At 67.0% G+C, this 57,671-nt stretch carries 48 protein-coding genes (1 of these 48 running past the window's edge); 31 read left to right on the top strand and 17 right to left on the bottom strand.

Features of this window, described 5'->3' with window-relative positions; genetic code table 11:
• Positions 1-276, bottom strand: partial view of an NgoMIV family type II restriction endonuclease gene (locus tag ACX80K_RS11330; RefSeq protein WP_459271976.1) — the 5' portion only. Its footprint begins 741 nt before the window's first position; 276 of the gene's 1,017 nt are visible here — the first part of the coding sequence; its start codon is at positions 274-276; its stop codon lies beyond the left edge, outside the window.
• Positions 277-329: 53 nt separating this feature from the next.
• Complete coding sequence (locus ACX80K_RS11325; RefSeq protein WP_459271975.1) at positions 330-1,472, bottom strand: hypothetical protein; 1,143 nt, start codon at positions 1,470-1,472, stop codon at positions 330-332.
• Positions 1,473-1,932: 460 nt separating this feature from the next.
• Between ACX80K_RS11325 and ACX80K_RS11320 the strand changes: the two genes are divergently transcribed.
• The 4 genes from ACX80K_RS11320 to drmB are packed head-to-tail and all read left to right on the top strand — an operon-like array spanning position 1,933 to position 13,700.
• Complete coding sequence (locus ACX80K_RS11320; protein ID WP_459271974.1) at positions 1,933-6,594, top strand: DEAD/DEAH box helicase; 4,662 nt, start codon at positions 1,933-1,935, stop codon at positions 6,592-6,594.
• A 16-nt stretch (positions 6,595-6,610) separates the two neighbouring features.
• A complete protein-coding gene (locus ACX80K_RS11315) occupies positions 6,611-8,413 on the top strand; it encodes a UvrD-helicase domain-containing protein (protein ID WP_459271973.1) in 1,803 nt (600 codons plus the stop codon).
• Positions 8,414-11,620 carry a helicase-related protein gene (locus ACX80K_RS11310; RefSeq protein ID WP_459271972.1) on the top strand — a complete coding sequence of 1,069 codons (3,207 nt, stop codon included), beginning with the start codon at positions 8,414-8,416 and terminating at the stop codon, positions 11,618-11,620.
• On the top strand, positions 11,559-13,700 hold the full coding sequence (gene drmB / locus ACX80K_RS11305; RefSeq protein WP_459271971.1) for a DrmB family protein: 2,142 nt from the start codon (positions 11,559-11,561) through the stop codon (positions 13,698-13,700). Before ACX80K_RS11310 ends, drmB begins: the two co-directional genes overlap by 62 nt.
• Positions 13,701-14,141: 441 nt before the next feature.
• Here the strand turns inward: drmB and ACX80K_RS11300 are convergent, their stop codons facing one another.
• The gene (locus tag ACX80K_RS11300) at positions 14,142-15,902 is read right to left on the bottom strand and encodes a DUF262 domain-containing protein (protein ID WP_459271970.1); all 1,761 of its coding nucleotides are present in this window, start codon (positions 15,900-15,902) and stop codon (positions 14,142-14,144) included.
• Positions 15,903-15,977: 75 nt separating this feature from the next.
• On the opposite strand from ACX80K_RS11300, the gene ACX80K_RS11295 reads away from it, so the two are divergent.
• Entirely contained in the window at positions 15,978-17,003 is a 1,026-nt protein-coding gene (locus ACX80K_RS11295) for a GntR family transcriptional regulator (protein ID WP_459272100.1), read from the top strand.
• Between the two features lie 57 nt (positions 17,004-17,060).
• On the opposite strand, the gene ACX80K_RS11290 is transcribed toward ACX80K_RS11295, so the two are convergent.
• Positions 17,061-18,839, bottom strand: coding sequence for a DNA/RNA helicase domain-containing protein (locus tag ACX80K_RS11290; RefSeq protein WP_459271969.1), 1,779 nt, complete (start codon positions 18,837-18,839; stop codon positions 17,061-17,063).
• A complete protein-coding gene (locus ACX80K_RS11285) occupies positions 18,826-19,146 on the bottom strand; it encodes a nucleotide pyrophosphohydrolase (protein ID WP_459271968.1) in 321 nt (106 codons plus the stop codon). Before ACX80K_RS11285 ends, ACX80K_RS11290 begins: the two co-directional genes overlap by 14 nt.
• Positions 19,147-19,345: 199 nt before the next feature.
• Between ACX80K_RS11285 and ACX80K_RS11280 the strand changes: the two genes are divergently transcribed.
• The gene (locus ACX80K_RS11280) at positions 19,346-19,501 is read left to right on the top strand and encodes a hypothetical protein (protein WP_459271967.1); all 156 of its coding nucleotides are present in this window, start codon (positions 19,346-19,348) and stop codon (positions 19,499-19,501) included.
• A gap of 31 nt (positions 19,502-19,532) precedes the next feature.
• On the opposite strand, the gene ACX80K_RS11275 is transcribed toward ACX80K_RS11280, so the two are convergent.
• Positions 19,533-20,375, bottom strand: coding sequence for a glycosyltransferase family 8 protein (locus ACX80K_RS11275; protein ID WP_459271966.1), 843 nt, complete (start codon positions 20,373-20,375; stop codon positions 19,533-19,535).
• 33 nt (positions 20,376-20,408) lie between these two features.
• Positions 20,409-21,791 carry a D-arabinono-1,4-lactone oxidase gene (locus ACX80K_RS11270; protein WP_459271965.1) on the bottom strand — a complete coding sequence of 461 codons (1,383 nt, stop codon included), beginning with the start codon at positions 21,789-21,791 and terminating at the stop codon, positions 20,409-20,411.
• A gap of 169 nt (positions 21,792-21,960) precedes the next feature.
• Between ACX80K_RS11270 and ACX80K_RS11265 the strand changes: the two genes are divergently transcribed.
• Positions 21,961-22,875 carry a 2-hydroxyacid dehydrogenase gene (locus tag ACX80K_RS11265; RefSeq protein ID WP_459271964.1) on the top strand — a complete coding sequence of 305 codons (915 nt, stop codon included), beginning with the start codon at positions 21,961-21,963 and terminating at the stop codon, positions 22,873-22,875.
• Between the two features lie 4 nt (positions 22,876-22,879).
• On the opposite strand, the gene ACX80K_RS11260 is transcribed toward ACX80K_RS11265, so the two are convergent.
• Positions 22,880-23,905, bottom strand: coding sequence for a glycosyltransferase (locus tag ACX80K_RS11260; RefSeq protein ID WP_459271963.1), 1,026 nt, complete (start codon positions 23,903-23,905; stop codon positions 22,880-22,882).
• A complete protein-coding gene (locus tag ACX80K_RS11255) occupies positions 23,899-24,711 on the bottom strand; it encodes a glycosyltransferase family protein (RefSeq protein ID WP_459271962.1) in 813 nt (270 codons plus the stop codon). The genes ACX80K_RS11260 and ACX80K_RS11255 overlap by 7 nt, the downstream gene beginning before the upstream one ends.
• 247 nt (positions 24,712-24,958) lie before the next feature.
• Between ACX80K_RS11255 and ACX80K_RS11250 the strand changes: the two genes are divergently transcribed.
• Genes ACX80K_RS11250 through ACX80K_RS11230 form a run of 5 tightly spaced genes read left to right on the top strand, consistent with a single transcriptional unit; the run spans position 24,959 to position 29,426 of the window.
• On the top strand, positions 24,959-26,035 hold the full coding sequence (locus ACX80K_RS11250) for a 2-keto-3-deoxygluconate permease (RefSeq protein WP_459271961.1): 1,077 nt from the start codon (positions 24,959-24,961) through the stop codon (positions 26,033-26,035).
• A 2-nt stretch (positions 26,036-26,037) separates the two neighbouring features.
• On the top strand, positions 26,038-27,336 hold the full coding sequence (locus ACX80K_RS11245; RefSeq protein WP_459271960.1) for a four-carbon acid sugar kinase family protein: 1,299 nt from the start codon (positions 26,038-26,040) through the stop codon (positions 27,334-27,336).
• Positions 27,333-28,358 carry a 4-hydroxythreonine-4-phosphate dehydrogenase PdxA gene (pdxA, locus tag ACX80K_RS11240; protein WP_459271959.1) on the top strand — a complete coding sequence of 342 codons (1,026 nt, stop codon included), beginning with the start codon at positions 27,333-27,335 and terminating at the stop codon, positions 28,356-28,358. The genes ACX80K_RS11245 and pdxA overlap by 4 nt, the downstream gene beginning before the upstream one ends.
• A 28-nt stretch (positions 28,359-28,386) precedes the next feature.
• On the top strand, positions 28,387-28,512 hold the full coding sequence (locus ACX80K_RS11235) for a hypothetical protein (protein ID WP_459271958.1): 126 nt from the start codon (positions 28,387-28,389) through the stop codon (positions 28,510-28,512).
• Between the two features lie 32 nt (positions 28,513-28,544).
• Complete coding sequence (locus ACX80K_RS11230; protein ID WP_459271957.1) at positions 28,545-29,426, top strand: GntR family transcriptional regulator; 882 nt, start codon at positions 28,545-28,547, stop codon at positions 29,424-29,426.
• A gap of 85 nt (positions 29,427-29,511) precedes the next feature.
• Here the strand turns inward: ACX80K_RS11230 and ACX80K_RS11225 are convergent, their stop codons facing one another.
• The 4 genes from ACX80K_RS11225 to ACX80K_RS11210 form a co-directional block, all read right to left on the bottom strand.
• The gene (locus ACX80K_RS11225) at positions 29,512-30,132 is read right to left on the bottom strand and encodes a TetR/AcrR family transcriptional regulator (RefSeq protein ID WP_459271956.1); all 621 of its coding nucleotides are present in this window, start codon (positions 30,130-30,132) and stop codon (positions 29,512-29,514) included.
• Positions 30,133-30,204: 72 nt separating this feature from the next.
• Complete coding sequence (locus ACX80K_RS11220) at positions 30,205-31,302, bottom strand: alcohol dehydrogenase catalytic domain-containing protein (protein ID WP_459271955.1); 1,098 nt, start codon at positions 31,300-31,302, stop codon at positions 30,205-30,207.
• Entirely contained in the window at positions 31,299-32,756 is a 1,458-nt protein-coding gene (locus ACX80K_RS11215; protein ID WP_459271954.1) for a purine-cytosine permease family protein, read from the bottom strand. The genes ACX80K_RS11220 and ACX80K_RS11215 overlap by 4 nt, the downstream gene beginning before the upstream one ends.
• The gene (locus tag ACX80K_RS11210; RefSeq protein WP_459271953.1) at positions 32,753-32,905 is read right to left on the bottom strand and encodes a hypothetical protein; all 153 of its coding nucleotides are present in this window, start codon (positions 32,903-32,905) and stop codon (positions 32,753-32,755) included. The genes ACX80K_RS11215 and ACX80K_RS11210 overlap by 4 nt, the downstream gene beginning before the upstream one ends.
• Positions 32,906-33,059: 154 nt before the next feature.
• Between ACX80K_RS11210 and ACX80K_RS11205 the strand changes: the two genes are divergently transcribed.
• Positions 33,060-33,857, top strand: a complete 798-nt coding sequence (locus ACX80K_RS11205) for a nitrilase-related carbon-nitrogen hydrolase (RefSeq protein WP_459271952.1) — start codon at positions 33,060-33,062, stop codon at positions 33,855-33,857.
• Between the two features lie 116 nt (positions 33,858-33,973).
• Positions 33,974-37,570 carry a TM0106 family RecB-like putative nuclease gene (locus ACX80K_RS11200; protein ID WP_459271951.1) on the top strand — a complete coding sequence of 1,199 codons (3,597 nt, stop codon included), beginning with the start codon at positions 33,974-33,976 and terminating at the stop codon, positions 37,568-37,570.
• 136 nt (positions 37,571-37,706) lie between these two features.
• Here ACX80K_RS11200 and ACX80K_RS11195 read toward each other — a convergent pair whose 3' ends face one another.
• Complete coding sequence (locus ACX80K_RS11195) at positions 37,707-38,201, bottom strand: hypothetical protein (RefSeq protein WP_459271950.1); 495 nt, start codon at positions 38,199-38,201, stop codon at positions 37,707-37,709.
• Positions 38,202-38,642: 441 nt separating this feature from the next.
• Between ACX80K_RS11195 and ACX80K_RS11190 the strand changes: the two genes are divergently transcribed.
• The 5 genes from ACX80K_RS11190 (at position 38,643) to ACX80K_RS11170 (ending at position 43,457) form a co-directional block, all read left to right on the top strand.
• Positions 38,643-38,966, top strand: a complete 324-nt coding sequence (locus ACX80K_RS11190) for an NIPSNAP family protein (protein WP_459271949.1) — start codon at positions 38,643-38,645, stop codon at positions 38,964-38,966.
• A 111-nt stretch (positions 38,967-39,077) separates the two neighbouring features.
• The gene (locus ACX80K_RS11185) at positions 39,078-40,907 is read left to right on the top strand and encodes an AfsR/SARP family transcriptional regulator (RefSeq protein WP_459271948.1); all 1,830 of its coding nucleotides are present in this window, start codon (positions 39,078-39,080) and stop codon (positions 40,905-40,907) included.
• 122 nt (positions 40,908-41,029) lie between these two features.
• Entirely contained in the window at positions 41,030-41,866 is an 837-nt protein-coding gene (locus tag ACX80K_RS11180; RefSeq protein WP_459271947.1) for a class I SAM-dependent methyltransferase, read from the top strand.
• A 438-nt stretch (positions 41,867-42,304) separates the two neighbouring features.
• On the top strand, positions 42,305-42,898 hold the full coding sequence (locus ACX80K_RS11175) for a cupin domain-containing protein (RefSeq protein ID WP_459271946.1): 594 nt from the start codon (positions 42,305-42,307) through the stop codon (positions 42,896-42,898).
• Between the two features lie 220 nt (positions 42,899-43,118).
• Positions 43,119-43,457 carry a TfoX/Sxy family protein gene (locus tag ACX80K_RS11170; RefSeq protein ID WP_459271945.1) on the top strand — a complete coding sequence of 113 codons (339 nt, stop codon included), beginning with the start codon at positions 43,119-43,121 and terminating at the stop codon, positions 43,455-43,457.
• A 17-nt stretch (positions 43,458-43,474) separates the two neighbouring features.
• Here ACX80K_RS11170 and ACX80K_RS11165 read toward each other — a convergent pair whose 3' ends face one another.
• Positions 43,475-43,906 (bottom strand): DoxX family protein, encoded by a 432-nt coding sequence (locus ACX80K_RS11165; RefSeq protein ID WP_459271944.1) that lies wholly within the window; start codon positions 43,904-43,906, stop codon positions 43,475-43,477.
• Positions 43,907-44,086: 180 nt separating this feature from the next.
• On the opposite strand from ACX80K_RS11165, the gene ACX80K_RS11160 reads away from it, so the two are divergent.
• Complete coding sequence (locus tag ACX80K_RS11160) at positions 44,087-44,962, top strand: pullulanase X25 domain-containing protein (RefSeq protein WP_459271943.1); 876 nt, start codon at positions 44,087-44,089, stop codon at positions 44,960-44,962.
• A 94-nt stretch (positions 44,963-45,056) separates the two neighbouring features.
• Here ACX80K_RS11160 and ACX80K_RS11155 read toward each other — a convergent pair whose 3' ends face one another.
• Positions 45,057-46,586, bottom strand: coding sequence for a helix-turn-helix domain-containing protein (locus ACX80K_RS11155; protein WP_459271942.1), 1,530 nt, complete (start codon positions 46,584-46,586; stop codon positions 45,057-45,059).
• 92 nt (positions 46,587-46,678) lie between these two features.
• Between ACX80K_RS11155 and pxpA the strand changes: the two genes are divergently transcribed.
• From pxpA to ACX80K_RS11130, 5 genes are read left to right on the top strand one after another with little or no spacing between them, the layout of a single operon-like run.
• Positions 46,679-47,422 carry a 5-oxoprolinase subunit PxpA gene (pxpA, locus tag ACX80K_RS11150; protein WP_459271941.1) on the top strand — a complete coding sequence of 248 codons (744 nt, stop codon included), beginning with the start codon at positions 46,679-46,681 and terminating at the stop codon, positions 47,420-47,422.
• A gap of 34 nt (positions 47,423-47,456) precedes the next feature.
• Positions 47,457-47,696 carry an acetyl-CoA carboxylase gene (locus ACX80K_RS11145; protein ID WP_104168640.1) on the top strand — a complete coding sequence of 80 codons (240 nt, stop codon included), beginning with the start codon at positions 47,457-47,459 and terminating at the stop codon, positions 47,694-47,696.
• A gap of 3 nt (positions 47,697-47,699) precedes the next feature.
• Positions 47,700-49,049, top strand: a complete 1,350-nt coding sequence (locus ACX80K_RS11140) for an acetyl-CoA carboxylase biotin carboxylase subunit (RefSeq protein WP_459271940.1) — start codon at positions 47,700-47,702, stop codon at positions 49,047-49,049.
• Positions 49,046-49,948 (top strand): 5-oxoprolinase subunit B family protein, encoded by a 903-nt coding sequence (locus ACX80K_RS11135; RefSeq protein ID WP_459271939.1) that lies wholly within the window; start codon positions 49,046-49,048, stop codon positions 49,946-49,948. The genes ACX80K_RS11140 and ACX80K_RS11135 overlap by 4 nt, the downstream gene beginning before the upstream one ends.
• Positions 49,938-50,900 (top strand): 5-oxoprolinase subunit C family protein, encoded by a 963-nt coding sequence (locus ACX80K_RS11130; RefSeq protein ID WP_459271938.1) that lies wholly within the window; start codon positions 49,938-49,940, stop codon positions 50,898-50,900. The genes ACX80K_RS11135 and ACX80K_RS11130 overlap by 11 nt, the downstream gene beginning before the upstream one ends.
• Positions 50,901-50,917: 17 nt before the next feature.
• Here ACX80K_RS11130 and ACX80K_RS11125 read toward each other — a convergent pair whose 3' ends face one another.
• Positions 50,918-51,982 carry a LacI family DNA-binding transcriptional regulator gene (locus ACX80K_RS11125; protein ID WP_459271937.1) on the bottom strand — a complete coding sequence of 355 codons (1,065 nt, stop codon included), beginning with the start codon at positions 51,980-51,982 and terminating at the stop codon, positions 50,918-50,920.
• A 224-nt stretch (positions 51,983-52,206) separates the two neighbouring features.
• Here ACX80K_RS11125 and ACX80K_RS11120 point away from each other — a divergent pair, with 224 nt between their 5' ends.
• The 6 genes from ACX80K_RS11120 (at position 52,207) to ACX80K_RS11095 (ending at position 57,495) form a co-directional block, all read left to right on the top strand.
• Positions 52,207-53,232 carry an asparaginase gene (locus ACX80K_RS11120; protein WP_459271936.1) on the top strand — a complete coding sequence of 342 codons (1,026 nt, stop codon included), beginning with the start codon at positions 52,207-52,209 and terminating at the stop codon, positions 53,230-53,232.
• Between the two features lie 69 nt (positions 53,233-53,301).
• A complete protein-coding gene (locus tag ACX80K_RS11115) occupies positions 53,302-54,189 on the top strand; it encodes a polysaccharide deacetylase family protein (protein ID WP_459271935.1) in 888 nt (295 codons plus the stop codon).
• Positions 54,189-55,577 (top strand): MFS transporter, encoded by a 1,389-nt coding sequence (locus tag ACX80K_RS11110; protein WP_459271934.1) that lies wholly within the window; start codon positions 54,189-54,191, stop codon positions 55,575-55,577. Before ACX80K_RS11115 ends, ACX80K_RS11110 begins: the two co-directional genes overlap by 1 nt.
• Positions 55,564-56,328, top strand: coding sequence for an SDR family NAD(P)-dependent oxidoreductase (locus ACX80K_RS11105; RefSeq protein ID WP_104180916.1), 765 nt, complete (start codon positions 55,564-55,566; stop codon positions 56,326-56,328). Before ACX80K_RS11110 ends, ACX80K_RS11105 begins: the two co-directional genes overlap by 14 nt.
• The gene (locus ACX80K_RS11100; protein WP_459271933.1) at positions 56,325-57,107 is read left to right on the top strand and encodes an SDR family oxidoreductase; all 783 of its coding nucleotides are present in this window, start codon (positions 56,325-56,327) and stop codon (positions 57,105-57,107) included. The genes ACX80K_RS11105 and ACX80K_RS11100 overlap by 4 nt, the downstream gene beginning before the upstream one ends.
• 100 nt (positions 57,108-57,207) lie before the next feature.
• The gene (locus tag ACX80K_RS11095; protein ID WP_459271932.1) at positions 57,208-57,495 is read left to right on the top strand and encodes a hypothetical protein; all 288 of its coding nucleotides are present in this window, start codon (positions 57,208-57,210) and stop codon (positions 57,493-57,495) included.
• The last annotated feature ends 176 nt before the right edge of the window (positions 57,496-57,671 follow it).

The following is a 57,671-nucleotide window of genomic DNA, read 5'->3' as shown; positions in this document are numbered from 1 at the left end:
GTCCGGTCGGAGTTGTTGCAGGTGCTGTTGGATCGCTTCTTCCATCCGTGCCCCTGGGTCGTCCCCTACCACTTGGTCGTGGGGTACACCGAGTTCGTTGAACAGGGCCCGCCCGAGTTCGACCGATCCTGGGTCGTTGGCGTCCGAGGTGTTCGGGTTGGTGGTGAGCTTTTCGTTCTTGCGCCGATAGCCGCAGAGGTCGGCTGTGAAGGGGGCAGGCATGGGATCGAGGTTTTCACGAAAGATCGGGTAGCGGTAATCGACGTGCGGCTCCATGCCGGCGGGTGCTTCGATACTTCGTCGGGGATCCAGTGCCGTGGGGCGGGTGGTCAGGGCTGTTTTTCGTGGAGGTTCTGTTCCACGGACCGGCGGATGCTATCCGGGTCGGGGAGGTGCACCTTCCCGAAGACGTGTTGGGTGGGGAGTTCGAGCCCACAACTGCTAAACGGGGGTGTTGCGTCCTGAAACATTTGTGGGGCTCGTGGTTTCCGTCCGTCCTTGTCCTTCCTGTAGACGGCATTGCCGATGTAGAGGTCTATGTTCGTGTCGTCGATCCAGCAGTCGACCCGGAACAACGCATCGGCCAGGGGGTGTTGCCGGACCGGGAGACCGGCGTCTCGGAGGACTGCCTGGACGTACTGTTCCCGGAGGAACGAGTAGTAGAAGTTCCCGATCCGCCAGCGCATCGCCCCCCGGGCGGTGCCGCGGGAGAACCCTCGTCCGACTGCTGCGTCGACTGCTTCCAGTGCGGGTTCCCACGTCATGCCGCGGAATGGGGACAGTTGCACGGTCGCTCGGAACTGTTCCCATGTCGGTAGGTGTCCGAGGTGTTCGGTGACGAAGTGGAGTACCTGCATCGTGGCGAACGGGGTATGCCAGTCGCGGATGGAGTACACCATTTCGACGTCGGCCCATTTGACCTCACCGAGAGCGTGGGTCGTTGATGTGCAGACCTCGAGGACGTCCTGTGTCGTGAGTTCCTGGACGGTGCGAGCGGTGTGTTTCATGACGGCCGTCGCGACCTCCCGTTTGTCACTCGAGGTAGACCACGCGTGGAGCAGGTGACGTGCGTGGGGTGAGCGTTGGAATCGGGAGACGACGTCCTGGGCCGTGACTGGTGTGCTCATCTTGTTCTCGTCCGATGCGATCGTCTGTTGGGGTGCGAGGTGGGGCCGGAGTGATGACCTGTTGGTTCCGCTGGCTGTTGCTGTGTGTCGGTTCTCGGTCGGTGGTCGGATCTCGGTCGGTGCGCCGAGGTGCGCCGCTTGGTGGTGATGGACAAGGTTCATACGAGTACCAGCTGTCGCGGACACCTTTGATTCCGGCTCGTTCTGGGACCGTGGTGCCGGGTGTCGTGAGGTGGTCGGCGTGGAGGTGTTGCGGAGGAGCCTGATCATCGTCGATGGTCCGTGTTGCTGTTCCGCCTCCTCGTGGAGCGATGATCCCACGTCACCGAAGGCCGTGGTCGTCATGGGTTCCTACGAGAAGAATGACGAGGACGGGTACGGTCGACCTGCCACGTATGAACATTTCCTACATGAGGGTGCTATCGAGCCGGGAATTCGGAGAGGACCCGTCATGATCCGACCGATCATGCGCTGGTGCATGACTGTTTCGATACCCTTCATTCGCCTCGTGGTGACAGCGTTCACGGACGTCCTCGAGGAATGTTCGGCCGTCCGCGATCGTGATGGACAAGAAGATCAGATCCGATGGTGGACTCCCACTGCCGTCATAGTCGGATAATTCTCTCGAAGCCCCTGTCGACTGCTCGGACCACTGGTCATAGACCGCAGGTCATTCGGACGAAGGACCTGTTTCGGCGGTGCGTTACTGCGGTTGTTGCCATGACGAAGCATAGGATGATCGTTTATTGACGTGGTGGCTCAGTCTTCGGCCGCCGAGGCGCAAGTGATCGTATGGGGAGAACCGATGAGGGTTCAAGAAACATGGGCAGACGTGTCGTCGCCTGTCAGCCGGTTCGTCGGCCTCGAAACGCAGAGCGCATTGGCCGCATACCGGGCGCGACCGGACTTGATTCGGGAACACGCCAATATCGAGGCGGCCATCTCGCAGAGCGGCTACGGACGCAAACAGCTCAACGAGCTCATCCAGAACGCGACCGACGCGATCAAGGAGCCGGGCGGCCGCATCAAGGTGATCCTGACCAAGGACGCCCTCTACTGCGCGAACGAGGGCGAACCCTTTTCGGAGTCTGGTTTCAGAACCCTGATGCTGTCCCATTCATCCGAGAAACGCGATGACGAGATCGGCCGTTTCGGTCTCGGCTTCAAATCCGTCATCGAGATCGCCGACGAGCCGACGATCTTCAGCCGCAGCGCGTCGGTGTCGTGGAGTCAGGCACGCAGCCGCGAACTACTCCAGGACCTCTATCCAGGCCTGGAGTCCTACCCCATACTCCGTCTGGCCACCCCGGTGGACCCGGATACAGAGGCCGCGACGGACGACATCCTCGCCGAGCTCCTCCCCTGGGCCAGCACGATTGTGAAACTGCCCCTACGGCGCACTGTGTCCTGGCTGTCGACTGAGCTCAAGGAGTTCCCGAAGGAGTTCCTGCTCTTCTCCGACAAGATCGGAACACTGGAATTTGACGATCGCTTCGACGGTTCCGCGACCACGTGGACAGCAGACCGAGAAGGCAACCGGGTCACCCTCACCGACGGCACATCAAAGAACGAGTGGCGGATCTTCAAGAAGCAGCACGAGGTCAGCGAAACAGCTGCAGTCGAAGCCGGCAGTATCGCGGCACGTCAGTACATCGACGTCACCTGGGCGGTTCCCGTCAGTGGGTACCAGCGCGGCAATCTCGGCCGCTTCTGGAACTACTTCCCGACACAGCACGAAACCTCATTACGAGGCATCGTCAACGCTGCATTCAAGATGAACGAGGACCGACACAGCATCCTGGAAACCAGATACAACCAGGAGATCCTCACCCGGACGGTTCCACAGATGGTTGCCGGCGCCCTGCCGGATCTCATGACATCCGAGGACCCGGCATTGTTCCTCGACATCCTGCCCTCGCGTAGCAAGGAATCGTCATCATGGGCGGACGGCGTCATCAACAACCCGATCTATGCGATCCTGCCGTTCGTCCCGAGTCTTCCGGACAGGTCCGGTCGCCTACGACTTCCGAATGAGATCAAGGTTCAACCCCCCTTGGAGGACGCGACCAGACTCACCTCCCTCTGGGATTCCTGGATCCCTGATGACCGTCCGTGGATGCATTCGAGTGCTCTCGGTAAGCGCGAGCCCCAAGTAGTACGCATCCTGAAGGCAGCGAACGTGGGACGCGCGTCCGTCCAGGAGTGGCTCGAGGAAGTGGTCGCCGGTGGCGAGCTCCAGGACTACGAGAACGCCCTGAACTTGGCAGCCACGATCGACAAGTCATACGCCGACTACCAGCAGGCGATGCGACAAAGTCGGATCGTGCTGATGTCCGACGGCAGTGTTCAGTCGCCGATTACAAGAGAAATTTTCCTCCCCATGAATGCCGACGACGACGTCGACAACATCGTCTCCTACGACTTGATGCATCACGGGAACGCGAGTACTCATCTTCGTGCTCTTGGTCTCCAGGCACAGGACGGCCGAGGAACGGTCATCCGGGTAGCGGGGGGCCCCCCCCGCGACTATACCGATCGTGGATCCGCCCAGTCCCTGTGGAGGCTCACCCGCTCGTTACCCATGTTGGAGAGCTTGGCGATCATCAAGGACAGAACGGACCCTTCCCGGATTCTCATGAGGTGCAGGGACCACAAGTGGCGACCGCTTGGTGATGTCTGGCTCTCCGGGCCCCTGATGCCCCGGGGCAGTGTCGGCGACGAGCACGTCATGGTCGATGAGCAGTCCCATGCCCATGACATCGCGCTCCTGCGGAACCTCGGTGCAGGATCTTCGCTCGAGGACGCGCAGATGGTCCGGTCCGGGGGTATCTACGAGCTGTGGAAGGCGCGCGAGGCGCGCAGACTGTCGGAGTCCTCGAAGAACGGACCTGAACGTGTTTCGGAAGCGGGGATGCGGTTCCCACAGGCGTTGGCCACGCGCGGCCTCGACCTGCTGGTCGATGCATCGCCGGCGACCCGCGCGAAGGTGACACGAACGATTCTGGATCGTCCGCAGTACGCGGCGAATGTGGAGTTCACCAGTACGTTCCGTCCCGCGGAGAAGATCGACGGACCGGATCTCTGGTGGGTCAAGAACTTCGGCGCCCTGCAAACGCCCTTCGGTACGACCGACATCAAGCATTGCATCGGCACCGTCGAGGGCCTGCCGATGCATTACTTGCCGTTCCCGGGTGATGTGGAAGCAAAAGCGTTGTCCCTTCCGACGGATCCGCGTCGGATCCAGTGGAACTACACCCTGGCCCTGGCCGAGCAGCACCTGAGCATGCCGCAACTCCACGAGCTCTACGGCGCACTGGCTGCCCTCGGGGTGCGGGCCCCGAAGGAACTACTGACCCCTCTTCGTGGGGGTCGGAACTCCCGGTACCTGACCACGGATGCCGTTGTGGCAGCAGATGTACCCTCCCGCGACTATCTCGTGGACTCGGCCGGAGTCGCGGTCCTTCACACCGGGCGTGCGGACCTGGACGAAGCCCTCACCCAGGGGTGGGGTCTGGAGAGGGTCGTCGTGGACTTCCATACGTCGTTCCGTCACGAGCCGCTCGATACCGAAACTCCTACGACCATCGCCGCGAGATTCCCCTTCCTCAGACGAGCCGCCGGAGAAGTGGCCGTCCAGACCTTGTGCATCCCGTGCACCTCGGTAGAGGGCGTACGCACGAACAGCTACGACTCACGGACTGACACCACGTCGAAAGCCTTCCACCTACAGGACAAGAAGCTCTACTACCGAGCACCCCAGAGCGACCAGGCGCTGCTGACGACCATCCTCGGCGCCTTCGGCAGCAGACGCTCCGCCTCGCAGGTGCTCCAGACCATGCGCGAGCTCAAGAAGGAAGCCGACGCACAGGAGCGCATCAAGCGGGTCAACAAGCAGACGACGGACGCGGGCAAGGTCGCCGAGCTCGTCGGCCGGGACACCCTGCAGGAATTGATCCCGGACGCGGTGACGAAGATGCTGCAGGAACGCGGTCTCGAGCTGACGGACGAACGAATGTTCGAGATCGTCAGTAATCTCCACGGTAGTAGTCTGCTGAAAGTCCTCAAGCCCGCGTTGGCCGACGCCGGTATCGAGACACCCGATCACTTCCGTGGTGGCCGGTCCGCCCAGGCATTCGTCAAGGAGCTCGGATTCTCACCGGCGATGGCGGGCGAATCGGTAAAGAAGAAGCCCGAACGGGAGGAGGTCGTCGGACCGGTCGGATTGAACCCGCTTCATCGGTACCAGGAGACGACCAGCAGGAAGATCGTCGATCTCCTGGCCGGGCGCACCCCACACAACCGTGGGCTCGTCCAACTTCCCACCGGCGCCGGGAAGACACGGGTGGCGGTCGAATCGATCATCCGGGACGTCAAAACGGCCCCCGAAGACGAACACCGGCTGATCATCTGGATCGCGCAGTCGGAGGAGCTGTGCGAACAGGCCATCGAGACCTGGACATATGTGTGGCAGGCCGCCGGAGTACCCGGACATCGGATGGCCGTGAGCAGACTCTGGGGAGGGAACAAGGCTCTCCGGGAGGAGACCAAACTCCACCTCGTCGTCGCGACCATTCAAACCCTGGCCAGCATCCACCAGAACCGCCCGCAGGTGTACGAATGGATGTCGAACCCCCACCTCGTCGTCATCGACGAGGCCCATGGAGCGATCACCACCTCCTACACGCCCGTCCTGGCCTGGTTCGGTCGTTCCTTCAACGACATGTCCAAGTCGTTGCTCGGTCTCTCGGCGACCCCCTACCGCGGCACGAACGAGAAGCAGACCGAACGACTCGTCGCACGATTCGGTCGTAACCTCATCGAACCCGACGAGTTCACCGCCGAGAACGCCCACGAGTACCTCCAAGACCTCAAGGTCCTGGCGCAGGTCGATCATCACGAGCTGGAAGGCATCGAACTCACGCTCAAGGACATGCCGTCGGCCACCGACGAGGACGAGCAGAACAAGATGCTGGAAGCTCGGATCGACCTGCAGCAAGTAGCGGACGACACTCGACGCAACGCGACCATTCTCAGTCACATCAGGTCCTCGACGACCGGGCCGACCCTCGTCTTCGCCGCGTCGGTCGAACACGCAGAAGCCCTCGCCGCCGTGCTGTCCGTCGAAGGCATACCCTCGGCTGCGATCGCCGGGAAGACCGATCCGGGCCACAGGCGTTCCATCATTGAGGACTTCCGAAAGGGCAAGATCCGTGTTCTGACGAACTTCGATGTCCTCACCCAAGGGTTCGACGCACCCAAGGTCGGCGCCGTGTACGTCTGCCGGCCCACCTTCTCCCCCAACAAGTACATCCAAATGATCGGCCGCGGACTCCGAGGACCGCTGAACGGAGGCAGTGAGAGGGTGCTCATCGTGAACGTACGCGACAACGTGAAGCAGTACGGTCACGAACTCGCCTTCACACAGCTCGACTACTTGTGGAGGAACGAGACCGCCGATGCCCCTTGAACCGAGGACTGCTGAGGTGTCGCTTGACGAGAGTCAACGGGCGGTCGTCGAAGCAGAGCCAGACGCGAGGTTGTTCGTCACGGCTGCTGCCGGGCAGGGCAAGACCGAGGTCCTCCTGGCCCGGGTAGGAACCTTGGTCGAGGACGGGCTCAATCCCGCCGACGAGATCCTGGTGCTGAGCTTCTCGCGCGCTGCCGTCGAAGCCGTGAGGAGACGTGCCCGGGTCCATGACCTCGATGGGCTTCAGATCCGCACGTTCGACTCCTTCGCCGCGCAACTCCTCATGGACACGGATGACCAGCAGCTCGGCGGGGATTTCGAGGCCAGGATCCGCAGAGCCACGAAGCACATCACCGGCGACGAGGTCCCCGACAGGGTCTCCTATCTCAAGCACATTCTCATCGACGAAGCGCAGGACCTCGTCGGGGATCGGGCGGAGCTGGTCCTGGCGTTGCTCGGGGCACTCGGGGACGCGCTGGGATTCACCGTGCTCGGTGACCCCTTACAAGGGATCTACGACTTCCAACTCAAGGAATCGGTATCCCCCCTGGCCTCCGGGGAACTCATCGAGAAGTTGATCAACGACTTCGGCGCTGAACCCCTGGTGCTCTCCGGGCACTACAGAGCTCTCACCGATCGCACCCGGGATCTCATCGCCGTCGGCGAACGGATCCGCGATCTCGGCCCCCTGGACGGAGCGAATGTCGGCACCGCACACCGGCTGATCGACGAGTTCCGTCGCGAGGTCTCCAGCAGTTCGGTCCTCCACGAATCAGGGGCGCTGAGCCCGGTCCCGGGCGAGAGGACCGCCGTGTTGTGCTCGACGAACTACGAGGTCCTCATCACGAGCGAACTCCTCTGGCAGCACGGTTACCCTCACCTCGTTCGACGCAGTGCCCAGGACATGAACCTCGCCCCTTGGGTGCACCAGGTGTTCAAGGACCTCGAGGACCGCACCTACGACGCCGAGGAGATCAAGTCCCGACTGGGTGCTCTCTTCGGGGACTCAGCCGATGACCTGTGGCTGGCCCTGAAGGCGGCCGAGGGCAACTCCACGACCTACAGGTCACTGGATGTCCCCCGGTTGAGCCGGCGCCTGCGCACCAGGTCGGTCCCGCTGACCTTGACGGTGGCGGATACCGCAGACCTCGTCGTATCCACCGTCCATCGGGCCAAAGGCCTGGAATTCACCAACGTCCTGTACCTGCACCCGCGGACGGGGTCCCCGGCGGCGGAGGAGAACGAGGCGACGCTCAAGCAGAAGTACGTCGCCCTGACCCGCGCACGATCCGACGTCATCTCCACGAAACTACCCAAGGACCTCCTTCAGCCTGCCGAGTGGTCCTCGGGACGCTGGTTGGAGAAGGCCTACCGGGGTAAGGCGCGGTACACGACGCGCATGGAGTTCCTGAACTCCGACGTCGACGACCTCACACCCTATTTCCCTACCGGGGGAGACGCGACGGAAGTCCAGGACGCCCTGGTCCTCGAGAACCTCGTAGGCCGGGTGATCTCCGGGGTCGTGCATGACGAACCCCGTCCGGGTGAGGGGCCACGGTATGTCCTGCGCACGGAGGAGGGCACGGTGATCGGCCGGACCGGGCCCGGTTTCGCGCACGACCTGAGACGGCATCTCGGGTTCAGCAGGGCCCGTGGTGAGCAGTGGCCAGCAGGTTTCACCGGTGCCCGCGTCACCTCCATCGAGTGCGCCACCGGTAGTCCCGAGGAGACGAAACGGGTGGGGCTGGGCGCCTCGGGTATGTGGTTGGTGCCCCGGCTGACCGGATTGATCACACGGACCACGAATCAGGAGCAGTGAATGTCGACGCTGGACACCAAGTACGCCTTCCGCCGGGAGATGGTCGATCGTCTCGAGACCGACCTCTACGGTCCCGAGACGCCGGACGAACTGATCACGGAAAGACCCCTGGACCGGTACGTGACCGGCGTCCTGTGGCCCGCGATGGACGAAACGGTCGTCCATGCACCGGATGACCCCGTATCCGTGTCTGCCGTGCCCGGCGAGGCCGCGGTGGACAGCCCGGTGGCGAACGCGCGGTTGTCCTACCCCAGCAGCGTGGGACTGACGGTGTCGGTCGACACCACGCTGTCCTCGTCACTGCTGGTATACCCGTCCGCGACCCGCTACGAGCCCGTGCACACCGATCGCCAGAGTGGGAGCAGACGCGGCACGGACTACGACTGGCAGAGACGCCCGGTAGAACTCGCAGTCATCGAGGTGCCGCTCGATCAACCGGAAACGCTGAAACTGCCGATCGCTGATGGGCTCGAGCTGTACGCCCTGGTTCGAGCGGCCGAGGACGGCATCGTGACGGTGACCGTCGTCCTGCGCAACATGCAGAAGAAACCGGGCCCCGGCGAGGACAAGGACCTCGCCTGCTGGTTCCAGGTCGGACTGAGCGTCCGCACCGACGAGCCCGCCCTGGTCGACCGGTCCAAGCTTCGACTCGAGCTCCCGGAAGACGAGGACCTCGCCTCCTCCGAACTGCTGTACCGCAACCATCTGATTTTCGGTGCCGGTCACGGGTGCGCCGTCGAGGTAGACGACGCCGACGTCGATGTCGAGGGCCGGCGTTGCCGCGGTGTCAGTACGACGTTCATCCCCCGGCAGGACGTGCACCGGTCCAAAGCCGGCGAGAGCGATGCGAACCTGTCCCTGCACCTGTTGGGCTCAGGAACCCGCGAGGACGTTCTCACCGAACTGTCCGTCCTGGCTGCGGACTACTCGTCATGGATCACGACGACGAGGACCTCCATGTCCGTCGACGGCCCCTCCTACGTTCCCGGACGTCTACGCGGCGTCGCCGACAGGCACATGCACCAAGCCGTCGAAGCACACCGGAGGATCGCTTGTGGTATCGAGAAGCTGCGGGACGACGAGGACGCCTTCGACGCCTTCCAGCTCGCAAACCGGGCGATGCACCTCCAGCGCGCCCGGCAGGACTGGGTCCGAGACGGGGCCGGGAGTGAGTTCACGCTCGGCGAACAGGCATGGCGGCCCTTCCAACTGGCGTTCATCCTGATCAATCTGCCGTCGGTCACCGATGACCACCATGAGGACCGGGGTATTGCGGACCTGCTGTGGTTTCCCACCGGCGGTGGCAAGACCGAAGCGTACCTGGGACTGATCGCGTACCTCGTGACGCTGCGTCGGTTACGTGATGACACGGTCGAAGGGGTCGCGGTGATCATGCGATACACGTTGCGGCTGTTGACCATCCAACAATTCGAGCGCGCCGCGATGCTGATCTGCTCTCTCGAGATCCTCCGGCGGAAGGACGAGCAGCGGCTCGGTGTCGAGGCGTTCGGTATCGGGCTCTGGGTCGGAAGTGGTGCCACGCCGAACGACATCCGGACCGCCCGGATGAACCTCGCCAAGCTCCGGAGCGGTGAGGACGTGGTGGAGGGCAATCCACGCCAGATCGAGGCATGCCCGTGGTGCGGGACGAGGCTCACGGTCGAGAACTACCGCATCGTAAAGTTCCCCAGCGAGCGGATGATCGTGAACTGCGCCGACGAGCGCTGTCAGTTCGCCGCGGGCCTGCCCGTTCACATCATCGACAGCGACGTCTACCGAGAACGCCCGGAGTTGATCATCGGGACCGTGGACAAGTTCGCGGCCATGGCCTGGCGTGGGGAGGTCACCGCCCTCTTCGGTCGCGGTAGGACCCCGGATCCGGGACCGGACCTGATCATCCAGGACGAACTGCACCTGATCTCGGGCCCGTTGGGTTCCACTGTCGGGCTCTTCGAGACGGCCGTGGACCTGGCAGCGGGAGGTCTGCACCGCCCGGCGGGGTCCGTGTGGCGGCAACCCAAGATCATCGCGTCGACGGCGACCATCCGTCGCGCCGATCAACAAATCCGCTCGGTCTTCAATCGGGAATCGCGGCTGTTCCCCCCGCCTGGACTCGACCCGGACGATTCGTTCTTCGCCGCGAAGGCCCCGCCCACCGAACTCGGAACCCGCCAGTACGTCGGTGTGCTCGCATCGGGCAGTAGCCATACGACGTTGATGGTGCGCACCTACGCCTCTCTCCTGCATTCGGGTGCCGTAGTCGACGCCCCGGAGGAGACGGACCGCGACCCGTACTGGACGCTCATGGGGTACTTCAACAGTCTTCGGGTCCTCGGCTCGGCGTACCTCCAGGTCTACGACGACGTCGACACCCGTGTGAAACTCCTCGCCAGGCGCGAGGGTCGCGATGATCCTCGGCCCCTCCAGCTCAGGGAGTTGACCAGTCGTGTCGAGAACAACCTGATTCCGGAGGCGTTGAAGTCCCTGGAGAAGAGCCTGATGAGTGGGTCGAAACCTGAGGACGTGGTGCTGGCTACGAACATGATCTCGGTCGGTTTGGATGTGGATCGATTGGGTTTGATGGCTGTGATGGGTCAGCCGCAGTCCAGTGCCGAGTACATTCAGGCGACGAGCCGGGTGGGACGTAAGCATCCTGGTCTGGTGGTGACGATCTTCAACGCCGCGCGGACGCGGGATCGGTCCCACTACGAGTCGTTCAACGATTTCCACGGGGCCTTGTACCGGGCAGTGGAGGCCACGAGTGCCACGCCGTTCGCGGCGCGGTCCCGTGATCGTGGTCTTCATGCCGTGTTGGTGTCGGCATTGCGCATGCTCGTCCCCGAACTACGGGAGAACGCCGGCCAGGTCCGGGTCGAGGCGCAGGTAGTCGATCAAATCATGTCCTCGATCGTCGATCGGGTTGTCGCGGTGGCGCCCGGGGAAGCTGCCGCGACGCGGAAGGAGCTCGAGCGGCTCCTGAACGTGTGGCGGGATGTCGCCGGTGTCGACCCTGCTCTGTCGTATCAAAAAAAGCCCAACAGTCCTACGGCGTTACTCATCGATTCGAGTAAGGCTCTGGAGGATCCCGACAGTTACGGCTACAGCACCAGCAGGGTCCCCTGGCCCACACCACGCAGTATGCGCGATGTGGATGCCGAGACGACTCTTCGCCCCAAATTCCCCCGGAAGGATGCCTCGGATGGTTAGGAAGACCTACGCAGCCCGGCGTAGTCAGTTGATCTCCACTTTCGGTGTGGGGAGCTTGTTCCCGGCCGAGAATAACAGTTTCATGATCACCAGCATCGATCAGTGGGACAGGAAGTACCTGAAGCCAGTGAGCGAACCTCGTCTGGCCCGGAGCCTTCGCGTGTCCGAGTTGTTCCTGCCGCCCTCCGGCCGGGGCGGTGTGCCGGTGGTGCGTTTCCCGCAGATGCTGGTGTGTTCGAGTTGTCAACGTATCGGTACGACGACGGGGCTTCGTGCTGCTTATGACGATCCCCGATGTGGGTTGTGCAAGTCGCCGACTCCGTTGACGCCCTCACGTTTCGTCACGGCGTGCGAGGACGGGCACATCGATGATTTTCCGTACAGTTTCTGGGTCCACGGTTCCGCCCGGGGCGGAGATGCTGCCGAACACGAATTGAGTCTTTCCTCCGAGGGCCGGACCTCGTCGCTGGCGGACATGGTGGTGCGGTGTTCGTGCGGGGAGCAGCGGAGCATGGTCGATGCGTTCAATCCGGTCGCGCTCAGGGAGCTCAAGTGTCAGGGGCATCGGCCGTGGTTGGGGCGGGACTATCAGGAGAAGGGGTGTGGGAAAGCACCCAGGACCGTGCAGCGTGGTGCTTCGAATGTCTGGTTCCCCATGATCCGCTCGGCGATCTCCATCCCCCCGTACTCGGAGTTCCTCGCGAAGGTCGTCACCTTCCATGCCTCGCAGCTGGGGAAACCGCAGGCATTGGAGCCGGCCTCGACGTGGGTCCTGGAGGGGATTCTCGAGGACCTCAAAGGTCGATTCTCGTTGGAGCAGCTCCGCGCGGAGATCAGACGACAGTTCCATGGTGGTGACACCACGGACCTGTCCGAGGACCAGTTACGTGAGCAGGAGTTCATGGCGTTGCTCCAGGGCCGCCGGGACAGCCCTGATACCGACTTCGTCGCCGAGAAGGTTGCCGTCCCTACCGCTCATACGCATTGGGTTAAAGCCGCGCGGAAGGTCACCCGACTGCGAGAAGTTCGTGCTCTGCACGGCTTCAGCAGGCTGAACCCGGGCAACCAGGACACCTCGGACCCGAAACCTTCAAAGTTGTTCCCGGAGGACAACGCACAGCACTGGTTACCTGCCATCGAAACGTTGGGTGAGGGTTTGTTCGTCGCACTAGACCGCGCTCAGGTCGAGGAATGGGCGAGGACCGACTTCGCGGCGGCGCGAAGAAGGATGTTGGACGAGAACGCGAGACGTGCTGCCGAGCAACGCGATCAGGTCCCGATACCGGTCGACATCGTCCAGACCCTCGTCCACACCCTCTCCCACATCATCATTGATCAGCTCTCCCTCGATGCCGGGTACCCGGCGTCCTCCATCCGCGAGCGCTTGTATGTCGGACGGGACCAGGTCGGCGTGCTCCTGTACACGGCCTCGTCGGATTCGGCCGGGAGCCTGGGCGGGATCGCCGCGCAAGCGGGCCCGGAGCGTCTCGGAGCGTCCTTGGACGAGGGCCTGCTGAGGACCTCGTGGTGTTCGGCGGACCCGGTGTGCATCGAGTCGACGGGTTCGGGGACGGATGCGCGGAATTTGGCTGCCTGCCACTGCTGCGTGCTGGTCCCCGAGACCAGCTGCGAGCTCTTCAACGGCAACCTCGATCGTGCGACGTTGTTCGGGGTGCACGGGAACAGTGATCTCGGCTTCAAGGAGTGGGCGCTCGCGCATCCGCTGCAGTCCGCTCCAGTGCCCACCGAGAGTGGCACCGTCGTAGCGGATGACGATGTTCCGGACAATATGCGCGGTACTGGGTGGGTCACGCTCTTCGTTGAGTCGGGTCCGCGCATGCGCGAGCTGGTGGAGGAACTGGTCGAGGCCGATATCGAGGCCACCGAATGGGGTCACGAGGTCGGCCCGGAGGGGCAGTGGTCGATCGACCTCGCTTGGCCGGCGGCGCAGGTCGCCGTCCTAGAGGACACCGATGAGGCGCGCGATGAATGGCTGATCGAAGACGGGTGGATGATCTACCACATCACCGACTGGTCCCCCAGTGAACTGGCCGACACACTGGCCGAGACGGTGTACTGAAGAACGACGGCGCAGCGCGGTGGCGCCGGGGGCCGCTATTCGTCCCCGACGCCACCGGCTCCTGATCGGCCTGCCGCTGAATCACCGGCGAGAACACTGCCAGGTCGTTCGAGCTCGAGCGCAGTCTGTCGAAAGCGTACCCACTGAGACTGAACCCCATGCGCCACAGAACAACTACCGCGTCTACAGGGTCCGTAAGCTCTGGAAAGCTGCGGGTCGTACCGGGATGAATCACAGCATGACCTGCTGCCTAACACAGCAACGCCAATCAAATACACGCGTAACACCAACCCTGGGGCCATCCTTAAACCACGATTGTCCCCTAGAATTAACTGCACTCCCACGGCCAGATCGTGTCATATGAGCGATTATCGCTCATCCGCCATCGGGGGACGCACGTTGACGGTGTCTAGGTCCACTTCTTGATGAATGACCGGGGTCTCATGCTTCAGGTACTGCGGGCCAGCGCTCCATGAACCAATCCGCGAGTAATTCCCCTCTTGCCTGAAGCGTCGCCGGGGTCCACTCCTCGTAAGTCTCCGCGAAGCGTCGAGCCGAGACGAAGGCCGACCCACCTTGATAGATTGGGCGCTTCACCGAGTATGCGTTGTTTCCAAGACCAGAATTCATGCCCGAAGTCAGTGGGATTAGGTTGGCGAATAAATCCTTCATCTTCGCATGCTCCTGTATTGAGAACGCATCCCAATCAAACGAGTATGTCGTTGGAAGCACATGCTCGATCCAAGGCACGTTCTCCGCATGGTCGCCGCCGAGTGAACGGTCATACTCGAGAATTAGATAGTCGTCGATCGACGTCTTATAGATCGGCCGGCTGAGGATATTAGCCCTCACCTCTTCGTCTGAGGGCCACGCCACAGTCTTATGAGTGGTTATGGCCAGCATCACCCCGGCGGCTGACAGCTCGGCTCCTGATTCTTCTGCGTCGAGCCACAGACGCTTGAACACGGCATGTAGGCCAGTAGGTTCATATCCGCAGAGTGCACGTCTCGTCAGAAATGAGTCCAACGTTTCAAGAATCTGACATCCGATCTTTTGATCCAACTCTTCCTCACTCAGCGCATTGGAGAGGCGCATGACGAAGGGCAGCAATGCTCCCGGGGCGCCCAGCTCAGTGAGCCGGTGGAATCGCCGAGCAACGTCAGGGGCATGGTTCTTGCGGTTGGTGCCTTGGATGAAGTCCAGGAAAGCGTCCTGGTACTCGACAAGTTGTTCAATAATCGCGGTGGGCTCCAGTTTCCGCCATTTCCGACTCAGAAAGGAATGCACCTCCGACTTTCGTAGATTAGCGTCGTGAGCTAGCCCGAATGGGAAGAAATACGAATCGAAGTGATTCCTTGTGCCCTCTTTGAATCTTTCATAGAAAGGTTGCCACTCATGTAAGTCAATCTGAGCGGCCGAAACAGGATCAATGGCAGCCTTGCGTGAAAAGACCTCATTCCGAACTAGATCACCGATGGTCATGGGTTGTTGTTTCGAGTTGAGGCTATTGAAGATTTTTGGTCCATTCGTGGGATCTTTCACCTGAATAGACACAACGGAGAATCTGTTCAAGAGTGCCCGAGTGATCTCTTGAATACGCTCTTTCTTGCCGGTTTTATACTGTGCAGACAGGAAACGCTTTGCTGACCGAAAATTGGCATAAATCCTGCCTTTTGTCTCGGTAGTGTCTGGTAAAGGCTGGAACTTGAACCCGTCCAGTTTCTCGCCGAATTTCTTCGTACTCAGGACCTCCCGTATCACCGCGTTCATATCCCCCTGATCCTCCCTGCAAGGGTGCAAGGTCAGGTTTGATAGATTGGGCACTGTGACGCTGGTCCCGATGTATGAGCGAAACAACAGGGCGGCCTCGTCGGGCTCACCGCATTCAATCAGGGTTTTGATAATTGCAGCTACGTACAAGTAGAGCGTAGTTAAGCGCTGCTGGCCATCGATTACTTCGTAGACTCGCGGCCGACCGGGGTCACTATATAAACCGTGGATGATGATCGCGCCAAGGAAATGGGCGTCCGTTGCTTGATCAACGACACTCAGGAGGTCGGCATTGAACGTTTTTATCTTTTCGTTGTCCCAACGGTACGGACGCTGGAAGAATGGTATCGAGAAAATTGATGCGTTCCCAAGTACAACGCCCAACTGTTCCTCACCAGCATTAGACGTAAGTTTGAAGCTTTCTTCAGTCATCTCTCCCCCAGCCGATCCGTTTGATCTTCGGCACAAGCCTACGACTTGCTTTCATCGTGAGCATCATCTGAAGCGCTGGCCCCGAAGAACTCTCCGCCCCCACCCCTGCGGGCGCAGATCATGAACCACTCGTTGCCGCCGGGCACCTCACTGCCAAGTGAGGCGCAGCTGCAGGTACGGTACGGCGTGTCCCGGTCCGCCGTCCGGCAGGCCCTCGGCGCGCTGGCCGCCGAGGGGTTGATCGAACGGGGACGGGGACGCGGCAGCACCGTCGCTCCGCGGCGGGAGCACCACCGGCTGGTGCACCAGACCTCAGGTTTGTCGGCGCAGATCGCCGGGACCGGGACGAGTGTCGGCACGGAGGTGCTGTCCCTGGCCCTGCAAGACGCCGATGCGTCGACAGAGATCCTCGGCACGCCGCAGGTACTCGCGCTCGCGCGGCTGCGCACGGCCGACGGCGTGCCCATCGCGGTCATCCACACCTGGCTCCCTGCCCCGCTTGCCGGTCTCACGGCGGAGGATCTGCACAACGCGTCCCTGCACGCGGTGCTGGGCAAGAAGTACGGGGTGCAGATCATCTCCGGCAAGCGGCAGATCCGGGCCGTCCCCGGCAACCAGGACCTGCTCCGGCTGCTGCAGCTCGACGACGGCGCACCGGTCCTCCTGCTCGAGGGAACCAGTTACAACCAGGACGGCCGAACGGCGGAGGATCTGCACAACGCGTCCCTGCACGCGGTGCTGGGCAAGAAGTACGGGGTGCAGATCATCTCCGGCAAGCGGCAGATCCGGGCCGTCCCCGGCGACCAGGACCTGCTCCGGCTGCTGCAGCTCGACGACGGCGCACCGGTCCTCCTGCTCGAGGGAACCAGTTACGACCAGGACGGCCGACCCGTGGAGGTCTTCTCGACCTGGCACCACCCCGACCACGTCGTCTTCGACATCTACGTCCAAGAGGACTCGCCGGCGCCGTCCGCGCTGGTGGCACCGGGCGGTCCAACGCCGTCGCCCGATGACGCTCCCGATCCGCTGGCCGACCGCGCCCGCCGGCTGGGAGCCGAACTGCTGCGCTTCGCCGACGACATTTCCGGCAATGGGCACTAACCCTGTAGCCACCCTTACTGACGTCGTAAGCTTAGAAGAAGGCTACCTCCTCAGCACTTACTCGCCGCTGGCGGGAATGAACGTTCGCAAGTACGCGCGTAATCCCGGGTCGCACACATAGACGTAGGTTCCTTTTATGCCTCGCGTGAGCAGCACTGCATAGATATTCCGGACGAACCTCAGGAGATCGTCGTCCGTGTAGATCTTGCCCAAAACCGGGTTATTCTCCTTGCCCTTCTTGTCGAAGTACGACGCGCGGTTGACGACGATCCTTTCTGCATCGGCGTCGTAGCAAAGGTCGGGTCCAATAATCACCCCCGCGTAGTTCAAGTCGTAGCCCTGCACGGTGTGTATCGACCCGACCTCCTCGCGCGACTTCGGGGAAGCGATCCAGTCGGTCTGGGTGCTGTTCCATCGGAACTGAGTGCCGTCGATCTCGATGTCGTACGCGGCCTTATCGGCCTTCGTCTTCCATGGCCAGGCATACCCGGCCACCAACCTCGACAACCCGGCTTCCTCATCTCGGCGCAGCACTTCGGTGCGCATGTCGGCAATGCTCTCGAACAGGCGGAAATCGTATCCGTCGAAATCCTCCGCCAGCATCGGCCCCTCGTCGACCTCGGAAGGGCGGAGAATCCTACGGACGTATCCGACGTAATCCGATCCGGCCCGCACACGCATTTGCGACACGAGTGGGTAGTGACGATCCGCCCTCTTGGCCTCGGCAACAAGGTCGTGGAGGACCTGGGGAGGAAGGTCCGCCGGTCGAACGCTTTGCGCAGCGTCGAGGAGCAGTACTTGATTCTTACTCTTTGCGCGGATCCAATCGAGTTGCGTCTTTGTCGTGTCGTCCTGCCCGAACAGCTTCTCGTTGATCTCGCGAAACTTCTTGTTCTGTACCCCTGATGCCTGATTCGCGCGCTGGTTGAGCCGATGCGACTCGTCGACGATCAGTAGGTCGAACAGCTCATCAGCAACGCCGACATCGAACGCTGTCATCACCATCGCTTGGTGCAAGCCGGGCGTCTTCTTGAAGACCTTCTTGATCGACTCGCGCAGCGACTGTTGGGGCACCACGAGCCCGATCCGTAACCCGACGAGAAGATCGGCATAACCCTGAACGAAGAACTCGGAGAACATGGAGTCGCTGTCGAGTTCCTCGACGGGCACACCGCCTCTGATGTCGACGATCAACTTGAGCAGGTAGATCGCGACAACCGTCTTGCCCGTGCCTGGGTCGCCCTGGATGACGATCGTGCTGCGCGTGGCTGCCTTCAAGTCCTCGAACATGCCCTCAAGAATTCCCTCGACGGCCACCGCCTGATCCTGGGTCAGTTCTTTGAAGGGCGATAGCTTGAAGAGGTCGCTGTTCTCTATCTCAGGAATGCTTCGGCTGAACACACCGTCATGCCGAAGTTGCTCGAAGACTTCCCTGAAGGTCTCTCGGTACAGGTCGCGATTGTAGTAGTCGGCCTCGATGATGCCGTCGTTGCGGTTGAGTACCTGGTAAGCGCCGTCTCCAGCAAGCATCCGAATGAGATGGGACTCGAGGTCGAGGCAGACGGACTTGTTGAAGGTGTTGTCGACGACGACGCGCATAGTGCTGAGATGCTGCTTATCCGGCGAGGCGAAGTGCTGACGCATCCGCGCAGCAGCGTTGCGCGACTCGCCCACATAGACGTCGTTCAGACCCGCTCCGCGGGAACGAGACGGGTGGCCCGTCGCGTTGTCCAGGACGTAGACGATCGGCCAGTTCGTGTGGCGGTCGTGCAGCGGCGCCCAATTGGCGACGGCATCGGGAGTGAAATCAACCCGCTGGATCTCAAAGGGCGTCATACTTGGCGCTTCGCCCCCGCGCTCTGTTCACCGGATACTTCTCCCGCGTCTTTTCAAGCTTCTCCAGAACTATCTGATCCGGGTCGACACCCAGCCGGCCTGCCAGCAAAAGGCAATACGTGAGCACATCAGCCAGCTCCTCTTTGACCCGCTCTCCATCAGCATCGGCATTCCACTGGAAGCACTCGAGTAGTTCGCTGGCCTCAATGACAACGCTTTTGGCCAGATTCTCCGGCGTGTGGAACTGCGCCCAATCCCGTTCGGCGACAAAGGCTGCGATTTCGGCTTTCAGGGACGGTTCGAACATCCCGTCAACGTAACAGAAATCAGGGCTGTCTTTACGGGCAGGACGTGGCACCGTCACGGACGGCGGACCAGCCAGAGGCACGCAGGGGCGACGCATCGCTCTTCGGGGAGGTTCACCTGACGTATCGACCTCCACGTACTTGGCCTGCAAGTCGTACAGCGTCGCCTGCTGGACGGCGTCGCCTCGGTCCCCCTATGCGTTGCGCACCACGATCGACAAGAAGCTGTGCTGGATCGCGTCGGCCGCAGTCGCCGGTGCTGACGCCGACGGTGATTACGGCGTCCGCCCCAGCTTCGCGCAGCAAGGCGGCGAGGCCGACCCAAAAGAGACACTGGCACTTCTCTCCACATGGTAGCGGGGTCGAAACCAAGCGCCTTCGCCTGGGGTCAGGAGCAGACAGATGCGCCCAGGGTGTCGGCCATGTCCCACCAGAGCCGGTTCACATCGACGTACCGGTCGGTGGGGTCGAGCGGCTTCGCCCACGGCTTGTCGATGATGTAGTGGATGTTCTTCACCGACGCCGGATCCCACACCGACGGGTGCTGGTGCGGCAAAGTCTTCAGCGCGTTGTAGACGTACGGCAGCGGCTGCCAGCGGTCCCGGTAGTACTCGTTGAGGAAGTCCTGCTCCGCGAACGGGTAGGCCGAGAGATGCTCGACCGCCGCCAGCCGGGCCACCATGTCGGCGAAGACGGCCTCGTCGGGCGACAGCACGAGGAAGCCGCCGTTCAGGTAGTTGTCCGTCGCGCCCGGTTCGGTGACGTGGTCCCCGCCCCGGCAGTGCGTGTAGAAGCAGGTCTCGGGTGTCCAGCTCGGCGGGTAGCTCGCGATCCGGTTGGGGTTGCACCGGCAGGCGTGGCAGGCGGCGATGGCGCCGTCGGCCAGGTCCAGCGAGAACAGCTCGTCCATGTTCCGGGTCACCAGCATGTCGGCGTCCAGGAAGACGACGCGTTCGAACTCCGTGAGGCCCCAGACGGCCAGCTTGGTCCAAACCTCCGCGAACCGGGCGTTGGCGTAGCTGCCCGCCGATCCCCCGGCCGGCCGCAGCGGTGCCACGTCGCGCAGGAGGCACCCGTCGTCCTGCAGGAGGCGCCGGGCCTGCTCGTCGATCCCCTCGGTCACCATGACCACGAGGGGGGTGGTGCTGCCGGAAGCCGCCAGCGAGGCACGCAGCGTCCGGACCCCGATCAGGTAGTCGGGTTGAGTCAGCAAGGTCACCCAGGCGTTCATCGGTGGTGTTCCTGTCCTAGTGGGCGGGTCGGGTCAGTCGAGGAGCGCATCGGTGAAGGCATTCGCGAATCTGTGCTCCGGGTCCAGCGTCTCGCGCACCCGGCGGAAGGCCTCCCACTGGGGGTAGAGCGCCGGCCAGTCGTAGAGGGACTCGTCGAAGTACTTGCCCCAGTGCGGCCGGCCACCCTCCTCGGCCAGGGCCCGCTCCACTGCTCGAAGGAAGCTGCTTCCCTCCTCGGACAGCGAACCGTCGGCCGCGTAGTAGACCACGAAGCCGAAGTAGCAGGTGTCCTGGCCGTTGGACGGGCTCAGCCATCCCTCGGACGCGCCGGTGCAGCGGAGGATCACCGGGTAGTGCATGCGGGGGCGGGTCTCCGCATGCCAGTCCTTGATCTTCCTGATCACCGCTCCGGCCTGAGCGAGCGGGATGCCGATCTCCACGTTGATCTGGGGGGTCGCGATCCCCTTGCAGAACACCTGGTAGATGTCACCCGTGACGTCGGTGAAGTCCCGGAAGCGCGACACCGTGCGGAGCGACTTGCCGTCGTCGGCGACGCCCTTGCTGTCGTCGCGGAGGTGCTGCAGCGTCGACTCGATCGTGCTGTTCATGGACGTATCGGTCGTCGCGTACTCCACGAGCTGACTGCCGCCGGCCCGGTACCGGGAGATCTCGTCGTCGGACGCCTCATTGGCGGTCCACACCTGGACCTGGTTCTCCTGCGGGAACCACCACGCCTTGACCAGGATGTTCTCCCGGTTCCAGGTCTCCAGGTCCGTCTCGAGCGTGCCCGCATCGACGGCCTTCTTCACGCAGGTGTAGATCATCGACTCCCGTGCGCGCAACGTCACGGCGGTGATCACTCCCAGTGAGCCGAGGCCGAGTTGGACGGCAGAAAAGTCCGGGTGGTCATGGTCGAACTCCTCGACCGTGCCGTCGGCCAGCACCATCCGGATCGCCAGCGCGGCGCCGGCGATCGAGCTCTGCTGCAGGCCCTGACCGTGGGTTCCGGTGGACAGGGCGCCGGCCAGCGTCTGCTCGGCGATCACCCCGGGTGAGGCGTCCAGCATCTGCCCCCGCGCGGTGAGGAACGCGTACACCTCGGCCAGGGAGGTCGAGCCGGCGAAGGTCGCGGTGTCGTCGGTGCTGGAGATCAGGCCGCTCAGCCTGCTCAGGTCCAGGAGCGTGCCGGCCCCGTCCGCGACCTCGATCATCCTGCCGGGCGACATCCGGCTCCCGATCATCCGGACCCGGCCGTCACTGGTGGACAAGAAGTAGCACAGTTCCGCCTCGGTGGCCGGCGCGACGACCGAGCCGGGCAGACCCAGCCGGGAGTTTCGAGCCCAGTTGCGGAGCCGGGCGTCCTCGCCGGTGAGCTCCGGCTCCTGGTGGGGGTAGGTGAGCTGTGTGATGGACATGACGCGTCTCCTGTAGAAGTTCGGTTCTGCCTTCGAAGCCGCATCGACGGGCGCGGCTGATCCATCGGGCACGGGTGTTTCCGGCCACCGTGGATGAATTTCTCAGTTCTGTAGAAGTCCTGTTTTCACCATAGCCCTGCCTCGTCAAGGGGATGTTTACACTGACAAAATGACTGTCGTCTGCGTACCCGATCCGAATGCCCGCGATCTCCTCGGAGCCCTTCCCGACGAGGTCGAGGTGATCGTCTGGGACGGCGGGGGCGACAAGCCCGAGCGCCTGGCGGAGACCGTCTTCTGGGTGCCGCAGGTCGAGGACTCCACCGACCTCGCCGGGAAGTTCGCCGCCATGCCGAAGCTCGAGGTCACCCAGCTGACGAGTGCCGGCGTCGAGGACATCCTCGAGCACGTCCCGGACGCCGTGACCTTGTGCAGCGCGCGTGGCGTACACGGCCCGGCCGTCGCCGAACTGGTCATGGCCGTCGTCCTGTCCACGCTGCGCCGGCTGCCCCACTTCGGTGACGCGCAGCGACAGGGCCGGTGGGACCCGATGGAGGCCGACGACCTGCGCGACAAGCGCGTCCTGATCATCGGTGCCGGCGACCTCGGCGAGCAGACCGCCCGCCGCCTGCGGAGCTTCGATGCCGTTCCCGTGCTCGTGGCGCACACCGCACGCGACGGCATCCACGCGACGTCGGAGCTGCCGGACCTGCTGCCCGGGGCCGACGTGGTGGTGCTGACCGTTCCGCTCACCGCCGATACGACCGGGCTCGTGGACACGGAGTTCCTGTCCCTGATGCCCGACGGCGCCCTGCTGGTCAACGTGGCGCGCGGCAAGATCGTGGACACCTCGGCACTGCTCGCAGAACTGACGTCCGGGCGGCTGCGCGCCGCCCTGGACGTGATGGAGCCGGAGCCCCTGCCTGCCGACCACCCGCTGTGGAACGCGCCGAACCTGATCATCACGCCGCACGCCGCCGGCTCGATCGCGCAGTCCGGCCCACGAGCCTTCGCGCTGGTCAACGCGCAGGTGCGCCGCTACGTGGCCGGCGAGGACCTCGTCAACGTCGTGAAGGGCGCCCACTGAACCCTCAGGCATACGCTGTGAAGTTCGGGCCGAGGGTATCGAGCCAGGCGACCGGATGCACGGCCACCGCGTCTGCGCCGGGCCGGGCCCACGCGGCCACGACCGCCTCCTCCAGCGCCGCTCCGGTCCGGGCGAACGGATAACGGTCGAGCACCCAGCGGCGGTTCGCCGCGCGGACCGATGCCAGGGCGTCGAGGTCCTGGATCAGGTCCGCCACCTGGTCGCGGATCAGCAGCGGTCGCTGGTCCGGGACCCGCCACGCGCCGGGCGCCTCGAACAGCTCGTGCCCACCGCCGCCGTCGTACCCGACCACGAGGCAGCCCGACGCCAGCGCCTCGGCGACCGGCAGACCGAAGCTCTCGGTGTGCCCGAGGGCGACGAAGACCGCCGAGCCCGCCAGGGTGGCGGCCACCGCCGCCCGCGGGGCCTCGACCAGTTCCACCAGCTCCACCCCCGAGAGCCGCGGCTCGTCGGCCAGGACCCGCTTCAGCAGTGAGGCCTCCCGTGGCCGCTTCCTGGGGAACCAGCTCACCCGGAGCTGCCCGGCGGCGCCGGGGGCGAACAGCTCGCCGTCCACCGGGTTGGGCACCACGCTCACCGGCAGGCCGGGCAGCGCGGCGGACAGCACGTCGCGGCTCTCCGCGGACACCACCCAGATCGCGGGCGCCGGCGACCATCCCGGAAAGTCCTCGCCGGGGGCGCCGGCGGCGAAGGTGTAGAAGTGGTTCTGGTTGAAGATGACCTTGCGCGCTCCGGGTGCCGGATCGCGGCCCTGGACGGTCGGTGTCTCCGGCAGCACCAGGAGGTCGTCTGCGCCGATCGGAGTGGTGGCGCCGAACAGCATCGGCACGTCGTCGGCGATCCAGTCGGTGCGGTCGTCCGCGTCGGGCAGCCACAACCAGGCCTCGTGGCCGCGCTTCCGCAGCAGCCGGACGTGCTGGGTCATCACGTGCACGCCGCCGCTGTGGTGGCGGGTGGCGAAACCCGCGTAGACGATCCGCCCCGGGGACCGTCCGGGACTGCTCACCATGCCGGAGCCGTCAGGTACCACGACGCGCCGCTCCCGGTGTTGTGGGCGGGGAACGAGTCCGGGCCGAGCCCGACGTCGGCCCGCCACCCGTCGCCCCACTTGGCGTCCAGTCCGTGGAGGATCTCCGCCCGGTTGCCCTCGGAGCTCTGACCGGTCCGGTTCATCGTCTGCCGCCGCAGGTGCGAGACGTAGGCGCCCTCCGTGACCACGCACCGCAGGCCGGCCGCCCGCACGCGGATCGCCAGGTCGATGTCCGCGCCGTAGCCGTGCCGCGGGAAGGCGACCTCGTCCAGACCCCCCAGCTCGACGACGGGGGGCACGGCGAACGCTAGGGCGGTGCCGTCACAGAAGTCGACGTCGCGCAGCACGTCGCGCGGGACGTACTCCGCGGCGGTACCCGGGATCGCAGAGGCCCGCTGGTGGATCCAGAAGTCGTCGTAGCAGGCCGCCGCGAGCGCGATGTCGTCCGCGGTCGAGAAGGGCGCGAGCAATCCGTCGAGGAACCCGGGCGACACCCGGATGTCGTTGTTCAGCACCACGCAGACCGCATGTCCCTCGCGCGACGCCGTCTGCAGCGCCCAGTTCGCGGCGCCGATCCACCGCAGGTTGCGCCCCGGGCGGTGGACCTCGATGGTCCCCTCGGGCAGCACGTAGTCGCCGGCGTTGTCGACCACCACGATGCGCAGGGCCGGGTCGAGGTCGCTCCCGTCGCGGACCAGGTCACGCACCACCGCGTCGGTCAGCTCCGGCGAACCGAACGCGGGGATGACCACCAGTGCCGACGCGGCCGTCGTCGAGGGGGTCACTGCTCGGCGCGGGCGGCGCGGCCCGCGCGGTCGCCGTTCACGGTGATGATCAAGATCGGTTCCCGTCAGGTCAGGTGGGCGTGTGCCACGGCAGCGAAGACTACGGAGTAGTTCTGCCAGACCCGGCGAACGGATGGCTCGTTCTTGTGTGATGTGCCCCACGCGACCTACTGTAGATACATCGTGTCCGTACTAGTTGTACGTATCCGTCCGACACAAACCTCCCGTACAGAGAGAAGATTCGCCAATGGCAGCCGAATCGCTTCCCAAGTCCCGCATCCCCCTGTTCGACAGCATGAACCGCATCCCCGGCGGCCTCATGCTCATCCCCCTGATCCTCGGCTCGATCGTCGGGACCTTCACCCCCGGCTTCCTCGAACTCGGCAGCTTCACCACGGCCCTGTTCGCCGACTCGGCCCTGCCGCTGATCGCCGTCCTGATCTTCGCCACCGGCATGCAGATCACCGCCAAGGCCTCCGGCCCCGTGCTCGCGACCACGGGCGTCGTCCTGCTCTTCAAGACGATCATCCCCGCCGCCCTCGTCGCGGGCCTCGGCCTGGTCGTCGGCGTCGAGGGCATCCTCGGCATCTCGATCCTCGCCCTGCTGGCATCCTTCGACAACAGCAACGGCGGCCTCTGGCTGGCCTTCACCGGCCGCTACGGCGACTACCGCGACCGCGGCGCCTACATGGCCTCCGCCATCAACGACGGCCCCTTCTTCACCCTGCTCTTCCTCGGCATGTCGGGCCTCGGCAACATCCCGTTCCTCACCCTCCTCGCCGCCGCCATCCCCCTGATCCTCGGCTTCATCGTCGGCAACCTCGACGCCAAGTGGACCGAGGTCATGCGGCCCGTACCGAACATCGTCATCCCGTTCTTCGCCTTCGCCCTCGGCACCGGCATCGACCTCCGCAACGTCATCGCCGGCGGCATCGGCGGCATCTTCGTCGGCATCGCCGCCACCCTCATCACCGGCGCCCTGGTCTACATCGGCTACCGCTTCGTCCTCCGCCGCGGCGCCAAGTCCGGCATCGGCATCGCCTCGGCGACCACGGCCGGCAATTCGATCGCGACCCCGGCGATCGTCGCCGCGGCAGACCCCAGCTTCGCCCCGTTCGTCGAGGTCGCGACCGCGCAGGTCGCCTCGGCCGTGCTGGTCACCGCGATCTTCGCGCCGCTCCTGGCCACCTGGGTGCTCAAGCGCCAGGGCGGCCTGGACACGGACGACGCAGCGCAGGTCCTCCCCACGTCCGCCTCCGAGCTACCCCCCGCGGGTCCATCGGCTCCCACGGACCGACCCCGTCGGACCGAGGAGAGCGGCTGACCGTGGCATCTCCTGCCCCCATCGTCGGCATCGCGGCCGACGACGTCACCGGCGCCACCGACTCCGTGGTCCAGTTCTCCCGCACCGGCTGGTCCTCCCGCCTGCTGCTGGGCGAACTGCTCCCGGACTCGGTGGAGCCGGGCAGCGCCCTGGCCGTCAACACCGACGCGCGCGCCCTGGACACCGCCACCGCCCGTCAGGCCACGGCGAGCGCCATCAGGAGCCTCGTCACCGCCGGGGCCGACCGTCTGTACCTGAAGATCGACTCCACCATGCGCGGCAGCGTCCCGGCGCAGGTGGCCGGAGCGCTCGACGCGTGGCAGGAGCGGCACCGCGGCTGCTTCGCGGTCGTGTGCCCGGCCTACCCGGCGATGGGAAGGACCATCCAGGACGGGCTGCTGCGCGTGCACGGTGAACCGGTCGAGGACTCCCCCGCGGGCCGGGACCCGGTCACGCCGGTGCCGACCAGTGAGTTCTCGCAGCTCCTGCCCGGCGCGACGACGATCAGTCTCAGCGGCTCCGCGGGGCGGGATGCGCAGGCCCTGCGGGACGCAGCGGGTGACGGCGTCGTGGTCGTCAACGCGGCGTCCGACGACGACCTCCGCATCCTCGCGGCCGCGCTCGTCGTCGCCGGTCCGACGGCGATCCCCGCCGGGTCGGCCGGCCTGGCCGCCGCGATGGCGGCAGCGTGGGCAGACGCCGGAGCAGTACACGCCGCATCAGAGCCTGCACCCGCAGCGCAGGGGCAGCGGATCGTCGTCGTCGTCAGTTCGCTGCATGACGTCGCCCGCGCCCAGACCGACCACCTGCGCTCCCGGCTGGACTCCGCCGATCTCCGCATCCTGCAGCCCGACGAGTCCCTGCTCGACCAGCCGAACCGGCTCGCGCAGTGGGCCGCCGGAGAGCTCGACGTCCCGGAGTCGCTTCCGCGGGTCGTCGTCATCATCTCCCCCGAGGCAGTCGGCGGCTCCGAGACCCTCAGCGGGACCGCCATCGCGAGCAGTCTCGCGTCCGTGGTGCAGCAGACCCTGGCCCGCACCTCCGTCGGCGCCCTCGTACTCGTCGGCGGCGACGGAGCCCGCGCCGTCCTCGACGCCACCCGCGCCCAGGCACTGCGCATCACCGGTGCTATCCAGGAAGGCATCCCGGTCGGCGTCGTCGAAGGCGGCACCGCGGCTGGAAAGATCGTCGTCACGAAGGCCGGCGGCTTCGGCCCGGTCACCGCCCTGCTCGACACCGTCACCGAACTCACCCGGACACTGACCACCACCCCCGCCCAACCTACGGAGGCATCCTCATGACCATTCCCACCCTCGCCGTCACCCTCGGCGACGTCGCCGGCATCGGACCGGAGATCACCGCGAAGTCCCTCCTCGGGCACGACGACGTCCGGCAGGAGTGCAGGCCCGTCGTCATCGGCGACGAGGCCGCCATGCGCCAGGGCGTCGCCAACGTGGGCGGCGACCCGGACAAGGTCCGCGTGCTGTCCTCGATCGAGGACGCGACGAACGAGCCCGGCATCATCGAGCTCCTGCAGACCGGCCCGTCGCTCGCGGACGTGAAGCTCGGCGAGCTCAGCCCGGCCGCTGGTGACGGGTCCTACCGCTTCGTCGTCGAGGCCTGCCGCCTGGCCCGCGAGGGGAAGGTGCAGGGCATCGTCACCGCGCCGCTCAACAAGGCCGCGATGCACGCCGGCGGGCACAAGTGGCCCGGCCACACGGAGCTGCTCGCGCACGAGTTCGGCGTGGAGAACTTCAGCCTCGTGCTGTCCGCGGGTGACCTCTACTTCTTCCACCTCACCACCCACGTCTCCCTGCGGCAGGCCATCGAGGACGTCACGCCCGAGCGCACCACCAACGTCATCGAGCTCGTCAGCGCCTTCACGAAGGCGCTCGGCAACCCGGACGAGCCGATCGGCCTCGCCGGGCTGAACCCGCACGCGGGCGAGAACCGCCTGTTCGGCGACGAGGACGCCGACATCCTCGCCCCCGCCGTCGCTGCAGCCCGCGAGAAGGGCATCACCGTGCACGGGCCGATCCCCGCCGACGCGCTCATCCCCGCCGCGGTCAAGGGCAAGTGGAACATGGTCATCGCCTGCTACCACGACCAGGGCCACGCACCCTTCAAGGCGGTCTACGGCGACGACGGCGTGAACATCACCGTCGGCCTGCCCGTAGTCCGCGTCTCGGTGGACCACGGCACGGCGTTCGACATCGCCGGCCAGGGCATCGCCCGGGAGGCCAGCCTGGTGCTGTCCATGCGCCGTGCGGCTGCGCTGGCACCGGGATGGGACCACGTCTGGCGGACCGCGCAGAAGAAGTAGCTGCTCCCACACGCCTAGGATCGGAATTATGACAAGCGACGAAGACCTCGACCCACCCGTCCCGAGCTACCTCGAGGGCATCGAGCTCAAGCGGGTCCACGACGGCACGGTGCTCGAGGACTACGTGTCGGCGCCGTCCGGCGCCGACACGTAGTCCTCGACCACCATCGTGAACCGGAGCAGCTCATGACGGGGCAAGACGACACACAGGAGCGTCCACTGGATGCCGGGAGCAGCGAGCCGCTGCACCTGCAGCTCCGCGGACATCTGCGCGCGCAGATCCTGAACCACTCGCTGCCTCCCGGCACCTCCCTGCCCAGCGAGGCACAGCTGCAGGTGCGGTACGGGGTGTCCCGGTCCGTGGTGCGCCAGGCCCTCGGCGCACTGACCGATGAAGGGCTGATCGAGCGGGGACGTGGGCGGGGCAGCACCGTGGCGCCGCGGCGGGAGCACCACCGACTCGTGCACCGCACGTCGGGGCTCTCGGCACAGCTGGGGAGCACCGGGGCGAGCGTCGGTACGGAGGTGCTGTCGCTCTCCCTGCAGGAGGCCGATGCGTCGACGGCGATCCTCGGGACGCCGCAGGTCCTGTTCCTCGAGCGGCTGCGGACCGCGGATGGCGTGCCGATCGCTGTCATCCACACGTGGCTGCCGGCGCCGACGTTCGCTGATCTGACCGCAGAATCCCTGCACGATGCGTCCCTGCATGCAGTGCTGGGCGAGAAGTACGGGGTGCAGATCACCTCCGGCAAGCGGCAGATCCGGGCAGTCCCGGGTGACGGAGACCTGATGCGGTTGCTCCAGCTCGAGGCGTCGTCGCCCGTCCTCCTGCTGGAGGGCACGAGCTTCGACCAGGACGGGCGGCCCGTGGAGGTCTTCTCGACGTGGCACCACCCCGACCACGTGGTGTTCGACATCGACATCCAGCAGGATGCCCCCATGTCTGCTGTGCCGCGCGATCCGGCACCGTCCTCGTCCGGTGACCCGGTCGACCCTGTCGCTGAGAGGGCACGCAGACTGGGGGCCGAACTGCTGGACCTGGCGGATCAGCTCTCGCAGCCCCGCTGATACGTCCGGACACCGCCGGGCCGAGGAGGGCGCACCGCACGGTCCCCTGCGGGAGGTGCCGCCGCGGGCCCGCGGACCGTCGTCGTCAGACCTGCGGCAGCAGCACCTGAAGGTGGGCGATGATCGCCGCCACGCCCACCTCGAAGCCGAGGTCGGAGCGCTTGCCGCCCAGTGAGGCATTAGCGAACGCGCCGTGCAGCGCGGGCTGGGCCTCCGCACTCGCGAGCCAGGCCAGCTCCGGCGACGCCATATCGAGGGCGGAACCGAGCAGAAAGCTGTCGAGGACCGTCACGGCCACCACCACGTCGTTCGGCGCGAAACCCTGCTCCACGAACACCGCCGCGAGGTGCTCGTAGATCTCGAGCGTCGCTGTGTCCGTCACGGCCTCCCCCACGAGCAGCGGGATGGCCTTCGCGTGCTGGCCCAGCGCGCGGCGGTAGCTCCGGGCCCACGCTGCGACGCGGTCCTGCCAGGCAGGGCCGGCCGTGAAGAAGTCCCCCGCTGCGAGGGCGTCCGAGCCGATGACGGACCGGATTCCATTGATGATCTCCGGCCGTCCCTGCACGTGGTGGTAGATGGACGACGGGCTGACCGACAGCTTCTTCGCCAGCCCCGGCAACGTGAAGTCACCGAACTCGTCCACCAGCTCCAGTGCTGCCCGGTAGATCTTCTCCGGCGACAGAATCGCCTGGCGTGGCCGCCCCATGCTCCCCCTTTTGTCGCGGCCACGCCGCCCTATGCTGTTCCTGCGCTGATGAGGCTCCCGCCGTCGTCGTTCCTAGAAGACGATCACGCTGCGCGCCCGCTCTCCCCGGCGCATCGCATCGAACGCCTCGTTGACCTCGTCCAGACTAATCCGGTGCGAGATGAGCCGGTCCACCGGCAGGCGCCCCGCGAGGTACAGCGCGGCGAGCCGCGGGAAGTCCCGCCCCGGCACGGTGGAACCGTAGTTGGAGCCGATGAGCGACTTCCCGCTTTCCGCGAGCATCAGCGCGTCGATGGACACCGGGCTGCCCTCGGGCGGCAGGCCCACGATGACGGCCTTGCCGCCGGGGACGATGAGCGACGGGAGGGACTCGATGGTCTGCACCCGCCCAATCGCCTCGAACGCGTACGCGGCGCCTCCTCCGGTGATGGCGGCGATCTCCTCCGCGAGCCCGTCCGACGGCACGAGGGTGTGGGTGGCGCCGAAGTCCCTGGCCGCCGCGAGCTTGTCCTCGCTGAGGTCGACGGCGATGATCGGGTTCGCGCCGACGAGCCGCAGCGCCATGATGATCGAGAGTCCTACACCGCCGGTCCCGACGACGACGGCGGACATCCCCGCCTCGACGCCGGCGTCGTTCACCACCGCGCCGAAGCCCGTGGCGACGGAGCAGCCGATAAGGCTGGCGACGTCGAATGGGACCTCGTCGGGGATGCGGATGGCACCGGCCTCGGGGACGACGGCGTACTCGCTCATGGACCCGACGGTCAGGTACGGGAACACGCGCTCGCCATCGAGGGTGAGCGGGCTGCTGCCGTCGGGCAGGAGGCACTCCTCGGACCGGCTGCCCGTGCACACGTAGGACTTCCCCGACAGGCACGCGGTGCAGCGGCGGCAGGGGTAGAACCAGGAGAGGATCACGTGGTCGCCCACCGCGACATCCGTGACGCCGTCACCGATCGCCTCGACGGTCCCGGCACCCTCATGGCCCATCACCGTGGGCGAGGGCAGCGTCCAGTCGCCGTCGAGCACGTGGCGGTCCGATCCGCACACCCCCGACGCGCCCATGCGGACGAGGACGGTGCCCGGGGTGGGGTCGGCGACCTCGACGGTCGTCAGGTCGAGGTCCTGCGAGCCGATGCGGTGCACGGCGGCGCTGGAGGTGCGGCTCATGCGCGCCCCTCGACCTTCTCTGCAGGAGCGTAACCGCCGACGCCGCGGCGGACGTAGAGCACGCGGGCGAGCACGTAGTACACGATCGCGCCGATGATCGCCGCCGGGAAGGACGCCGTGATGTAGCCGAAGATCGGCTGCGCGGTGAGGGTAACCGGGTTGTAGATGACCAGGTAGAAGATGGCGCCGACGGCGACGGCGACCATGCCGGCCCAGTTGACGCCTCCGTGGAAGTGGTAGGCGCTCTCTCCCCGGTGGCGGTAGAGGTCCTCGAGGACGACGCGCTGGCGGCGCAGCAGGAAGTAGTCGGCGATGATCGCGCCGCACATCGGGGCCAGGAACGCGCCGCTGAGCGTCACGAAGGTCATGAACCGCAGGTACATGAAGCCCGGGAAGAACGCGAGGATGGCCGGCAGGACGAAGAACGCCGCGCAGAGCCAGGCCCACTTCACCCGGGACAGCAGGTTGCCGCTTGCCTGCCGGATGGCCAGCACGGTGGAGTAGACGATGGAGGACGTGCTGGTGATGTTGGCAAAGGCGATGAACAGCAGGATGAAGGCGCCGAGGACCGGGCCGCCGAAGGGCAGCATCCAGACGGTCGGGTCGGAGTCGCCGAGCGTCAGGGCCGCGGCCATGCCGACGATCTGCGCGATCAGGGTGGCTCCGAGCAGGCCGCCGTACGAGGGCCAGAGGGCGGCCTTCGGTGTTTTCGTGAGCCGTGCGAGGGATCCCATGACCGGGTACCAGGACACGCCGACGCCCACGTTGAACTCGACGGCGAGGGCGAAGTTGAGGCGGTCGTCCTCGAACGGGGCGAGCGGCGCGGCGCTGAACAGCGTGTCCCACGAGGTGTTGATGACGAGGAAGACCATGAGGAAGACGGTCACGACGATCAGACCCGGGGCGATGAACTTGTTGAACCGGCCGATGGTCACGGGACCGCGGGAGAGGATCCACCAGGACACGGCGATCGCGACGAGGGCGAAGACCGTCACCATGAGGCTCTCCGGACCGAAGTCGGTACTGAACGCCGAGTTGGACACCTGGGTGACCGCCCTGCCGACCATGATCGCGAGCAGTGACGACCAGCCCATCTCGGTGATAAGGATGACAGTGAAGACCAGGACGCCCACGCCGACGATCCCGAAGACCGGCCGGAGGATGGTGTACTGCTCGACGCCGTAGCGCTGGCTGGCGACGACGCTGGCGAGGATCATGAACCCGAGGCCGATCGCGTTGCCGATGATCATGGCGGCGATGCCCTGCTGGAAGCCGACGAGCAGCGCCGTCGATCCTCCGACGAGGAAGGCCCACGTGGCGATGGCGAGGCTGATGTTGACGCCCGTGAAGTCGGCGCCGTTCCAGATGCGCTCCTTGCGGAGGAGCGGCAGCGATCCCAGTGATCCGCTGCTCTCGCCGGCGACGTCGGTGGAGTCCTGGTGGTTCGCGCTCACAGCGCCAGCACCAGGAAGCCCAGCAGGGTGATCCCGAGGGTCACCAGGGTGTACATCCCGAGGTCCCGGCCGGTGAGCGCAGCCCGTGAGGCGTCGCCCTGTTCCCGGGCGGAGATCTCCTCGAGCCGCCGACGCAAAGCGGCTGCCATAGACGCATCTGCAGAATCCATCATTGTCACCTTTACTAATCGAATGTCATTCGGTTTGGGTCAATAATTGTGCCTACCATGGGGGCTGTCAATGGATCGGTGCTGGATTCTGTACCGCCCAAGAGCGTTGATCGCCGTTCGAGAGGGAGGGCTCATGCCTGGACTGGCTGTACTGCAGGCCGACGGAGCCACTGGCGCCGTCGAGGAGAACCTGCGGCGCCTCGAGGCGTTCGCCGCCCGCGCCGCCGAACAGGGCGCCGGGATCCTCGTGACGCCCGAACTCTTCGCGACGGGCTACGCCCCCGCGCTCGTGGCGGACTCGGACGGGCCCGGCATCCGGGCCTCGCTTGCCGACATCGCCCGCCGACACGGCATCGCGCTCGTCGGATCGACGGTCGACGCCACCCCTGATGGTCGCCACATCAGTGCTTCGCTGTTCGACCGGCAGGGTGCGGAGCTGACGCGCTACAGGAAAGCGCACCTGTTCGGGGCCGAGGAACAGTCCGTCTTTCAACCCGGCAACGAGCTGCCGGAACTGGTCCCCCTGCTGGGTCTGACCGTCGCGCTCGGCATCTGCTATGACATCGAGTTCCCGGAGTTCGCCCGCAGCGCGGCACAGCGCGGCGCCGACGTGCTCCTCATCCCCACGGCCGTGCCGACAACAGGCGACGTCGGCGGTCGGGCGCCGGAGCACACCTACAACGCGGAGATCATCTCGACGCTGCTCGTGCCGGCTCGTGCTCTCGAGAACGGCGTCTACGTCGCCTATGCCAACCACACGGCACCGGACTTCACGGGCCTGAGCTGCATCGCCGGCCCCTACGGGACGTTCCTCGGAGTGGCGGGGCACGACGAGGAGCTGATCTTCGCCGACGTCGACCACGCGGAGGTGCAGCGCGCCCGGGAGATCAACACCTACCTCACTTGCCGGCGACCGGAGCTGTTCGGCTGACCCTTCCGCATCGGTAGACGCCGCTGCCGCCCTCGGGCCTCTGGTTGTCCGAGGGTCTTGCTACATTCTGAGCAGCGCGGGATCCGTTCCCGCGCACTACTGATGCCGGGAGCACCATGTTCTTGCTCGACCCGATCGCGCCGGACCTGCAACCGGACCTGGTCTTCTCCGCGACCGACCTCGTCGCGGCGAGCGAGTGCGAATACCGGACCCTCCGCGTCCTCGACGAGAAACTCGGACACGCTCCGAAAGCGAAGTTCGCCGTCGACGAACTGCAGCAGCTCGCCGGCGCCCTGGGCGATGTCCACGAGCTCAGGGTGCTGGACGACCTGACCGCGCAGTACGGGCCCTGGGACGCGGAGCGGTACACCGGTGTGTACCGGGTGGATCGGGGCGACACCCTCGACCGCGCCGCACTGATCGCCAAGCACCAGGAGACCGCCGATGTACTCACCGCCGGTGCCGACGTCGTCTTCCAGGCCACGTTCTTCGACGGCGAGTTCCTCGGCTACGCGGACTTCCTGGTCCGTCAGCCCGCCGAGGAGGAGCATGCCGGGCGCTACGCGGTGTGGGACACCAAGCTCGCGCGGCACGCGAAGGTCGGAGCTCTACTGCAGCTGGCGGCCTACGGCGACCAGCTGCTCCGGCTCGGCCTCGAGCCCGCCCCGCAGGTCACCCTCGTGCTGGGCAACCTCGAGCACAGCGTCCACTCGCTCACCGATCTGCTGCCCGTCTACCGCGAACGCCGGGACCGGTTCCGTGCCCTCACCCGTGCCCATCGCGCGGCGGACGCAGTGGTCGAATGGGGTCAGGGCGGCGTCGTCCACTGCGGGCGCTGTGACTACTGCGCCGAGCAGGTCACCCGGCACCGGGACCTGCTGATGGTCGCCGGCATGACGTCGTCCCAGCGGAACAAACTGATTGCCAAGGGCATCACCACCATCGATGCTCTTGCCGAGCTCCCCGACGCCGAGACCCGCGGTCCCCTGGTGCGGCTGCGGGACCAGGCCCGCATGCAGACGGGCACCGCTGCCATGGATGGATCACGCACGTACGTGAAGGACGGCGTCGAGCGGACGATCGGCTACAAGGTGCTCGCCGAGCACACGCTGTCGACGCTGCCCGCACCGAGCAAGGGCGACATCTTCTTCGACTTCGAGGGCGACCCCCTCTGGCAGGACCCGGCCACCGGCAGCTGGGGCCTCGAGTACCTCTTCGGGGTGATGGAACCGGCCGACGCGGGAGACGAGCCTGCGTTCCGGCCCTTCTGGGCGCATTCCCGCTGGGACGAACGGCGGGCGTTCCTCGACTTCCTCGAGTACGTCGAGAAGCGCCGCAGCGCCCACCCGGACCTGCACATCTACCACTACGCGCCCTACGAGAAGACGGCGCTGCGCACCCTCTCGCTGCGGCACGGCGCCGGCGAGGACATCGTCGACGACTGGCTCCGTAGCGGCCTCTTCGTGGACCTGTACGCGACGGTCCGGCACTCGCTGCGGGTGTCTGCGGCCTCCTACTCCATCAAGGAACTCGAGCCCCTCTACATGGGCGACCACCTGCGCACCGGTGACGTGGCCGACGCCGGCGCTTCCGTGGTCGCCTACGCGAAGTACTGTGCGGCGCGGGACGACGGCGACGAAGCGGGTGCCGCAACGATCCTCGCGTCGATCACCGATTACAACGAGTACGACTGCCTCTCCACGTTGCGCCTGCGCGACTGGCTGCTGCAGCTGCCCCGGCCCAAAGCGCCGGAGGGAGCCGACCATTCCGACGGTGGTCGTGACGCACGGACGAAGCCCAAGCCGAAGCCTGCGGACGAGCCCACCCCGGACGAGATCCGGTTGCGCGATTACCTCGCCCAGCGGGCGGTTGACCGGCCGACGGCGGAGGACCAGGCCATCGCGATGGTCGCCGCTGCCACGGGCTATCACCGCCGCGAGCGCAAGCAGTTCTGGTGGGAGCACTTCGACCGGCTCGAGAACAATCGGGACAGCTGGTCCGACCAGCGGGACGTCTTCGTCGTGGAGTCCGCGAGGGTGCTGGAGGACTGGGCGAAGGCGCCCAGGGCACGGACGGAGTCCCGGATGATCCAGCTGCGAGGCGTCCTTGCGGACGGCTCCGACGTCCGTCCGGGGTCGACGTGGTTCCGCATGTACGACGCCCCGGTACCCGACGGCGTGCAGGTCTCCACGGACAGCACGCTCGGCCGGGGTGGGTGCTTCGGAACAGTGGTCGAACGCGTCGAGGCCGACCCGGACGCTCCCGGCAGGACGCTGATCACGGTCACGGAGAAGTCCTCCGCGAACGTTCCGCCGTACCGGCAGCTGCCCGCCGCCCTGACGCCCGATCAGCCGATAGCGACGGCCAGTCTGGAAAAGTCCCTCGCCGAACTGGCGAATACGGTCGGCGCAGCGTTGCCGGACCTCCCCCGGCACCCAGGGCTCGACATCCTGCAGCGCTCCACGCCGCGCCTGGCGACGAGGAACGCCTTGCCCCTCGTGGCGCACGACGGCTCCGGGCAAGCCGACTACGTCACCGCCGTCGCGGAGGCCGTGCTCGACCTCGACTCCTCCTATCTCGCGGTGCAGGGCCCGCCCGGCACCGGCAAGACCTATGTGGGCTCGCGCGTCATCGCCCGGCTGGTCGAGCAGGGCTGGAAGGTCGGCGTTGTGGCGCAGTCCCACGCCGTCGTCGAGCACTTCCTCACGACGGCCGTCGCCGCGGGCGTGGACCCGGAGCGGGCCGGCAAGAAGCTGCAGCAGGAGCATCCTGTCCCCTGGCCGCACACCTCCGACGGCGCCATCAGTTCACTCCTCAGTGGCGACGGCGGGTGCCTGATCGGCGGGACGTCGTGGTTCATGACCGGCAAGCTCGTCCCGCCCGTGTCGCTCGACCTGCTCGTGATCGACGAGGCCGGGCAGTTCTCGCTCGCCAACACGCTGGCCGTGTCCCGGGCGTCCTCGCGCCTGATGCTGCTGGGTGACCCTCAGCAACTGCCGCAGGTCACGCAGGGTTCGCACCCGGAGCCGGTCGACGAGTCGGCCCTCGGCTGGCTGTCTGCCGGACATGCCACGCTCCCCGCGACGCTCGGCTACTTCCTCGCCGACTCGTGGCGCATGCACCCGGACCAATGTGAGGCCGTGTCCCGGCTGAGCTACGACGGAAAGCTCGACGCCGCCCCGGCTGCGGCGGAACGTCGGCTCGACGGCCTGCCGGCCGGGGTCGACGTCGTCCTGGTCGACCACACCGGCAACGTCGTCGCCTCCAACGAGGAGGCTACGGAAGTCGTCGTGCAGGTGCGCAAGCATCTGGGCCTGACCTGGCATCCCGGCGGGACCGAGCCGCCGAGGCCGCTGGCGCAGACCGACGTCTTGGTGGTCGCCGCCTACAACGCCCAGGTGCAGCGGATCCGTGCCGCACTCGACGCCGCGGACCTGCAGGACATCCGGGTGGGGACGGTCGACAAGTTCCAGGGGCAGGAGGCCGCGGTGGTGCTCGTGAGCATGGCTTGCTCAGCGGTGGCCGAGGCACCCCGCGGCGCGGAGTTCCTGCTGAACCGCAACCGCATCAATGTGGCCATCTCCCGGGGGCAGTGGCGTGCCGTTGTCATCCGCTCGCGTGAGCTGACCAACTTCATGCCCACCCGCCCGTCGGGCCTCGAGGAGCTGGGCGCGTTCATCGGGCTCGGCGCTGGCACGGCGACCTCTTCGTGAAGCCCGGCGGCACGAGAGCACGCCTCGCGCCCGTCGGCGCCGTCGGACGAGCCGTGTGAGCGGGCGGAACGTGCTCACGGCCCCTTGACCTGCTCCTGCATGCCACAGCATCGCCGGAATCGGCCCGGCGGGTAGCTCACTTGTACACGTGCAGCGCACCGCCGTAGCCGAGGGGAATGCCATGGCCGCGCAGCCAGGAATCCAGCACCTCGGTGACCGCTGCAAACATGAGCTGCTGTATCGGTGTGATGGCGGAATAGGGCCTGTTCCCGGCGTCGTCCGCCTCTGCGCCCAGTCCGATGCGCCAGTTGTAAACTGCTCCGGTCTCTCGATATGCCACCTCCACGAGATAAACGCTCCCCGTGTTCATGACCTGGGCATATCGTCCCGAGGGACCATGGTCGAGGCTTTTCGACTGAATGACCAGCCAGTCTCCGGAGTTGGTCAGCAGCCTCACCAGACGGACCACCTGATCCCGCGATTCGAGGTCTCGCCAATCAGTGCAGACGCCATCTACGCTGACCATCCACTCGAACGCCTCCTCCGCTTCCGGGTGCAGAAGCAGATCCAGAAGGGCTTCTTCGACCGGCACCGCATCGAAAGGCGCGAGCCCGGTTTCGGTGATGATCATGTCCCCAGCAATGGAAGTTCCCAGAATCACGGGCTCCTTTCATGCGGCTGGCGTTCACTTCATAGTCGCTCGCACCACTGACATTCAGCCTTCGTGTAGATCAGGAATCCCCTGCCACCTGCGCGTTTGTTCCCGGGAAAAAGGGAGCCAATTGATACTCGGCACAGATCGGAGAGGATGGGTTCGAGGGCTCAACCACCAGCGACAAGAATCTGCTCGAGATCGGCATCGGAATGGAAGTAGTCGACCCTGACATCTCCGCCACCCGCTTCTACGCCAGGTCGAACGAACAGGTCCGAATCGTGCTTCATCGAGGACTGACTGCTGCCGCAACAGCCCGCGAATCGCTTATTCGGCGTCCTCGAATCATGGCATCTGAGGAGCACTCATCGGGAGGCTTAGGCTGGGTCTGATCACCAGCCCGCCACCACAGGGAGCACCATGACCTACGAACTCCGCACCTACACCGCATCGCCCGGCAAGATGGGCGCCCTGATGGACCGGTTCCGCGACTCCACGATCAACCTCTTCATCGAGCACAACATGAAGAGCCTCGGCTACTGGACGCCCGTCGACTCCCCCGATGTCCTCGTCTACCTCCTCGAACACGACGGTGATCCGAAAGCGAACTGGACGGCGTTCGGCGCGGACCAGCGCTGGATCGACGCGAAGTCGGCATCGGAGACCGACGGGCCGCTGGCGGCGAAGATCGAGTCCGTGATGCTGGCGGCCACGGACCTCTATCCCATCGCCGTCGCCCGGTGAACTGTCAACCGGCTGACAGTTCACCGCGCTGAAGGGTGGAAGGCGGCCACTCCCGGGCGCCAATGGGGGTCCACCCGGAGTCACGCGCCACACCGGCGCCAGGTGTGCGTCATGAGGGCCACGGGCCGTTCCACCCCGCAGACCGCGGATCTACAGTGGGGCATGGCCGGGATCGTCATCCAGCTTCTCGGGCCTCCCTCCATCACCTCCCCCGATGGAGAGGGCCGTCAGCCGCGCGGCCGGAAGTCCTGGGGCCTGCTCGCCCACCTGCTCCTGCACGCGACGCCGACTGCCCGCAGCCAGCTCGCGGCCCTGCTCTTCGCCGGCGCTGATGATCCGCTCGGCGCCCTCCGCTGGCACCTCGCCGATCTGCGGCGCGTCCTCGGACCCGAGGCCGTCCTCGGCGGGAACCCCGTCACCCTCACGTTGCCGCCAGGGTTCCGGCTCGACACCGACCTCGGTGCAGTACCCTTGGCCGAGGTCCCTGCGGAACTGCTCGACGGGCTCGACTTCACGGACCACCCACCCTTCGACGCCTGGCTGACCATGGAGCGGCACCGGCTGCGGCAGGCGGTGGAGACACTCGTGTACGAGGGCGGGCTGGCATCGCTCGCGGACGGCGACACCGCGATGGCGATCCGTCTGGGCGCCCGTGCGGTGGAGCTCGATCCGCTCAACGCCGACTTCCACGCCCTGCTGGTCCGCTCACTCGTGGCGGCCGGCGACCGCACTGCCGCACGAACCGCGGCCGCCCACTGCGGGGAGGTCTTCGAGGAACAGCTCGGCGCGGGAATGCCTGCCGAGGTGCAGCACGCCCTCGCCGCCCCGGACACGAGCACGGCCGGCCTTCCCGCGACGCCTACCGCCGTCGCGTCCTACCTCGAGGCCGCGCAGGCCTGCCTATCCGCCGGTGCGACCGCGACCGCCCTGACACACCTCCGGGTCGCCGAAAACCTGGCGAAACGCCTCGGGGACCGGACCCTGCAGGCGGAAGCCCTGCTCGGCCTTGCAGGAGCGCTCATCCACGGAGCGGGCGGCCGGGGTGCTGAGGTCGCGGACCTGCTGCACCGCGTCCTGTCCCTGACCGGCGACGGGCCGCCGGCCATCCGGTCGGCGGCCTTCCGCGAGCTCGGCTTCCTAGCCGTGCAGCGCGGCTTCCCCGACAGCGGAGCCCGTTGGCTGGCCCGGGCGACGGCGGCGGCCGAGGGGTTCCCCGACGAACGGGCCCGGGCGCTCGGCGTGACCGGGATGCTTGCAACCGACACCGCGGACTACCCCGGCGCGGTCGTTGCCCTCGAGGAATCGGTGCGCCTCAGCGCGGGCCTCGGGCGCCCGCGGCAGGAGGCTTTCTCGCGGGCCATGCTCGGCCGGGTCCACCTCCTGACCGGGCACCGTGACCGTGCCGCCGTCGAGCTCGATACGGTTCTGGCGCTCGTCGCCGGCGAACACTGGACTGCGTTCACGCCCTTCGTGGAGGCGCTCCGCAGCGAGGTGCACCTCGCCACCGGTGACGACTCCGTGGCCGAGGACATGGCGGACCACGCGATGGCCCTCGCGGCATCGTTCGGCGACCGCTGCTACCTCGACGCAGCGGCCCATGCGAAGGCACAGGTGCTGCTCGCCCGCGGGGACACCGGGGCGGCGAGCACCTGGATCCGCCGTGGCGTACAGCCCAACCCCTGGTACCGCTGGTTCCGCGGCCGGAACCTCGACCTCGCCAGTACGGCGGCGCTCGCCTCCCACCCGCAGCAGGCGCTGGTGTTCGCGCGGGAGCTCGGTGAGCGGTCCAGCCGGTACGGGCACCGCGAACTCGCGGTCCGCGCCTACTCAGCCCGAGCGGCGCTCGGGGACGAGGCCGTGCTGCCGGCCATGACGCTGCTGGCGCGGCGCATCGACAATCCCCTGCTGACGGAGGACCTCGCGGCGCGGCACCACCTGTAGGAAGACGGCGCGCTCGGAGGCGATACCGTCACACGCCCGTGCACACGGCCGGCGAGAACACTGGTGCCGTCAGACACCGGGCGGACACACCGCCCGGACCCAGCACAGGAACAGGAACCACCATGACCGATACGACCACCACCACCGACGCGGACCGGGCGCTGAAGGCCAAACACCGCGCCATGTGGGCGCAGGGCGACTACGCCTCCGTTGCGTCCGACATCATCCCGAGCCTCGGCGTGGACCTCGTCGGCGCGCTCGGCATCACCCGCGGGCAGCACGTCCTCGACGTCGCGGCCGGGACGGGCAACGCAGCCATCCCCGCGGCGGAGCGCGGGGCGACCGTCACGGCGTCGGACCTGACGCCCGAACTCCTCGACATCGGGCAACAGATTGCGCAGCAGCGCGGTGTGACCCTCGACTGGCGCGTTGCCGACGCCGAGGCCCTCCCCTTCGACTCGGGGTCCTTCGACACCGTGATGTCGTGTGTGGGCGTCATGTTCGCACCCCATCACCAGCTCACGGCCAATGAGCTGGCACGGGTCTGCCGGTCGGGCGGCAGCATCGGCCTGATCAACTGGACGCCGGAGGGATTCATCGGGCAGATGTTCGCCACGATGAAGCCCTACGCACCGCCGCCGCCTCCCGGGGCGCAGCCTCCGCCGCTGTGGGGCAACGAGGACCACGTCCGGTCGCTCCTCGAGGGCCAGGTGAAGGATCTGCGGGCCGAGCGGCGGGTCGTGCGGGTGAACCAGTTCGGGTCGCCGGAGGAGTTCGTGAACTACTTCAAGTCCAAGTACGGGCCCACGATCAGCGTCTACAAGTTCATCGGCGACGATGCGGAGAAGGCGGCAGCGCTCGACGCCGACCTGACGGCGCTCGTCACCCGGTTCAGCGCCGGCACGGGCAGCACCGCCGTGGACTGGGAGTACCTGCTGGTCACGGCCAAGCGGAACTGAGGGTCCGGCAGCACCTCGTGGCATGGACGATGCCCGGCACATACTGTGCCGGGCATCGGACGGTCGGACTCGGTCGTCCTTGATCAGCAGCGGCACCGGTGCCGCCGGTTCGACAACCTCATGGGTGACTGAGCTCGAGGACCGCTGCTCGCCTCGAACGGTCTAGGACCCAGCAATCCTCGCCGTCACTGCTTCGGGCAGCGCGGAGCAGGGGTTCCGGCGGACCGCCACGATCTTGACGACGATCACAGGCGGCAGGACACTGATGGCCTCATCGCGGGCCTCACGAAGGAACCAGTCGCCCGGCGCCATGACGGCCGGACATCACAGTCACCAGCATGTGACAACAGAATCAAGCTCGGATCAGGCGTTCTCGAGGATCACTGCGCTCCGCCGCATCACCCTGGTCACCGAGTACAGCGCAGCAACGGAGGGGCCATGAAGTGGACTGAGGACCAGATCACCCAGATGCGCGCGGACCGAACGGTCTACCGCGATACGGTGCAGGACAACGAGATCGCGTGGATCCGGACCGGTGAGGACACCGGCGGGGAGTTCAGCCTGCTCTACAGCGATTCCTCCCCGGGCTACCGCGTGTTCCCGCACTTCCACACACGCTACGAGGAGACCTTCCATCTGCTGGAGGGATCTATCGACCTTCAGATCAATGGTGTGGGCCGCCAACAGAAGCCGGGCGAGGATGCCACGGTGCCCTTGAGGGCTGTCCATCAGTGGCAGAACGCCAGCGAGCACAGGGTGCGGTTCCTCGTCGAGGTCCGGCCCGCGGACCCGCCGTTCGAGAAATGGCTCGCGGTGCTGCAGAACATGGCCTCCGACGGCATGACGCACCCCGATGGACGCCCGAAGAATCTCTCCCACGGGGCGTTGATCATCGTGGACTCCGACGTCCATCTCGTCGGCCGGGACCGGATGATGATGCCCGTGTTCCGCCTGCTGGCGAGCAGGGCACGGCGCAAGGGCATCGACCGTCAGCTCGAGGAACGCTACTGGCACCCGGCACTGACGGGATAGGCCTCGACAGGAGCGCGGCCTCACCGGGGCTTCGACGCGCGCGCGGCACCTGGTGGGCGCCTGTTGGCGCCTCGGTTGGCTGCGCTCAGGATGAGCAGTTGCATGGCTCCCAGCGCCGGGCCGGCGGGTGGCCTCCGAGCAGGCGCGCCGCCGTCCCGACCCTTGACAGGGCCTCGCGGCGCCACCATATTCGGCGTGTACCCCGAGCGAAGGAGCGACAGTGGACACCCCGGATCCCCGTGACACCCTTGCCCAGCGGCTCCGGGACCTCCTGGCCTCGCACGGGAACGTGCGCGAGGTACGGATGTTCGGCCTCCAGTCCTTTCTGGTCGACGACCGACTGGCGGTCGGCGCCGGTCGGGACGGTGACCTGCTCGTCCGCACCGATCCCGCCGAGTACGACGAGCTGCTCGCACGCGGCGGGGTACCCGCGCAGATGGGCGGCGACCGCCCGATGGGCAAGGGTTGGCTGACCGTGCCGGGCCCGAGGATCGCCGACGACGCGGATCTCGCATTCTGGCTCCGGAAAGGCATCGGATCCCGCGGCCTACCGGGCTGAGCCGCCCACCGAACAGGTCAGCGCGACGGCCGGTCCCGCCAGGCCGCCGTCGACCACAGCGCCCACAGCACCAGGACGGGCTGGAAGAAGAGGCGGATGAGCCGGGAGGTGTCGGTATCGAGGCCGAACGCGCTCACACCGTCGACGTACTGGGCGATGTTGCCGGGGAAGACCGCGACGAAGAACGCCGCGACCACCCAGCCGACGAGCACGCGGTGCCTGCCGGCGAACACCAGCGCGGCGCCGAGCACCAGTTCGACGACGCCGGACGCCACGACTACGAGATCCGTGTCGAGCGGCAGCCAGGCGGGGACCTGCGCAGCGAACTCCGACCGCGCGAACGTCAGATGGGCGGCACCCGCGAACAGGAGGAAGGCCCCGAGCACCACGCGGGCGACTGAACGGACCGGCGAGGTGCGGACCGGCGAGGTGCGGGCAGGGGACGTCATTCAGCGCACAATAGCCGCAATGTGCAGGACTCGGCTAAAGTCAGGGTGCTGTCGTCCGCAGTCCCCAGCACCGTCGAGCCCGCCCGGGGAGGAATCCATCCCGTGGGATGTCCTCCGCCAGGTCGGAGATCTGCAGGGACAGAACGGCAGATTGCCGCCCGCCCCACGAAGGAGACCGCCATGGCCCCCCGGAACAGCACCAACGACCGACTGCGCACCACCCTCGCCCTGCTCGCCGCCCACCAGGCCGCGGGCACCGTCGTCGCCCCCAGTGAACTGATGGCGCAGGCCGTGGCCGAGGTCCCGTTCGACGACAAGGAATCCGAACTCCTGGCCGGCGGAGTCCCGCGCGGCTTCAAGGCCCTGACGACGGCGACGTCGAAGCTCGTCAAGGCCGGCTGGCTCGTCAAGGGCCGCAGCGGCTGGACCGCCACGGACGAGGGCGTCCGTGCAGTCCGCGCCTTCACCGACTCCGACCACTTCGTCAACGCGATGATCAGCGGCGCCCCGGTCCCCGAGACGGCTCCCGACGCTCCCGTGCACGCACCCACTGCCCCCGAGCAGCTCGGCGAGGAGGCCCAGGCAGCGCAGGCCGCCGAGGTCGAGGTCGATCCGACCGAGGTCGCCCAGGCAAAGGCCGCGCTCGCCGAGGACCCCACGCCCCCGGACGTCACGCCGACGCTCGAGCTGGTTCCCGATGCCGCATCGTCCGCCGCTGCGTCCGATGAGGCTCCTTCCGACGACGCCTGGCACGACCAGCCCCAGTCGGTCGCCCTCTCCGGCGACTTCGATCCGCTGTTCGGCGAGGCCGGGCACTGGAGCTCCGACCTCCGCGAACTGCAGCTGACCTACGACGCCACAGGGAACGTCTGGCTGCAGACCCTCGAGCTGCCGGCCGGCACCTACCAGTTCAAGATCCTCGTCAACGGCTCGTGGGAGGAGAACTACGGCCGCTTCGGCGTGCGCGACGGCGCCAACCACGAACTGCACCTGCTCTCCGACACCACGGTGACCTTCCGGTTCGACTTCGCGACGAAGGACATCGAGACCTCCTAGGTCCTGATCCCCTCGGCCCCGCCTGCTGCCCCTCGGGCGGCGGGCGGGGCCGTCGTCGTTCCGGGGTCGGCACGGCACGACGGCGATGGATCTGTCAGCGGCGGTCGACCAAGGACACCGCGGGACGGCCCGACGACGGCAGGGCCTCGGACCGCAGGATCTGCAGCGCCATGAGGCAGGTGGCCTGGCCCTCGAGCGACGTGAGGGACACCCGCAGCAGGCCCTCGAGCTTCCCGAGCCGCTGGGCCAGCGTGTTGCGGTGGATGAACAGCTTCGCCGCCGTCCGTCCGGGCTGCGCATCGTGCTCGAGGAACGCCTCCAGTGTTCCGAGCAGGTCCACGGCGTGGGCGTCGTCGTACGCGAGGACCGGCGCCAGGAGCCGGTGGGCGCCGGCGCGGGCACCGGAGGAGGCCGTCGACGCGATGAGTGCGCGGATGCCGAGATCCGGTGCGCGCACGGACGTCCGGACCTCCCCGACCATCGTCCCCGCCTGGTGGATCCCCAGGCGCAGTTCGTCGATGCTGTGGCAGGGTCCCTTGAGCACGAGGGGCTGGTGCGGCAGCTCCCGGGCACACGCTGCGAGGAACCCGGCAGCGGCCCCTTCGGCGTCCGCGCCGTCGAGCGGACCCTGGGCGAAGGCGTAGAGGATGCCCGCCCGGACCTGCACGCGCACGTCGAGGAACCGGGACTGCAGCAGGAGGCGGATCCGCCAGGCGTTGGAGAGGTTCCGGCGGCCGGCGGTCGCGGCCAGCACGAGCGTGGGCTCGTCGACGCTGAGCCCGGTGGACCGGAAGGTCGAGGTGAACTCCTCGAGGGCGACGCCGGCCCAGTCGGGCACCTGGTCGAGGAGGGTCTCGAGTTCGCGTTCCTTGTGCGTGGTGGTGTGGAGCGCGGTCTGCAGCTGCACGGCGATGATCGACGCGGCCGGCGCGAGCAGCGTCGCCACAGGGTGGTCCGACGTCGCCTCCCGCACGATCAGCTGGAACGAGTCGCCGCTGCCCATGGGAAGGGGGATGCTGCCCTGACCGGTGCCCGGAACGTCCGTGAGGTCCGCGGCGGTCCAGACCGACGCCGCCGGCGAGCGCGCGATGACCACGCCCGCCGCGTCGACGATGGCGAGGGTGCCCTCGGCCGCCTGCGCGGCGGCGTCGAGCACCACCTGCAGGTGCGAGCCGGAGGCCGCGAGCTGCGCACACTCCTGCGCCAGCGCCCAGGATCTGTTGACGGCGGTGAAGCGCTCCACCTCGAGCACGTTCGTCACGTGGCGATGGACCTGCAGGAAGGGGACGGACTGGGGGATCTCCAGGAGGGGCACGTCGAGGGCCGTCGCCGCCCGGACGAGCCCGGGCGGGATGAGCCGGTGCGCCGTCCCGGTGCCGAAGGCGATGGCGGCCACCCGCACGCGGAGGAGCCGCTCCACGTAGGCGGTCCAGGTCCGCTGGTCCTCGATGTTCAGCCCGATCCCGTTGGTCAGCAGGACGACGTTGCTGCTGAGGAACGGCGTCGGATCGATGGTCTCAGCTGGGGCGCACCAGCTGATGTCCCAGCCCAGCCGCTCCACCGACGACGGCGTGTGGAGGCGCAGTTGAAGGGCATCAGCGGCCAGCAGATCGGCGACGATCATGGGTCCTCCTGTGTGCAGGTGCACCCCGAGGGGGGAGAAGCGAGGGCGAGCGCCCACTATATCCACCCGCGGACGATCCCTAGGGTTGTCGCATGACGGACGTCACAAACCGGCGCGGGACGCCGAGCATCAATTCGGACATGGGCGAGTCGCTCGGGCTGCATTCCTTCGGCAACGATCCTGCCCTCCTCGAGACCGTGGACGCCATCAACGTGGCCTGCGGTTTCCACTCGGGAGACCCCGACACGATGGCGGAGACGGTCGCCGCGGCGCACGCGAAAGGCGTGCTGATCGGCGCGCATCCCGGGCTCCCTGACCTCGTGGGGTTCGGGCGGCGCGAGATGAAGCTGTCCCCGCAGGAGGTGGAGCACCTGATGCTCTACCAGGTGGGTGCGCTCAGCGCCTTCCTGCGGCGCGAGGGCGCCGCCCTCAACCACATCAAGCCCCACGGCTCCCTCTACGGCATGCTGGCCCGCGACGCGGACCTCATGAGGGGTGCAGCCCGGGTGGCGCAGCTCTTCGACGTCGCCGTCTACGGGATCGCCGGCACCGCCCACCAGAGCGTCTGCGAGGAACTCGGGGTGCCCTTCGTGGCCGAACTGTACGTGGACCTCAACTACGGGCCCGCCGGCGAACTCCTCATCCAGCGCCGGCCGGAGCCGACGGACCCCGCCGCGGCGGCACGCCGCGTGACGCGCGCCCTCACGGACGGCGTCGTCGAGGCCTCCGACGGGACGCTGCTCACCATCCCGTTCGACAGCATCTGCGTGCACTCCGACGCCCCCAACTCCCCCGAGGTGGCGGCGGCAGTCCGCTCCGCCCTCGATTCCCTCTGACCTTCCAGCTTCCACCCCACCCGAAAGGACCCCCGTGGCCGACATCGTCTCCCCACTGCCCGGCATCTTCTACCGCAAGCCCGGACCGGACAAGGACCCCTACGCGAACGAGGGCGACGCCATCGAGGCGGGCCAGACCATCGGGGTGGTGGAGATCATGAAGCAGTTCTCCGAGATCCGCAGCGACGCGTCCGGCACGCTCGAGAGCTTCGCCGTCGACGACGGCGGGACCGTGAACCCCGGTGACGTCATCGCCACCGTGTCCGAGGGCTAGCCGATGGAACGCCTCCTGATCGCGAACCGCGGGGAGATCGCCGTCCGCGTCATCCGCGCCGCCCGGGAACTGGGACTGGAGACCGTCCTCGCCGCGAGCGAGCCGGACGCCGATTCCTACGCCGCATCGCTCGCCGACGAGGTCCGGGTGATCGGCCCGGCGCCGGCCGCGAAGAGCTACCTCGACGGGGCCGCGGTTCTCGCTGCGGCCTCCGGGTGCGACGCGCTCCACCCCGGGTACGGTTTCCTCTCCGAGAACGCGCGCTTCGCCCGTTCCGTGCTCGACGCCGGCATCACCTGGGTGGGCCCCTCCCCCGACGCCATCGAACTCATGGGCAACAAGTCCCGTGCACGGCAGGCCGCGGAGGACGCCGGCGTGCCGACCCTGCCAGGGAGCGACGGCGCCCTGGACCCCGACGTCGACCCCCTCCCCATCGCACGGGAGATCGGCTACCCCCTCGTGGTCAAGGCGTCCGCCGGCGGTGGTGGCCGCGGCATCCGCCTGGTGACGCAGGAGGAGGACCTCGTCCCGACCCTCGACGTCGCCCGCGCCGAGGCGCAGGCGGCCTTCGGCGACCCCGCGGTGTACCTCGAGCTGTTCGTCTCCCGCGCACGCCATGTCGAGGTGCAGATCCTCGGCGACGGCGAACGCGTGATCCACCTCGGCGACCGGGACTGCTCGCTGCAGCGCCGCCAGCAGAAGATCATCGAGGAGGCCCCTGCTCCCGACCTGCCCGACGACGTCCGCGACACCATCCGCGCCTCCTCCATCGAGCTCGGCCGCCAGTGCGGCTACGCGGGCCTCGGCACCGTCGAGTTCCTCTACGACCCGGACCGCGGGCAGGCCGCCTTCATCGAGATGAACACCCGACTCCAGGTGGAGCATCCGGTCACGGAGATGGTGACCGGCATCGACCTCATCCGGGAACAGCTGTTGGTCGCGTCCACGGGCCGCCTGCGGCTCAGCCAGGAGGACATCACCTTCCGGGGCCATGCCTTCGAATTCCGCATCAACGCCGAGGACCCCTCGCAGGGGTTCATGCCGAGCCCCGGCACCCTGGCGCGCCTCGAGTGGCCGGGCGGGCCCGGGGTGAGGATCGACTCGGGCGTCGTCGCGGGATCCGCCGTCGCGCCGTTCTACGACTCGCTGCTCGCGAAGCTCGTGGTGTGGGATGAGACCCGTACCGAGGCCATCCAGCGGTCGGCGCGGGCACTCGCGGAGGTGCGGATCGAGGGCGTCAAGACCACCCTCCCGCTCCTGTCGACGGTCCTCCACCGGCCCGAGGTGCGCGACGTCACCCACCACTCGAAGTTCATCGAGACGACCCCCGACCTCCTCGGAGCTGACGCATGAGCCACGCACCCCAGCACCTCGACGCCGCCCGCTACACGTGGGGCGGCGACGAATTCCTCTTCGTCGAGATCTCCGAGAGCATGAGCCTCGCCGCCAACTTCAAGGCGAACGCGATGGCGGCCCGGCTCACCGCGCGGGAGATCGACGGCGTCGTGGACATCTGCCCCGCGAACGCCTCCCTCCTGCTGCGCTTCGATCCCGACGTGGTCCCACCGGACCAGCTGGAGGCACTCGTCCGTCAGGTCGAGGAGGAGGTCGCCCAGCTGAGCGAGCAGACCCTCGAGACCCGCATCATCGAGATCCCCGTCTGGTACGACGACCCCTACACCCGCGAGACCGGTGCGCGCTTCCGCAAGGGCCACCAGCGGCCCGACGGGACGGATCTGGACTTCGCGGCGGAGGAGAACGGCCTGTCCTCCCCGCAGGAGTTCATCCGGAAGCACCACGAGTCGCCGTGGCTCGTGTCCATGGTGGGGTTCGTCGCCGGTCTGCCGTTCATGTTCCAGATCGTCCCGCAGGAGGAGCAGCTCGAGGTCCCGAAGTACCTCAGCCCGCGCACCGATACCCCGCCGCTGACCGTGGGGCACGGAGGCTGCTTCGCCTGCATCTACTCGGTGCGGGGTGCCGGCGGCTACCAGATGTTCGGTATCGCCGCGGCGCCGATCTTCGACCCCGCGCAGAAGCTCTCGGACTTCTCGGACTTCATGATCTTCTTCCGACCCGGCGACATCGTGAAGTTCAAGCCCGTCGACGAGGACGAGTACACGGCGATCCAGGCGGAGGTCGACGCCGGGACGTTCACCTACCGCCAGACCCCCGTGACCTTCGACCTGCAGAAGGCACTGACCGACCCCACCGCGCACAACCGGGACATTCTGGAGAAGCTCAATGGCCTTTGACATCCTCGAACCCGGCCTCGCCACGTCCGTCCAGGACCTGGGCCGGTTCGGCCACTACAACGTCGGCATCCCGCAGGGCGGGGCCATGGACCAGCTCTCCGCCTCGATGGCGAACGCCCTGGTGGGCAACACCGCCGGCGACGCCGTCCTCGAATGCGCCTATCTCGGGCCGAAGTTCACCACCGACGCCGACGCGGTCATCGCCGTGGCGGGAGCGCCCGTCGCGGTGCGGATCAACGGGGAACCCGCGGACCAGTGGACCCGGCTGTCCCTGGCCGCCGGGGACGAGGTGTCCTTCGGGATGCTCTCGGGCGGGACGCGCTACTACATCGCCGTCCAGGGCGGGATCGACGTGCCCGAGGTCCTCGGCAGCCGCAGCACCTACACGCTCGGTGCCCTCGGCGGCTTCCAGGGGCGCACCCTCAAGGCCGGCGACACGGTCCCGGTCGGGGCGCCCTCGGCTCCCCCTTCCCGCAGGGACGTCATCCCCGAGGAGCTGCGGCCCGTCTACGCGAAGGAGGTGACCGTCAGGATCCTGCCCGGCCTCTACGACCACCGCCTCACCGCGGAGGGCATGGAGACCCTCGTCAGCACGGCCTGGAAACTGACACCCGTGGCGGACCGCATGGGGCTGCGCTACTCCGGCCCGTCCCTCGAGTGGAAGCCGCGCGTCCAGCCCTTCGGCGCCGGGTCCGACCCCTCGAACATCGTCGACGCGGGCTACGCCATCGGATCGATCCAGGTGCCGGGCGGCAAGGAGCCGATCGTGCTGCACCGCGATGCCGTCTCCGGCGGCGGCTACGCGATGGTGGCGACGGTCATCAGCGCCGACATGGACGTCGTCGCCCGGAGCGCCCCGGGGACGCTGACGTACTTCGAACCCGTGACGATGGAGCAGGCGCTCGCAGCGCGGGCGGACGCGGCGAAGGTGCGGCGCGCCGTCTGGGGGTGAGGCGGCGGGCCTGCGGGTCAGCCGACCGGCAGGCCCCGCCTGGCGCCGACGGCTCCCGACTCGCTGCTCTCGCGCACGAAGAGTTCGGCCGGGTGGCGCATCGATGCGACGTCCTCGCCGGCCATGACGCGCCGGAGCATCCCGACGGCGGACCGCCCGATCTCGAGCATCGGCGAGCGCACCGAGGTCAGGGGGATGGGCAACTGGGCGGCCAGGGACGTGTCGTTGAACCCGACGACGGCGATGTCCTGGCCGACGACGAGTCCTGCGGCGCGGAAGGCGCCCATGGCCCCGATGGCGGCGAAGTCGTTGACGGCGAAGACCGCCGTCGGGGCCTCACCATCGCGGCGCAGCAGCTCCTCACCGGCCTGGCGGCCACCCTCGGTGTCGAAGCGTGAGGGCAGGATGCGGTCCGCCGGGACGTCTCCCCCCAGCTCGTTCCAGCGCTCGACGAAACCGGCCGTGCGGTCCACGCCCGTGCTCGCATAGGTCTCGCCGGCGATGATCGCGACGGAGCGGTGGCCCGTGCTCCACAGGTGGTCGGCCACGAGCCGGCCTCCGCCCGTGTCGTCGCAGGTGGACGAGGGGAAGCCCGGGTAGCGGCGGTTCATGAGGACGAAGGGCACGTGGCGCTTCACGAGGTCGTCCACCAGGCTGCTGCCCGCATGGACGTCCCCGAGGATCAACCCGTCCACCCGCCGCGCCAGCATGATCTCGGCCTTGCGGCGCTGCTCGTCGAGGTCGTCGTGGGAGTTCATCACGAAGGTCGAATGGTTGCTCTCCGCGGCGGCCTCCTCGACGCCCTCGTACATGGTCGCGAGGACGATGTCCGAGAGCCGCGGCACGATGACGCCGATGGCGCGCGTACGGCGGGTCCGTAGGCTCGTCGCCTGCGGGTCGGGCGAGTAGCCCCTCAGCTTCGCGAGGTCGCGCACCTTCCGGGCGGTCTCCGCCGACGCCGCACCCCGGGCCACCTCCGACTCCGAGTGCAGCACCCGCGAGACCGTCGAGACATGGATGCCGAGCTCTGCGGCAAGGTCCTTCAGAGTGACTGCTGCGCGCCCCCTACCTGTCGGATCCACGTTCTCCCCCTCCGTCGTTACGTGTGATTTGTTTCGGCTACGTGAAATCTCAGGCGATCCATTGACGAGATGCAGGTCACATCCTATGGTTTTTCCTATTCAACCCAAACGTTTGGGTTTCGTCCAGTTCCGCGTAGGTCGCACTCCCGCAGAACCCTTGAGATCTTTGAGAGTCCTGCTTTCCGCAATGCTCGCCCAAACGATTGGGTAAGGAGGAAGCACCGATGGAATCACTCCCCGGGCACGTCGTGCTCCTGGCGACCGGTGGCACGATCGCCTCCCGGACCGACACAGCGGACGGCGCGACGCTGGCAGCCGATGCGGGCGGCACGGTCCTGGCCGCAGCGGGAGCGAGCGCCGTCGCCGTCCAGGTGGTGGACCTCATGCAGAAGGGCTCCTACCTCCTCACCTTCGACGACATGCTCGCCGTCTGCGAGGCCGTCCATGCCGCACTCGAGGCCCCGGAGACGCTCGGCATCGTCGTCACGCACGGCACGGACACGATGGAGGAGACCGCGTACCTCGCCGACCTCCTCCACGACGACCCCCGACCTGTCGTCTTCACGGGAGCCCAGCGCGCGGCCGACAGCTCGGACCCCGATGGTCCGGCCAACCTGCGGACCGCGATCGCCCTCGCGGCGTCGTCCGATGCCCGGGGCAGGGGTGCGCTGATCGTGTTCGACGGCGAGGTCTTCGCCCTGCCCGGGACGCGGAAGACCGAGACGACGAAGCTCCGGGCGTTCGGGAATCCGGACCTCGGGTCGGCGGGCTCAGTCACGACGACCGGCGAGGTTCTGCTGGGCCCGGCTCACCGCCGTCCGGCCCCGCTCGACATCCCCCCGGCCGACGCCGGCATCCGCGTGGACATCATCGCCTGCTACCCGGGAGCCGACGCGACCCTGTTCGCCGCGGCGCTGGCCGCCGGCGCCCGCGGGATCGTCCTCGAAGCCACCGGGCTCGGCAATGCCAATGCCGAGCTCAGCAACGCCGTCCGCGATGCCGTGCAGGACGGCGTCGTCGTCGTCACCAGCACCCGCGTCCATGCGGGACCCGTGCGGGGCGTCTACGGAGCCGGCGGCGGCAGGACGCTCGAGGACGTCGGGGCCGTCCCATCCGGGCTGCTCCGACCGTCCCAGGCCCGCACCCTCCTGCAGGCATTGCTCGCACTCGGACTACCCACCGATCAGGTGGTCCGCCAGATCCGCCAGCGGGGCGACCCTGCCCTCCTGGCCCCCGTTCCGCCCGACTGACCACCTCTCCCGCTCTCTCCCCCGTTTCTCCCGAAACCGAAACCTACCCGCACCAGGAAAGGCCGACCCATGACGAAAGACATCCAGATCGCCTTCGGCGTTGACGTCGATGCAGTTGCCGGAATGCTCGGCTCCTACGGCGGCGAGGACTCGCCCTGCGACATCTCCCGCGGACTCTTCAGCGGGGAGGTCGGCGGCCCGCGGATCCTCCGGCTCTTCGAGAAGTACTCCCTCCCCTCCACCTGGTTCGTCCCGGGCCATTCGCTCGAGACCTTCCCCGACCTCACCCGGATGATCGTCGACGCCGGGCACGAGATCGGCGTCCACGGGTACTCGCACGAGAACCCGATCGCCATGACCCGCGAACAGGAGACGGCAATCCTCGACCGGTCGATCGAGCTCATCGAGCAGGTCTCGGGGCGCCGCCCCACGGGGTACGTCGCGCCGTGGTGGGAGTTCTCCCCCATCACCAACGAGATCCTGCTCGAGCGAGGCATCAAGTACGACCACTCCCTCATGCACAACGACTTCGAGCCCTACTACGTGAGGGTCGGCGACAGTTGGACGAAGATCGACTACTCCAAGCCCGCCGAGGCCTGGATGAAGCCGCTCGTCCGGGGGCAGGAGACCGACCTCGTGGAGATCCCGGCGAACTGGTACCTCGACGACCTGCCTCCGATGATGTTCATCAAGGCAGCACCCAACTCGCACGGATTCGTCAATCCACGCGACATCGAGCAGATGTGGCGGGACCAGTTCGACTGGGTCTATTCCGAGATGGACTCCGCCGTCTTCACCATGACGATCCACCCCGACGTCTCGGGCCGGCCGCAGGTCCTCCTCATGCTCGAGCGCCTCATCCAGCACTTCAACTCCCACGAGGGCGTCACCTGGCACACCTTCGACCAGATCGCCGACTCGTTCCTGGCACGCAACCCCCGAAAGGAAACCAACTGATGTCCATCAAAGAGGCGGGCGTCGATCTCTCGACGCCGACAGGGAACGAGCAGCGGCAGTTCCCCGTATTCTCCAAGAAGAAGACCAGCACGGCGACCGTCCTCGCCCTGTGCGCCTGGACCGTCGCCGTCTTCGACTACGGCCTGTTCGGCACGCTCCTGCCGGCCATGCAGTCGGAGTTCGGCTGGACCGCTCCCGAGGCCTACGCCATCAATACCTGGATCGCCGTCGGAACGGCGATCGTCTGCTTCGGCATCGGCCCCGTCATCGACCGCCTGGGCCGCCGGAAGGGCATGATGCTGACGGTCGGCGGCACCGCGATCGTCTCGGGCGTCACGGCCTTCATCCCTGCCGGCCTCGGCGTCATCAGCAACTCGCTCCTCGTCGTCGTCCGGTCCTTCGGCGGGCTGGGCTTCTCGGAGCAGGCCGTCAACGCGACCTACATGAACGAGGTCTACCAGGTCACGGAGGACGAGCGGAAGCGCAAGCGTCCGGGCTTCCACTATTCCTTCATCCAGGGCGGCTGGCCGCTCGGCTTCCTCCTCGCGAGCGCCCTCGCCCTCGTGTTCCTGCCGCTCCTCGGCTGGCGTGCGCTGTACCTCATGGCGACGATCCCCGCGATCATCATCGTCCTGCTCATCAGCAAGAAGCTGAAGGAGACCCCGCAGTTCGAACTCCACCACAAGCTGACCGAGCTCGAGAAGGGCGGCAAGACCGACGAGGCGCATGCGCTGGCACGTGCCTACGGCGTCGAGCACTCCTCCACGTCACCCCTGAAGCGCATCTGGGAGCCGGAGTTCCGCCGCAACACGATCGTCTTCTCGCTCGCCTGGATCCTCAACTTCTTCGGCATCGCGATCTTCAGCGTCCTCGGCACGTCGGTGCTCGCCAACGCCAAGGGCGTCGAGCTGTCGGACGCCTTCTGGATGCTGATCGTCATCAACCTCCTCGCGTACTTCGGCTACGTGTTCCACGGCTGGATCGGCGACAAGGTCGGCCGCAAGCGGACCATCATCGTGGGCTGGATCATCTCGGGCCTGTCGTTCGCCGTGATGCTGAGCCCGCTCGTGTCCAGCCCGTTCCTCATCATCCTCACGTACGGCACCGGCCTGTTCTTCCTGGTGGGGCCCTACGCCGCGATCCAGTACTTCATGGCCGAGTGCTACCCCGTGAGCTGCCGTGCCACGGGCCTCGCGTTCATCGGCGCCATGAGCCAGCCCGGCACGATCATCGGCGGAGCGCTGTTCACGGTCGTCGCCACGCAGGCCGGCACCGGTGCTGCCGCCCTCTGGGTGGGAGCCGTGGGCACGCTGCTCTCCGGCGTCCTGATGATCGCGGCGCGACCCGTCGCGGCCGTGGCCCTCGAGGAACCGCATGCAGCAGTCTGAGGTAGCCATCGTCACGGGTGCCGCCAGCGGTATCGGCCGCGCCCTCGCCGTCCACTACGCGGGCAGGAATGTCCGGACCGTCATCGGCACCTTCCCCGGCGACCCGCACGATCCGGAGGAGACCCTCTCCGGCGTGCGGGCCGCGGGCGGCGATGCCGTCATCCACGAGGTCGACGTGCGTTCCACGGAGTCCGTGGACGCCTTCGCCCAGCGTGCCCTGGACGAGTACGGACGTCTCGACTACGCCGTCGCGAATGCGGGCATCCTGCGCAACGCCCCGCTCAACGACCTGACCGACGACCTCTGGAACGCGATGCTCGACGTCGACCTGACCGGTGTGCTCCGTACGCTCCGGTCGGCGTCCCAGCGGATGACGGGACCCGGTGCGCTCGTCGCCGTGTCCTCGATCGCCGGGGGCATCTACGGGTGGGAGGAACACGCCCACTACGCCGCGGCGAAGTCGGGCGTGCTCGGGCTCATCCGCAGTGTCGCCTCGGAGCTGGGGCCGCGGGAGATTCGCGCCAATGCGGTGATCCCGGGCCTGATCGAGACTCCGCAGTCCCTCGACCCCGTCAACTCCCTCGGCCCCGAGGGCCTCGAGCGGGCGGGCAAGGACATCCCGTGGGGTCGTGTCGGCAGGCCGGACGAGGTCGCGGACGTGATCGGTTTCCTCACGTCCGATGCCTCCCGCTACGTCACCGGGCAGTCGCTCGTCGTCGACGGCGGCCTCACCATCAAGATGCGCGCATGACGACGGGACCTGACGGTCGCGGCGCGGGGCCCCGGGACGCCGAGTCCGGTGGCGCGGGGCCCGGGGCCTTCGGTTCCCCGGGCGCGAGGCCCCGGGCTGTCGTCGTGACCGGGGGTGGCAGCGGCATCGGAGCGGCCATCGCCCAGGCGTTCGCCGCCCAGGGCGATCGGGTGGCGGTGATGGACCGGGTCTCCGGGCCGGGGGTCATCGAGGTCGACGTCGCACGCGAGGAGAGCGTGCGGGACGCCTTCGCGGAGGCCCGGGACGGGATCGGAACCATCGACGTGCTGGTCAACAGCGCAGGACTGCTCACCGAGTCGCCCCTCGAGGACATGACGCTCTCGATGTGGACGGAGACGATCTCGGTGGACCTCACCGGCGTCTTCCTCTGCTGCCGGGAGGTCGTCGGCCCCATGCGGCAGCAGCGGTGGGGGCGGATCATCAACATCTCCTCGCAGCTCGGCATCAAGGGCGGCATGGGCCTGAGCCACTACAGCGCGGCAAAGGCGGGCGTGATCGGCATGACCAAGGCGCTCGCCCTCGAGGTCTCGGCCGACAACGTGCTTGCCAACTGCATCGCACCGGGGCCTATCGAGACGCCGCTCGTGGACGCGATCTCCGAGGACTGGAAGGCAGCGAAACGCAAGGAGCTGCCACTGCGGAGGTTCGGCCTGCCGGCCGAGGTCGCGCCGACTGCACTGCTGCTCGCGAGCGATCCTGGCGGCAATCTGTTCGTCGGCCAGACCCTTGGACCCAACTCCGGCGACGTGATGCCGTGACGGCTCGGATCCTGGACCTCTGATGTGCGGCGCGTGTGGCCGCACCATCGTCGCCGATGCGGTTCTCGGGCCGGTCCGGACGACGCGCGACCTTCTGCTCGTGGCACAGACGGTCAACGCGATCACGTCCGGCCTGCCCGGTCGGCCGCTGGTGCGGGTGGCCGGCGACGGCTGGGTCCTGGCGGGTCGGACGGGGACGACCACGTCATGTGACACCGTGGAGCAGCTCTGGTCGGCGTTGGTCCCGGTCCACGTGCCGGGTGCTGCATCCCGTCTCGCCCAAGCGTTGGCCGGTTCCCTGCCGGCGTCATCCGCGCTCGCCGACCGTGTGCTGCGCGAGGGGATGGCGGTCGTCGAACCCTTCCGGTCGGGTGTCATGGCGACCTAGGTACTTGGCGGTCGGTCGGTCGGCCGGTCGGCCGGTCGCCCGGCCGGTCGCCTTCCGGTCGCCCTCCGGTGGCTCCTGCCACCTCCGGCCCAAAGGGCGCCCCTCCTGGGGGTTGGGAGGGCAGGAGCGGGCTTTGGAGTTATCGTTCACATCGCCCACCCCCCCCAACAAAAATC

It is taken from the genome of Arthrobacter sorbitolis (assembly GCF_054510995.1).
The sequence above is the reverse complement of the archived record's forward strand: the minus strand, read 5'-3'. Positions and strand labels throughout refer to the sequence as shown.

Excerpts from the sequence above, each read along its gene's own strand:
- ACX80K_RS11325 (WP_459271975.1), bottom strand. The coding sequence starts at position 1,472 with ATGACGACCACGGCCTTCGGTGACGTGGGATCATCGCTCCACGAGGAG.
- ACX80K_RS11320 (WP_459271974.1), top strand. The coding sequence starts at position 1,933 with ATGAGGGTTCAAGAAACATGGGCAGACGTGTCGTCGCCTGTCAGCCGG.
- ACX80K_RS11310 (WP_459271972.1), top strand. The coding sequence starts at position 8,414 with ATGTCGACGCTGGACACCAAGTACGCCTTCCGCCGGGAGATGGTCGAT.
- drmB (WP_459271971.1), top strand. The coding sequence starts at position 11,559 with ATGTGGATGCCGAGACGACTCTTCGCCCCAAATTCCCCCGGAAGGATG.
- ACX80K_RS11300 (WP_459271970.1), bottom strand. The coding sequence starts at position 15,902 with ATGACTGAAGAAAGCTTCAAACTTACGTCTAATGCTGGTGAGGAACAG.
- ACX80K_RS11290 (WP_459271969.1), bottom strand. The coding sequence starts at position 18,839 with ATGACGCCCTTTGAGATCCAGCGGGTTGATTTCACTCCCGATGCCGTC.
- ACX80K_RS11285 (WP_459271968.1), bottom strand. The coding sequence starts at position 19,146 with ATGTTCGAACCGTCCCTGAAAGCCGAAATCGCAGCCTTTGTCGCCGAA.
- ACX80K_RS11275 (WP_459271966.1), bottom strand. The coding sequence starts at position 20,375 with ATGAACGCCTGGGTGACCTTGCTGACTCAACCCGACTACCTGATCGGG.
- ACX80K_RS11270 (WP_459271965.1), bottom strand. The coding sequence starts at position 21,791 with ATGTCCATCACACAGCTCACCTACCCCCACCAGGAGCCGGAGCTCACC.
- ACX80K_RS11265 (WP_459271964.1), top strand. The coding sequence starts at position 21,961 with ATGACTGTCGTCTGCGTACCCGATCCGAATGCCCGCGATCTCCTCGGA.
- ACX80K_RS11260 (WP_459271963.1), bottom strand. The coding sequence starts at position 23,905 with ATGGTGAGCAGTCCCGGACGGTCCCCGGGGCGGATCGTCTACGCGGGT.
- ACX80K_RS11250 (WP_459271961.1), top strand. The coding sequence starts at position 24,959 with ATGGCAGCCGAATCGCTTCCCAAGTCCCGCATCCCCCTGTTCGACAGC.
- pdxA (WP_459271959.1), top strand. The coding sequence starts at position 27,333 with ATGACCATTCCCACCCTCGCCGTCACCCTCGGCGACGTCGCCGGCATC.
- ACX80K_RS11235 (WP_459271958.1), top strand. The coding sequence starts at position 28,387 with ATGACAAGCGACGAAGACCTCGACCCACCCGTCCCGAGCTACCTCGAG.
- ACX80K_RS11230 (WP_459271957.1), top strand. The coding sequence starts at position 28,545 with ATGACGGGGCAAGACGACACACAGGAGCGTCCACTGGATGCCGGGAGC.
- ACX80K_RS11225 (WP_459271956.1), bottom strand. The coding sequence starts at position 30,132 with ATGGGGCGGCCACGCCAGGCGATTCTGTCGCCGGAGAAGATCTACCGG.
- ACX80K_RS11220 (WP_459271955.1), bottom strand. The coding sequence starts at position 31,302 with ATGAGCCGCACCTCCAGCGCCGCCGTGCACCGCATCGGCTCGCAGGAC.
- ACX80K_RS11210 (WP_459271953.1), bottom strand. The coding sequence starts at position 32,905 with ATGGCAGCCGCTTTGCGTCGGCGGCTCGAGGAGATCTCCGCCCGGGAA.
- ACX80K_RS11205 (WP_459271952.1), top strand. The coding sequence starts at position 33,060 with ATGCCTGGACTGGCTGTACTGCAGGCCGACGGAGCCACTGGCGCCGTC.
- ACX80K_RS11200 (WP_459271951.1), top strand. The coding sequence starts at position 33,974 with ATGTTCTTGCTCGACCCGATCGCGCCGGACCTGCAACCGGACCTGGTC.
- ACX80K_RS11195 (WP_459271950.1), bottom strand. The coding sequence starts at position 38,201 with ATGATCATCACCGAAACCGGGCTCGCGCCTTTCGATGCGGTGCCGGTC.
- ACX80K_RS11190 (WP_459271949.1), top strand. The coding sequence starts at position 38,643 with ATGACCTACGAACTCCGCACCTACACCGCATCGCCCGGCAAGATGGGC.
- ACX80K_RS11185 (WP_459271948.1), top strand. The coding sequence starts at position 39,078 with ATGAGGGCCACGGGCCGTTCCACCCCGCAGACCGCGGATCTACAGTGG.
- ACX80K_RS11180 (WP_459271947.1), top strand. The coding sequence starts at position 41,030 with ATGACCGATACGACCACCACCACCGACGCGGACCGGGCGCTGAAGGCC.
- ACX80K_RS11175 (WP_459271946.1), top strand. The coding sequence starts at position 42,305 with ATGAAGTGGACTGAGGACCAGATCACCCAGATGCGCGCGGACCGAACG.
- ACX80K_RS11165 (WP_459271944.1), bottom strand. The coding sequence starts at position 43,906 with ATGACGTCCCCTGCCCGCACCTCGCCGGTCCGCACCTCGCCGGTCCGT.
- ACX80K_RS11160 (WP_459271943.1), top strand. The coding sequence starts at position 44,087 with ATGGCCCCCCGGAACAGCACCAACGACCGACTGCGCACCACCCTCGCC.
- ACX80K_RS11155 (WP_459271942.1), bottom strand. The coding sequence starts at position 46,586 with ATGATCGTCGCCGATCTGCTGGCCGCTGATGCCCTTCAACTGCGCCTC.
- pxpA (WP_459271941.1), top strand. The coding sequence starts at position 46,679 with ATGACGGACGTCACAAACCGGCGCGGGACGCCGAGCATCAATTCGGAC.
- ACX80K_RS11140 (WP_459271940.1), top strand. The coding sequence starts at position 47,700 with ATGGAACGCCTCCTGATCGCGAACCGCGGGGAGATCGCCGTCCGCGTC.
- ACX80K_RS11135 (WP_459271939.1), top strand. The coding sequence starts at position 49,046 with ATGAGCCACGCACCCCAGCACCTCGACGCCGCCCGCTACACGTGGGGC.
- ACX80K_RS11130 (WP_459271938.1), top strand. The coding sequence starts at position 49,938 with ATGGCCTTTGACATCCTCGAACCCGGCCTCGCCACGTCCGTCCAGGAC.
- ACX80K_RS11120 (WP_459271936.1), top strand. The coding sequence starts at position 52,207 with ATGGAATCACTCCCCGGGCACGTCGTGCTCCTGGCGACCGGTGGCACG.
- ACX80K_RS11115 (WP_459271935.1), top strand. The coding sequence starts at position 53,302 with ATGACGAAAGACATCCAGATCGCCTTCGGCGTTGACGTCGATGCAGTT.
- ACX80K_RS11110 (WP_459271934.1), top strand. The coding sequence starts at position 54,189 with ATGTCCATCAAAGAGGCGGGCGTCGATCTCTCGACGCCGACAGGGAAC.
- ACX80K_RS11105 (WP_104180916.1), top strand. The coding sequence starts at position 55,564 with ATGCAGCAGTCTGAGGTAGCCATCGTCACGGGTGCCGCCAGCGGTATC.
- ACX80K_RS11100 (WP_459271933.1), top strand. The coding sequence starts at position 56,325 with ATGACGACGGGACCTGACGGTCGCGGCGCGGGGCCCCGGGACGCCGAG.